Source organism: Streptomyces sp. NRRL F-5630 (genome assembly GCF_000719475.1).
In the GTDB taxonomy this organism is placed as follows: domain Bacteria; phylum Actinomycetota; class Actinomycetes; order Streptomycetales; family Streptomycetaceae; genus Streptomyces.
Genome location: NZ_JOGO01000002.1, coordinates 55791 through 109067, shown reverse-complemented (window position 1 = coordinate 109067; position 53277 = coordinate 55791). Strand labels below are relative to the sequence as shown.

Sequence of the window (53277 nt, the reverse complement as noted above, 5' to 3'; positions counted from 1 at the left end):
TTGAGCAGCCCCTGCTGGTAGGCGTTGGTCAGGAACGGGGTGACCGGGTCACCGGTCATGATGTTCGTCTCGACCGTCCCGTACCCCCACTTGGGCAGCCAGCCGCTCTCCTTCTCGACGCGCAGCACCGACAGCGCCATGTCCCGCGCCTCGTGCGGGGCGAGCAGCGAGAGGAGCTGGGTCTGCGTGCGGTACGTGTCCCACAGCGACCAGTTCTGGTAGTACGTGAAGCCCTCGGCGCGGTGCTTCTTCTGGTCCCACCCGGTGTAGCGGCCGTCCACGTCGCCGCCCAGGTTCGGGGCGAGGAAGGACCGGTAGAGCGAGGAGTAGAAGGTGCGGCGCAGCGTCTCGTCACCGCCCCGCGCCGCGACCGTGCGGAGCCGCTTCTCCCACGCCGCGTCCGCCGCGCCGCGCGCCCGGTCGAAGGAACCCCCGCCCTCCGCCTCCAGGTTGCGGGCCGCGCCCGCCGCGTCCACGTACGACAGGGCGGTCGTCGCCTCCACCGTGCGGTCCTCACGGGTGTCGAACCGTACGTAGGCGCCGTTGCCGCCCTCCTTCGCGGCCGAGGACGCCGAACCGGCGGTCACCTTGCCGTCCTTCCACGTGCCGTAGGACGTGAAGGGCCGGTCGAAGCGCGTGATCGTGTAGACGGTGTACGGCACCGTGTCCTGGCAGAAGCCGCGGCCGGTGATGGCGGTGCGCACCGTGCGGGAGTCGAGGACCTCCACCGTCGTGGAGACCGTCCGGTGCAGCGACTGACCGGCGTTGAGCAGGACGTTCGCCTTGTCCGTCGCCGGGAAGGTGTACCGCTGCTTCCCGGTCCGCTCGGTCGCGGTCACCTCGGCCCGCACGCCGTACGTCCGGAGACCGACGCGGTAGTACCCGGGGTGGGCCTCCTCGTCGTCGTGGCTGTAGGCGGAGGCGTACTTCGCGTCGTCCGTCTCGGTGATGTCCCCGGTCGTGGGCAGGACGGGCAGATCGCCGCCGAGGCCGCAGCCAACGCCCGAGATGTGGGTCAGGCTCAGGCCCCTGATGTGGTCCTGCCGGTAGTCGTAGCCGGTCGTGTGACCGGTGTCCGGGGAGAGCTGCACCATGCCGAAGGGCACCGCCGCGCCGGGGTAGGTGTTCCCCTCGTTCTCGGTGCCGATGAAGGGATTGACCAGGTCGGTGAGGCGGTCCCGCCCCGGCGCGTGCCCGGCGGCCGCCTGCGCGGGGGGCGCGAGCAGCACACCGCCCACGAGCGTTCCGGCGAGCAGCGCGACCGCGCCCCGCCTGCGGAGACGATGAGGCCATGACATGTGGGGGATGCCCTCCAGCCACTGAGACAACGTTGTCGGCGGCATTCTTCGGCGGGGCGGGGAGGGGGTCAAGGGGGCGGGCCGATAGTCGCGCCGCCGGTTCGGAGTCCGCCCTGGTGGGCGGCGGTGGGCGGTCGTCGGCAGCGGGTCGGCGGGGCGAGACGTCGCCCGGGGGAGTCCCGCGAAGGGCGCCCCCGCCGGGCGGCGCACCGCCCCCGCCGAGCACCGCCCGGCCCCCGTTACGGTCTCGGTATGCCGTGTCCCCACGCCCCCCGTACGCCCCTTGCCGCCGACGCCCCCGAGCCGCACGCCCCCGCCCTCTTCTCCCGCGCCTTCGCCGCCGACCCCTACCCCTCCTACGCCTGGCTGCGCGAGCACGAGCCCCTCACCTGGACCCGCCTGCCCAGCGGCGTCGAGGCATGGCTCGTGACGCGGTACGAGGACGCGCGGCGGGCGCTCGCCGAGCCCCGGCTCTCGAAGAACCCGGCGCATCACGCGGAGGGCGCGGGGGCGCGGGGGAAGACCGGGATTCCCGGGGAGCGCAAGGCCGAGCTGATGACGCACCTGCTCAACATCGACCCGCCCGACCACACCCGGCTGCGCCGCCTCGTCTCCAAGGCGTTCACGCCGCGCCGCGTCGCGGCCTTCGCCCCGCGCGTCGCCGAGCTGACGGACCAGCTCATCGACGGCTTCGCCGCGCGCGGCAGCGCGGACCTCATCCACGAGTTCGCCTTCCCGCTCCCCATCTACGCCATCTGCGACCTGCTCGGCGTCCCGCGCGAGGACCAGGACGACTTCCGCGACTGGGCGGGCATGATGATCCGCCACGGGCAGGGCCCGCGCGGGGGAGTGGGGCGCGCCGTCGGCACGATGCGCGGCTACCTCGCCGAACTCATCCACCGCAAGCGCCGCGACCCCGGTGACGACCTCATCTCGGCCCTCATCCAGGCGGTCGACGACGGCGAGCACCTCACCGAGAACGAGGCCGCCGCCATGGCCTTCATCCTTCTCTTCGCGGGTTTCGAGACGACCGTCAACCTGATCGGCAACGGCACCTTCGCCCTCCTGCGGCACCCCGGTCAGCGCGCGTCGCTCCACGACGCCCTCGCGGGGCCCGACGGGGGCGATGCCCTCCTCACCACCGGCATCGAGGAACTCCTCCGCTTCGACGGCCCCGTCGAACTCGCCACCTGGCGCTACGCCACCGAGTCCTTCGACCTGGCGGGCCGGCGCATCCGCTCCGGCGACCCCGTCCTCGTCGTCCTCGCCGCCGCCGACCGCGACCCCGCCCGCTTCCCCGCCCCCGCCACGCTCGACCTCACGCGCCGCGACAACCAGCACCTCGGCTACGGCCACGGCATCCACTACTGCCTCGGCGCCCCGCTCGCCCGCCTGGAGGGAAAGACGGCGCTCGCCCACCTCTTCACCCGCCTCCCCGACCTCGGGCTCGACGCGGACCCCGCACAACTGCGCTGGCGCGGCGGCCTCATCATGCGCGGCCTCCGTACCCTTCCCGTCCGTTTCACCCCCTCTGTACAGGGATGTGAGCAGTCGTGAACTGAACGCGCGTCAATAATGTGATCTTTGTGTGATCGAGGCTGCATCGACTTGTGACGGGCGTTCGAATCCCGCTACGTTCACGTCCGGATCATCTGTCACACCAGCTGACCCCTCAGCTGCTTGCGAAAGGCACCGCATGCTCTCCGGGAACGGTCGCCACCGACGCCCCCGCCAAGCCCCGGCCCTTGTGATCGCGGCAGGGGTCACCGGCTCCGCCATCGCCATCCCCCTCCTGGGCGCGGGAACCGCGAGCGCCGACCAGGGGTCCTGGGACCGCCTCGTCGAGTGCGAGACGGGCGGTGACTGGGCGGCCGACAAGGGCAACGACTACTACGGCGGCCTCCAGCTCTCCGAGGAGGAGTGGGAGGACAACGGCGGCCTCGACCTCGCTCCCCGTGCCGACATGGCGACGCCCGCCCAGCAGATACAGGTGGGCCAGCGCATCCTCGCGACCCAGGGCCCCTCCGCCTGGCCCGGCTGCGCCCTGAGTGCCGGGCTGACCGTGGAGGACGGCTCGACGTCCTCCACGCCCGCCCCCTCGGACACGCCCAGCGCCACGGAGACGAGCAAGGCGCAGGCGGACAAGCAGGACAAGAAGGGCAAGGAGGAGAGTGGTTCGCCCTCGTCCTCGTCCTCGTCCTCGGCGAGCGCGGACCCCTCCGCCTCGCGGACGTCCGACGCCGACGCTCCCTCCTCCGACGCCTCCGCGAGTTCCTCGGGCAAGAGCCGGGGCACCGCGAGCGAGGACGGCGCCACGGGGCAGAGCCGCGGCAAGCACGCGAAGCCCGGCTCCTCCGCCTCGCCCTCCGAGACCGCGGAGTCCTCCTCCGGGTCGGCCGGCGACCCCTCCGACGAGACCTCCGCCACTTCGGGCGGCAGCCGCGACTCCGGTGCCGACCGCTCCGCTCCCGGAGGCCGCCACGCGGCCACGGACACAGAGGGTCAGAAGGGTGCGGACGGGGCGGACACGGCGGACGCGTACAAGGTGCGCGAAGGGGACAATCTCTGGAGCATCGCCGAGACGCACGAGCTGGCCGACGGCTGGACCGGGCTCTACGAGCAGAACAAGAAGATCATCGGCGACGACCCGGACCTCATTCTTCCTGGCCAGAGCCTGGATCTTGGTGCGGATTCAGGGCAATAACCGGACAAGAGGTTGACCGCGTCTGTCCGTTATTGTCCGGTAGGGGTCGAGTGAGACATGAGTCTCAACCGCCCTGATCGTCTTTGAAGTTCTGCGGATTTCTTGCTTAACGTCGTGCTCGCTTCCCCACCGGGAGGCCCCGACGGTCGTCACGCCGAATCCTGCCGGCGCCCGTTTCGGGACAGTCGTCGCGTCGAGCGCCGAAGGCAGGAGCGGGGGACCCAAGGTTTGCGTCCCAGCCGGCGCCCGGGAGACCGGGTGCCGGTCCGGGGCTAGGGGTGAAGCCGGGCGGCAGCCGCCGTCCGGCCGGGCAACTCACAGGCCCGAACCCGACAGCTCACCTCGTAGGCGTCGGTGAGGAGATCCTCCATGCTGTTTTCCGGCAAGGCCAAGCACCGTCGCCGTCGTACCACCCGAATCGTCGCGTTCGCCGGTGTCACCGGTGCCGCGATCGCCGTCCCGCTGATGGCGACCGGCAGCGCCTCCGCCGCCTCGACCTCCACCTGGGACGCTGTCGCCCAGTGCGAGTCCGGCGGCAACTGGTCCATCAACACGGGCAACGGCTACTACGGTGGCCTCCAGTTCAGCCAGTCCTCCTGGGCCGCCGCGGGTGGTACCCAGTACGCCCCGCGTGCCGACCTGGCCACCAAGGACCAGCAGATCGCCACCGCCGAGCGCCTCCTCGACATGCAGGGCCCGGGTGCCTGGTCCTGCGCCGGTGCCGGCAACCTCAGCAACGACGGTGTCGACCCGGGCGTCAACCCGAACGGTGGCGGCCAGCAGACGCAGGAGCGTTCCTCCAGCGACCAGAGCGCCTCGCGCAGCGAGCAGCGCCAGGCTCCGAAGCCGCAGCACACCACCCCGAAGTCGACCACCGGCACGGTCAAGACCGACACCGGCATCACCGTCCCCAAGGGTGACGGCGAGTACAAGGTCGTCAAGGGTGACAGCCTCAGCGAGATCGCCCAGAAGCACCACGTCTCCGGCGGCTGGAACAAGCTCTTCGAGCTGAACAAGGACATCGTCAAGGACGCCGACCTCATCTACCCGGGCCAGCAGCTCCACCTCAGCTGACCCACCCGGGGGCACCCCGGCCTCGCGCCCGCCCCCCCGCACGGAACCGCCCCGCCCCGTCGCGTTCTCCCCCCTGCGCGACGGGCCGGGGCTTTCCCGTGCCGCCCCGGGTGCTCTCCCGCCCGACGCGCTCCGGGACCCGCACCGGCACCCCGGCCGCCCCGTCCCGGCACCCGGACCCCGCGCGCCCGCCTTCGTGCCCCGGCCCCCGCGTCTGCCCCCGCGCCGCCGCACCCCGCCCGCCGCACCCCGCCCCCTCACCCGCGCGTACCCGCGCTCACCAGCGCGGCTCACCTGTCGCGCCCCCGGCTCAGATGCCCCGATCAACCCCGTTCCGCCCACCCGATTCGCCCCATTCGCGGGCTCTGTCCCGCGGATCGCGGCCGAGTCCCGGGCGTAGGCCGGTACCTGACCCCGGGCCGGTTAGGCTCATGCAGCGGAAGGCTCCCGCGAGGGCCGCCGCAGACCTGCTCCACATCCCAGAAGGAGATGCTCGTGCCGTCCATCGACGTCGTCGTAGCCCGGGAAATCCTGGACTCCCGAGGCAACCCCACGGTCGAGGTCGAGGTCGGCCTCGACGACGGCAGCACCGGCCGTGCTGCCGTGCCCTCCGGTGCGTCCACCGGTGCCTTCGAAGCCATCGAGCTGCGTGACGGTGACGCCAACCGTTACCAGGGCAAGGGCGTCGAGAAGGCCGTCCTCGCCGTCATCGAGCAGATCGGCCCGGAGCTCGTCGGCTACGACGCGACCGAGCAGCGCCTGATCGACCAGGCGATGTCCGACCTCGACGCCACGCCCGACAAGTCCTCGCTCGGCGCCAACGCCATCCTCGGCGTCTCGCTCGCCGTCGCGCACGCCGCCTCCGAGGCGAGCGACCTCCCGCTCTTCCGCTACCTCGGCGGCCCCAACGCGCACCTGCTCCCGGTGCCGATGATGAACATCCTCAACGGCGGTTCGCACGCGGACTCCAACGTGGACATCCAGGAGTTCATGATCGCGCCGATCGGCGCCGAGTCGTTCTCCGAGGCCGTCCGCTGGGGCGCCGAGGTCTACCACACGCTCAAGAAGGTGCTGAAGGAGCGCGGCCTGTCCACCGGCCTCGGCGACGAGGGCGGCTTCGCGCCGAACCTCGACTCCAACCGCGCCGCGCTCGACCTCATCGTCGAGGCGATCAAGGAGGCCGGTTACGTGCCCGGCCGCGATGTGGCGCTCGCGCTCGACTGCGCCGCCTCCGAGTTCTACAAGGACGGCACGTACCGCTTCGAGGGCCAGGACCGCACGGCCGCCGAGATGACCTCGTACTACGAGGAGCTGGTCGGCTCCTACCCGCTCGTCTCCATCGAGGACCCGCTCTTCGAGGACGACTGGGAGGGCTGGGCGACCGTGACCGAGCGCCTCGGCGACAAGGTCCAGCTCGTCGGCGACGACCTCTTCGTCACCAACCCGGAGCGCCTCCAGCGCGGCATCGACGAGAAGTCGGCGAACGCCCTGCTCGTCAAGGTCAACCAGATCGGCTCGCTCACCGAGACGCTGGACGCCGTCGAGCTGGCCCAGCGCAACGGCTTCAAGTGCATGATGTCCCACCGCTCCGGCGAGACCGAGGACGTCACGATCGCCGACCTCGCCGTCGCCACCAACTGCGGCCAGATCAAGAGCGGCGCCCCGGCCCGCTCCGAGCGCGTCGCCAAGTACAACCAGCTCCTGCGCATCGAGGAGATCCTCGACGACGCGGCGGTGTACGCGGGCCGCTCGGCGTTCCCGCGCTTCAAGGGCTGAGCGCCCCCACGGGCTGAGCCTCCGCACGCCCCCGCACCCGGTCCCGTACCGTGTGCGGGGGCGTACGCGTGTGTGCCGTACGCCGGTGCGCAGGGCACGCGAGACCCGCACGAGGGGGAGATCCGTCATGGCACGGAAGAACGACGGCGAGCGCTTCTCGACCGCGACCCGTCTGCGCGTCCTCGGCGAGCAGACGGCGGCCCGCGTCTACCGCTCCCAGTCCCGCCGCCAGGCCCGCCGTTCCCGTCTCACCGGGCGCGCCGCGATCCTCGTCCTGGTGCTCTGCGCGCTGATCGTCGCGCTCGCCTACCCGATGCGGCAGTACATCGCCCAGCGCGACGAGATCGCCGAGCTGCGGCGCGAGCTGAGGACCCACCAGGAGGACGTGGAGCGGCTGCGCGACGAGAAGGCCCGCTGGCAGGACCCCGCCTTCGCCCGCCAGCGCATCCGCGAGCGCCTCCACTACGTCCTGCCCGGCGAGACCGGCTACACCGCCCTCGTCCCCGGCGCGGCGAGCGCGGGCCCCGAGCAGCAGGACGCGGCGGCGGCCCGCCCCTGGTACAGCAACGTCCTCGGCGGCATCGACGAGGCCGACCGCGCGGCGGCGCTGCGGCGCTGAGCCGCCGCCCGGGGTGGGGCCGAGCGGCCGCCCGGGTTCACGCCGAGCCGCCGCCCGGGGCGGGGCGCGCGGCGGGGCCGGGGATACTGGAAGTCCGTACCCGCGCACGCACCCGCGCGGCCGTACGCACCCGACCCGCGCCCCCGATCGAGAGCCCCGCATGCACACGCCCCCGCCGACCACCGCGCCCACCGAGCCCACCGAGGCCGACGTCGAGGTCTTCAGGCTCCAGCTCGGCCGGCCGCCGCGCGGACTGCGCGCGATCGCGCACCGCTGCCCCTGCGGGGAGCCCGATGTCGTCGAGACCGCCCCGCGCCTGCCGGACGGCACCCCCTTCCCCACGCTCTACTACCTGACGTGCCCGCGCGCCGCCTCGGCGATCGGCACGCTGGAGGCGAACGGCGTCATGAAGGAGATGACCGAGCGCCTGGACCGCGACCCGGAACTGGCCGCCGCCTACCGCGCCGCGCACGAGGACTACATCGAGCGCCGCGACGCGATCGAGGAGCTGACCGGGTTCCCGAGCGCGGGCGGGATGCCCGACCGGGTCAAGTGCCTGCACGTCCTCGTCGCGCACTCGCTCGCGGCGGGCCCCGGCGTGAACCCGCTCGGGGACGAGGCGATCGCGATGCTGCCGGAGTGGTGGCAAAAGAAGCCGTGCTCGGAACTCTGTGCTCAGGAGGACGCGAAGTGACCCGCGTGGCAGCCGTGGACTGCGGCACCAACTCGATCCGCCTGCTGATCGCGGACGTGGACCCCGTCTCCGGCACCCTGTCGGACCTCGACCGTCGCATGGAGATCGTCCGGCTCGGCCAGGGCGTGGACCGTACGGGACGGCTGGCGCCCGAGGCCCTGGAGCGCACCTTCGCGGCCTGCCGCCAGTACGCGCAGGCGATCGCGGAGCACGAGGTCCCGCCGGGCAACATCCGCTTCGTGGCGACCTCGGCCTCCCGCGACGCCTCGAACCGCGAGGACTTCGTGCGCGGCGTGCACGCCATTCTCGGCGTGGAGCCGGAGGTGATCACCGGGGCCGAGGAGGCCCGGCTGTCCTTCACCGGCGCGACGCGCGAACTGGGCGAGGACACCTACCTGGTCGTGGACATCGGCGGCGGCTCGACGGAGTTCGTCCTCGGCACCACGTCCCCCCGCGCCTCGCGCTCGGTGGACATCGGCTGCGTCCGCATGACCGAACGCCACCTGACGACGGACGAGGGCACCCTCTTGGACCCGCCCCCGGCGGACCGGGTGGCGGCGATCGAGAAGGACGTCGAAGCGGCGCTGGACGAGGCGGAGACGGAGGTCCCCTTCGCGGAGGCGTCGACGCTGGTCGGCCTGGCGGGCACGGTGACGACGCTGGCGGGCACGGCGCTCGGCCTCCCCGCGTACGACTCCTCGGCGATCCACCACAGCACCCTGACCCGCGCCGACGTCGAGACCCTGACCACCCGCCTCCTCACCTCCACCCACGCGACCCGCGCCGCGATCCCGGTCATGCACCCGGGCCGCGTCGACGTCATCACCTCGGGCGCGCTGATCCTGCGCGCGCTCATGCGCAGGGCGGGAGCGGAGAAGCTGGTCGTGAGCGAACACGACATCCTGGACGGAATCGCTCACGACTGCGCCGCCGAGGCGCGCTGAGGCGGTGCTGGTGTCGGGCGGGGCGTCACAGGTTGCGGTAGACGTCCCGCCGGTCGCCCACCTTGACCACGAGGACGACGAGTTCACCGTCGTTGATCTGGTAGGCGACCCGGTAGCTACCGACCCTGAGCCGGTAGAGGCCCGACGGGCCGGTGAGCTTCTTGACGTCGGCGTCCTGCCGGCACGGATCGTCACCGAGTGCGGTCAACGCGGCCAGGATGCGCATGGCATCGGGTCGGCTGATGGCTCGAAGCTGACGCTGCGCCGCCGTGGTGAACCGGAAGGCGTACTTCACGCCGCTTCGCCGTCCCGCTCGGTGAACAGATCCGCCAGCAGTTCCGCCATCGTCACGGTGGTGCCGCCTTCGGCCAGCACAGCTTCGGCCTCACGCGCCAACATCACGTCGGCGGCTTCCTCCAGCGCTTCGAAGTCCGAGATCGGAACCACCGCCGCCACCGGTGCGCCGTTGCGCGTGATGACGGTCGGAACACCTTCCTCGGCACGGTTGATGTGGTCGGCGAGGTGCGCGCGGGCTTCCCGTACGGTCACGGTGTTATCAGTCACGAGATCAGTGTACGCATCGACGTGTACACGACGCCATCCGTAGGGGAACAGGGAACGACACTGCCCTGGCACCAAGCACTCGCCCGCGCCGAAAGGCGTGACTGACTCGACTGGCGCACCTCGCCCTCGCAAGCATCTCCGCCATCACCACCGCCGCGCCGTCCTCTCCGGCAGGAAGTACTCCCGCACTCGGTGCTCGGCCCACGGCCGGGCCACGCGCGCGGGGTCGGGGGCGGAGGCGTAGCCGGGGCAGACGCGGCAGCCCGCGCCGTGCGGCGGCGGGATGTCCTCGGGGTGGTCGTCCACAAGGTGTGCGGCGAGCGTGAGTTGGGCTCGCACGGCCCCGTCCCCGACGCGCGCCTCCCGCAGTACCCCCGCGTAGAGCAGGAGGCACGACGTGCACCCCCACATGAAGGGCGGCGGCACGAGCGTCACCTCGCGACCTCCGCCCACACCGCCTTGCCGAAAGGCGTGTCGTACGCGCCCCACCGGCCGGGACACGGGGCGTCCAGGATGAACAACCCGCGTCCGCGCTGCCGTTCGGTCGAGGCGGGTCGGTGGCGCGGGTGCCGCCGGACAGGGTCCCTGACCTCGACGCGGGTCCCGGACCCGGTGTCCACGACCGAGACGGCGAGGAAGTCGTCCGGCTCCGTCCCGTACCGCACGGCGTTGCCGACCAGCTCCGAGACGACGAGCTCCACGTCCTCGATGTGTCCGCCGGGCATCGAGGGCACCTTGCAGAGTTCCCCCCGCACAAACGTGCGGGCGCGTTTCGCCGATTGGGGCTCGCCCGGCAGCACGAGGAGCGGGGGTGGGGAGGTGGGCGGTTTCGCCCAGAAAATCGCACTCATGGAGACACCCGATCTGCAACGCCGTCATGGGCATCGCGCTGGTTGCTTGCATTCAGAGTGATAGGAAGCACACGTCGCGTGCAAGCCGATCGGGGCAAGAATGCAAAATTGCATATGCGCGTGCTGTGGAGTCGATAATGCCCAAAGGCCGGATGACATGGGCGGATGGCGACGGGCAGACTGGCCCCACGTGACCGAGAGGGAGGAGCGATCGCATGGGCGTACCCACCGTCAGACGGAGGCGACTTGGCCGAAAGCTGCGTGAACTGCGCGCTGACGCCACCCTCGAAGAGATCGCGGAGGCGGCGGAAGGTGCCTTCAACGTCTCCAAGCTCTCGCGGCTCGAAGGTGCCAAGACGGCCGCGAAGGCAGCCGATGTGGAGAGGCTGCTCGACCTGTACGGGAGTCTCGGTCGCACCGTCTCACCGGAACTGCGGGCCGCCCTGCTCGACCTCACCCGCGAGGGGGCCAAGCGCGGCTGGTGGCAGTCGTACCGTGCCGTGCTGAGCCCTGTCTACGAGGACTTGATCAGCCTGGAGGACGAGGCGTCGTCCGTGCGGACCTGGCAGATGGGCGTCATCCCCGGCCTGCTCCAGACCGGCGAGTACGCGCGCGCCTTCATGCGGGCGATCAGCATGTCCGACGCCATCGAGGAACGCATCGACGCCCTGGTGGAAGTGCGGCTCGCACGGCAGGCCGTCCTCACCCGGCGGGACGAGCCCCTCAAGCTCTGGGCCATCATCGGTGAGGCCGCGCTGCACACCCGCTGCGGCGAGGGCGTGATGCGGGACCAGCTCGGCCGCCTGCTGAGCCTGGCGCAGCGCCCGAACATCACCGTCCAGGTCCTGCCCTTCGACGCCTCGCCGCACGTCGGGCAGATGGGGGCGTACGCGATCCTCGGATTCAACAACCTTCCCGACCTCGACGTCGTGCACGTCGAGAGCCTGACCTCGGCCCTGTACGTCGAGGACGCGGATCAAGTCGCCGTGCACGGAGCCGCTTTCGAGCAGTTGCAAGCTGCGGCCCTGCCGGTGGACCAGTCCGCCGAACGCATCGCACAGATAAGGAACACCCATGATTCGTGACGCCTCCCGTCTTCCCGTGACGTGGTGGAAGTCCTCGGCGAGCGGCACGCAGTCCGACTGCGTCGAGTGCGGAAGGCTCGGCGCGCGGGCCGTGGCCGTACGGGACAGCAAGCGGCCCTCGGGCCCCGCCCTCGTCGTGAGCCCCGCCGCGCTCACCGCGTTCGCGACGGCGGCCGGCGCCGGGACGCTCGGCGCCTGATCCAGCCCGAGCGCCTCCCGCCCATCCCCGATACCGGGGGTGGGCGGGAGGCGCTTAGGTGTGCCCGCGAGAGCGCGCCGTCCGCCCTTGGCCGACGGGCGCGCCCGTGGCCGCACCGGGTCAGGTGTCGTACGACAGGATCCCGATGTGCCGCGTGGACAGCACCTCGATCCCGGGCCCGCCCACCGGAGCCCGGCCAGGCCCGCGGCGTCCACGCCCCTCCCGGTGCCGCCGCAGGCGCCCCGTACCGCCGCGCCGCCTGCTCCGTTCCGCCGCCCCGGCGCGTCACTCCCCGCCCCCTCCGTCCGCCCTCCCGCGCCCCTCAACCGCCCCCGGAATCCCCGGTTCCGGCCTCCCGCGCCGCACGCGCGCGAGAAAGTTCGTGAAGTTCTTCACAAGGAAATCGGTCCTCGTGGGCGAGGTCCGGGCCGTCGTGATGGTTCGGGAGGCGCTCAAGCGGGCGGCGCTCGGCGCGGACGAGGGTTTCGGGGGAATTGCGGAGGCGTGTCGCGGGCGGTGGCCGGGCTCCCCCGGATGCGCTGAGGCGCTGCTCACAGGGGGTGCGGAACGCCTCGCGCCGCCCCGTGGTTCCCCTCGGGTCGCATGACCTGCGTCACGTGGGCGGCGCAGTGTAGCAGAGGGGTGGGGGAACCTTGTGAAGGGGCGCACGAGGTCCCCCCGTGAGGCGGGTGGATACTCGATGGCATGAGCACCACGGAGCGTCCCCGAATCCTCGTAGTGGGTGGTGGGTACGTAGGACTGTACGCAGCACAGCGCATCCTCAAGAAGATGCGCTACGGCGAGGCGACCGTGACGGTCGTGGACCCCCGCTCGTACATGACCTACCAGCCCTTCCTCCCGGAAACCGCCGCCGGCAACATCTCGCCGCGCCACGTCGTCGTCCCGCTGCGACGCGTCCTGAAGAGGGCCGAGGTCCTGACCGGCAAGGTCTCCTCGATCGACCAGGACCGCAAGGTCGCCACGATCGCCCCCCTCGTGGGCGAGTCGTACGAGCTGCCCTTCGACTACCTCGTCATCGCGATGGGCGCCGTCTCGCGCACCTTCCCGATCCCCGGTCTCGCGGAGCAGGGCATCGGCCTGAAGGGCGTCGAGGAGGCCGTCGGCCTGCGCAACCACGTCCTCGCGCAGATGGACAAGGCCGACTCGACCCACGACGAGGCGATCCGGCGCAAGGCCCTCACCTTCGTCTTCATCGGCGGCGGCTTCGCCGGTGCCGAGACGGTGGGCGAGCTGGAGGACATGGCCCGCGACGCGGCCAAGGACTACCCGAACGTCTCCCGCGAGGACATGCGCTTCCTCCTCGTCGACGTCGCGGACAAGATCCTGCCCGAGGTCGGCCCCAAGCTCGGCGAGTACGGGAAGAAGCACCTGGAGTCGCGCGGCGTCGAGGTCTACCTCAAGACCGGCATGGACTCCTGCGTCGACGGCAACGTCAAGCTCAACAACGGCCTGGAGGTCGAGGCCGGGACCATCGTGTGGACCGCGGGCGTCAAGCCCAACCCGGCCCTCGCGAAGTTCGGCCTCCCGCTCGGCCCGCGCGGCCACGTGGACGTCAGCGCCAAGCTCCAGGCCACGGGGACGGACTACATCTGGGCCGCCGGCGACAACGCCCAGGTCCCCGACCTGGTCGGCCGCAAGGCCGGTAACCCGAACGCCTGGTGCCCGCCCAACGCGCAGCACGCGCTGCGGCAGGCGAAGGTGCTCGGCGACAACGTGGTCTCCGGGATGCGCGGCTTCCCGCAGAAGGACTACGAGCACGCCAACAAGGGCGCGGTGGCGGGCCTCGGCCTCCACAAGGGCGTCGCGATGATCGTCCTGGGCAAGACGAAGATCAAGCTCAAGGGCCGTCTCGCCTGGTACATGCACCGCGCGTACCACGGCATGGCGATGCCGACGTTCAACCGCAAGATCCGCGTCTTCGCCGACTGGACGCTCGGGATGTTCCTCAAGCGCGAGGCCGTTTCGCTCGGCGCCGTCGAGACCCCGCGCGGCGAGTTCTACGAGGCCGCCAAGCCGGCCCCGAAGCCCGCGCCCGTCGCCGAGGTCCCCGCGCCCGCGGCCGAGGCCGCCAAGGGCGAGTCCGCCGAGCCCGCGAAGGCCGGCTGACCCCGCGCGACACCGGGTAGGCGGTGCGGCTCCCTCCGGGACCGCACCGTCCCCGTACCGGCGCACCCACGCGTCCTCGCCGGGCGCCGGGAGCGCCGCGGCGACATACCGGGAGCGCCGCAGCGACGTACCGGAAGGGGCGTCCGCCATCCGTGGGGCGGGCGCCCCTTCGGCGTGCCCGGCTCCGTGCCCTTGGGCGTGCCCGGTTCCCCGGCCCTTCGGCGTGCCCGGTTCCGCGGCCCGGCTCCGTGCGACGGCCGCTCGCTCCCCTCTGCCCCGGGCCCCTTTCCGCATTCCGCGTTCCGCCTGCGGCTGAAAAGCATGGCGTCACCACGGATTTTCCGCTTCTCTTACGACGTACATGGGACTGCGCGAACACCCGCCCGGTGTTTACGTAGGGGGGAGACGTCACGGCCCGCGCCCCTGACGCGCTCCCCGCGCCCAGCGGAACTTCCCCGGAGGTGTGCGCCATGCAGGACGCCGCGTCGCGGCTCACCGACCTCGCCCAGGAACTGCTCGGGACCCCGCTCCCGGTCCGGGTACGGGCCTGGGACGGCAGCGAGGCGGGTCCGCCGGGCGCCCCCGTCCTCGTCGTACGCCACCGCCGCGCCCTGCGCCGCCTGCTCTTCAAGCCGGGCGAACTCGGCCTCGTGCGGGGCTGGGTGGCCGGGGAACTGGCGGTCGAGGGCGACCTCTACGACGTACTCGACCGGCTCTCCTCGCTCGTGTGGGACCGGGGCGAGGACGACACCGCCCCGAAGACCTTGTTCCAGGCCGTGCGCCGCCCCGAGGTCCGCGCGGCGGGCCGCGCCCTGCTGCGCCTCGCGGGCCCCGGCCTGCCGCCGCCCCCGCCGCCCGAGGAGATCCGCCGCCGCCCCGGCCGCGGCCACCTCCACACCAAGGGCAGCGACCGCAGAGCGATCAGCCACCACTACGACGTCGGCAACCCCTTCTACGAACTCGTCCTCGGCCCCGCGATGGTCTACTCCTGCGCCTACTGGACCGAGGGCGGGACGCTGGAGCAGGCCCAGCGCGACAAGCTCGACCTCGTCGCCACCAAGCTCGACCTGCGCCCCGGGCAGCGGCTCCTCGACGTCGGCTGCGGCTGGGGCTCGATGGCGCTGCACGCGGCGCGCGAGTACGGCGTCGAGGTCGTCGGTGTCACGCTCTCGCGCGAGCAGGCCGCGTACGCCCGCAAGCGCGTGGCCGAGGAGGGCCTCGGCGACAAGGTCGAGATCCGCGTGCAGGACTACCGCGACGTCCACGACGGCCCCTTCGACGCCATCTCGTCGATCGGTATGGCGGAGCACGTCGGCGCGGCACGGTACGAGGAGTACGCGCACGACCTCTACGCCCTCCTCAAGCCCGGCGGACGCCTCCTCAACCACCAGATCGCGCGCCGCCCGCTGCGCGACGAGGCCGCGTACACGATCGACGAGTTCATCGACGCGTACGTCTTCCCGGACGGCGAGCTGGCCCCGGTCGGGACGACGGTCTCACTCCTGGAACGGGCCGGTTTCGAGGTACGGGACGTCGAGGCGCTGCGCGAGCACTACGACCGGACGCTGCGCGCCTGGGTGAGCAACCTGGAGGCGCGGTGGGAGGAGGCCGTCCGGCTCACCTCACCGGGCCGGGCCCGGGTCTGGCGCCTGTACATGGCGGCCTCGGCGCTCTCCTTCGCGCGCAACCGCATCGGCGTCAACCAGGTGCTCGCGGTCCGCACCCCCGACTCGGGCGAGTCCGGGCTGCCGCCCCGCCCCCGTACCTGGCACAACTGACCGGGGCCGGCGTCGGAGCCGGCAGCACTGCCCCGGCCCGCCCCGTACCGGGCCGGAACCACGACCGTCCCGCGGACCGTCCTGAGCGACGGGAACGCGGGGCGGTCGGCGCGCGGGAGCGTGTGCCGAGCGGCGTGCGCGTGGGTCGTGGGCGGGCTTCGACGGCGTCTCAGGGACAGGACAGTGAATTCCCGTCATTTACCGCCGCGCCCGCCGCGGACCGGGACGGGCAAATCCCTGCCCCCCGATCTGACGGAGCGTCAGGTCGGCAATAAAATAAGACAGCAGCAGTCCCCGTTCGCCCGTGCGGACGGAGCGCCCCCGATAGGCTGCGAGACGGCAACGGGGTGCATGGCCTGCCCGGATGGTGGAATGCAGACACGGCGAGCTTAAACCTCGCTGCCCTTCTCAGGGCGTACCGGTTCGAGTCCGGTTCCGGGCACCACCCACTTCTCGCCGCGCCGATCTGGGGAAAGGGCGCTCTTTCGGCTCGGCCGGCGAGTGGACGAGCTGGCCGACGACTGGACGGGGAGCGGGAGCGCCCGGCGGGCCAGGCGACCTGCCGTGCGGGAGCGGGTCAGCGCCGCCGAGGAGCGCTTGGCGCGCGTCGAGCACGAGCGCAACCCCACCCCGGGGGATTCGCTGCGGGACGCCGTGGACCTCGCGAACCACCGCCTCGCCCGTCTCCGCGAGCCGGAACCGCCGGGGAAAGGGCGCCTTCGTCGTTTCCGGCAGCTACGCCGCACGCACAGCGTCGAAGGCGAGTTGCCAAGGGAAGAGCTTGTCCCGGCCGGACTTCGGCGGGTGAGGCTCGCCCGGCCCGAACACGACCCGGACGCCCTGCTCCTCAAGGAGCGACACGGCCTGGCGGACGGCGGGCTGAGCGTACAGCACCTCGTTCCAGAACGGCATCACAGCCACCGGGACGCCCATGTGCACGGCCTCAGCGGGAATCCCGAGCGCCACCGTGTCCGTGATCCCCGCAGCCCACTTGCAAGCCGAGGTCGTGGTGATCGGGGCCACGACAATGGCATCGGCCTTCGGCAGCGACGAGGCGCCCCGCACGTCCTGACCGGGCACCCGGTACTCCCAGACCACTGGGTGCCCGGTCACCTTCTCCAGCTCCGCCATGCGCGGCTTCCACCAGCGGGCGGCGGTCGGCGTCAGCACGAGGTGCACATCCCAGCCGTCCGCCTGCGCGGCCTGGATGCCGTCGTCGATGTGGTGGGTGGGGCCGGCCGCGGTAGCGATGAGGTAAAGAACAGGCAGCGTGGTCATGCGGGGAGTCCACATCGGCGGGCAAGATCCCGCAAGGCCGTGGGCGGCTGCGCGTGCGCGCCGAGGACGTCCTGGACGAGGGCAACGGAGGGGGCCCGGCTCGTGATCTCCTCGGGGCCCGCGAGGCCATGTGACCCGCATTCGTTGTCCCGTGAGGAGTCGGCTGGTGAACGTCAACACGGTTTGGACACGGGGCTGGTGGAGGCCGCGAGCAGAGAGAAGGTGCGCCGGGCGGCGGCGCGGCTCTGGCCCTGGGCAGCTTCGCCGCCAAGGGAGAACGTCAGGAGGTCTGCTACCGCCGCACGCTCGGCGTCGGCTGTCCGCTGGAGGGTGATGAGCGTGTCAGGGATGCCCACCACAGCATCTTATGAAAGAGGGGCTGCCACCTGGTTGAGAGGCCGGACCATCACGGTGAGCAGAGGAGACGCTGGGGAAGGCTGGCTCGTGCCAATGTCCTCGTAGCCCCATCCGCGGTAGACGGCGTGGACCTTCCCCTCTCCGGCGGCTTTGTTGACCATCAAAGTGGCGTACGTCTCCGGTCGGCCGTGCAGAAGTTCGTCGTGGATCTTCCGCGCGGTGCCCGTGCCGCGCCAGCTCGCGCTGACACCGATCTCCTTCAGCGCGAGCGCTGGCCGCGCGGTGTACAGGTGCTCAGGCGCGGGCGTGGTGCGCTGCCAGTACCGGTCACCATCAGTGATCGTGTTGGCGTAGGCGTAGCCCACCGGTGCGCCGTCGGCGTACGCGAGGACGACGGTGAATCCGGGCTCGGACGCGTGCCTGTCGACGCGCTCACCGAAACTCGTCACCGAATAGTTCGGGAGGTGCAGGAGCGGTGCGCGGACATCCGCGTAGACCTCGATCAGGTCTTGGCGAGCGGCGTCGAGATCCGTGAACGTCCGCAGCTCGGGCGTGGTCATGCGGTCCTCCAAGTGGCCGTGTAGTCGGTCCAGGTGCGAGTGGCGGAGCTCCTGGGCGCTGTGGCGCGCAGGGCGGCGCCGAACTCCATGATCATGCGGCTGACGCGGGGATGTTCGGTAGCGGCGGACAGGGAAACTTTCATGGCCGTAGCGACGGCGGCGTCCGGTTCGCCTTGCCCGAGCTGGGAATGCGCGAGCCTGGTCGTCGTGATGGCTCGCGACCGTGCCATGGCGGGTCGCAGTTGTGCGAGGCAGCGATGCCCGTGCTTCTCGGCGGAGGGGAAGTCTCCGAGTGAGAGATAGGCGTTGAGCGCGAGGGAGTCCAACTCGGCCTCGTCGAAGAAGGCTGTCAGCCAGACCGGGCGGTCGGCGCCTGTGTCTGCTCGGAACAGCGCCTCGCGGGCCTGGTCCAAGGCGCGTCGGGCGTTCGTCCGCTCCTGGGCGAGACCGTGGATCGCCGCCTGACGGGCCAGGCCGAGGGCGGCGAAGAGCGGATCGCGGCGCACGATGTTGAGGCTGCGGGCGACCTGGTTGGCCGCGAGGGCATCGCCGTGCCGGCCGAGGTGGCGGTACATGGCTCCAGCGTGCGACCAGATCCGGAATTTGATAGCCATGTCGCCGGACATCTCGGCGAGCGCCTGGGCCTCGCGCATGTTCGCCTGCGCCTCGGCATAGCGCCTGCCGTCGATGGCGGCCCACATGGCGGACGACCTGAACGCTGCCGCTGAGGCGTAGAGGCTGGACCTGACCCGCTGGGTGGCAGTGCCAGCGTTCTGCATCGCCAGCGCTTCGTCCGCGAGCTGGGCCGCTCGCTGCTGGATGGACAGCTTGCCCCCGTGCTGGTGATCACTGGCGATGATCTCGGTGAACTTGTCTTGGACGCGGCGCACGTCGCTCATGCCGATGCGGCGAGAAGCGGACGAAGGGGCGGCTGCGGCTACAGCCGCCGCAACTCCACCAAGTGCGACGGTGCGGCGCTTCATGTCCACGTCCTCCTGCTGCCGACCTCCAGGGAGCGGGGTTCGGCTCCTCGGCACGAACCCTAAGGCGAGGGCGCTGCGCCCGGCGATTGCCTCCAGAGCCTTCCGCGTCACCGCGTTCGGCCACCTGATACGGCCCGCCTTCAGCGCGCGGACGCTCGCGTCGTCGTACCCGCCGTCACGGCCTGTCAGCCGTCCGACCTCAGTGTTGATGGCTTCGGCCAGGCTCCGCGAGCTGTGGCCCTCTTCCGCCATCCACGTCTCCAACAGGACGTTGCGCCGGGGCTCCATGCGCGCAAAGTAGTGCCCTGGACGCGGGTTGTCAGGTAAAGAGAGATTCAAGTCCTCCTAGGTGGCAACCTCGGAAAGCTCACGAGCAGCCCTAGGCGAACCCGGCCCTTCGGCAGTTGCCTGAGTACACGCCCCTTGCGAAGAGAGGCGGGCAAGTCGCACCGCTCACGGTGAACGGCGCCCGCGTCCCGGCGCGGTCGCGTTCGACAGACCAACACCGGAAGCCCACGGGACAACGCATGATCGACAGCCGCGGTTGTAATGAGACGACGTTGAAGGCATGGCTCACTCGGGACGCGCTGAGACCCTTCGACGTTCGCGTGGCAATGGACTTCTACGGCAGTGCGGTTATGCAGACAGGATCGACATATTCGGTCGTCCTTCTGCCCCGTACTCCCGTGCACGCCGCCGCGTGCACGGACGCGGCGTACGGCGTGAAGTCGTTCCTTGACGCCTTCCTCGACGAGCGGGCGGCTTTCCTCCCCACAGCCCCACGCGTCCCGGGCAATGCGCCCTGTCTCACCCCCGAAGCACGCAAACCCTCGTCGGGCAGGAGGACTTGTTCATGACGACGGCTACGAGATCCAGCTCCCTTTCGCCCCGAGCTGAGGGCGTGAAGTGGCTCGCCCGCACGGTTACCGCCCCCACACCGGTACTGCGTGCGTGGGACCAAGGCACTCTCGCGTCTGTGGTCCCCCGGCCGAACACCTGGCGGGTCTTCGAGGCCCCGCTCTACCCGTCGATCGACGCCCTGTGCGTGCTCCGCCCGAGCGGCAACTGCGGTCCCGTCCTCGGGTCTTCGGACGCTCGCCGCGCCTGGTGGCTCGTGGCCGCCGGGACCGCGACCGTACTCGACGGGCTTCCGGGTGCCGTCGTCCACCCCGCCGGGTGGGTGCTCGACTGCCCCGCACCCGGGATCGGTGCCGGCGGGCGCATGTGGCTCCACCCTCCCTACGGAACCGGCCTGCTCACCCTCGTCCGTCTGCTCCGCGCGGCGCTCGTGGACGCGCTGGCGATGGCGCGGTGAGTATCCCTGTGGACGAGGGCCTCCTCCCCGCCGTCGAGACGCTCACGGCGGAGCAGCTACGCGGGGGCGCGTGCGTGTGGTGCGAGACCCCGCTCCGTCCCGGCATCGACGATGTCGACCTCGGCGCCCGCCGGGCCACCCGCAACGGGCCTGCCTGGTTCCCCCGCGGCTGTCGCCGCTGCTGCTACGGCAGGGAGGACTTGTGACCGCCAAGCTCGCCCAGCCGGCGCCCGAACCCGCCACCGAGCGGGAGGGGCGTGAACAAGGACTGCCCCCGCTGCGCGGAGCTGCGCAGGGAGGAGCTACGCGCCGAGAGGGCGTACGACTACTCGACGGCTACGGACTGCCGCGTCTTGACGAGGCGCTGCCGCCACCGCGAGAAGCGCGACTGAACCTCCCGGCTGCGTGGCTGGGGCGGCCGCGCAGCCGGGGCCTGCACCGGTCACGGCCAACCGACGGCGTGCAGGGGCCCGCGAGGCCATGTGTACCCACATCCGTTGTCCCAGGAGGAGTCGGCTGGTGAACGTCAACACGGTGTTGGACGCGGCGCTGGTGGAGGCCGCGAGCAGAGAGAAGGTGCGCCGGGCTGTGGCGTGGCTCTGGCCCGGGACGCCTTCGCCGCCAAGGGAGAACGTCGGGATGCCTGCTACCGCCGTACGCTCGGCCGCCCCTGCGGTGTCGAGCCGGCTTCCACGGATTGGTTCCCTCGTCATGGCTGAGACCGCAGCGGGCTCGATGCCCGCCTACACCGAGACGCTGCCGAGAATCCCCGAGTCAGTAGCTCACGCGGCACGCGGTCTTTCCGCTCAGCGGATCTCGTACTCGTCGTGGGGCACAGCTCGCTCCCACACCTGCTCGAAAGCGTCACGGCAGAGAGCCGCCGCGCGGGGGTCGTCGGTGATCTCCGCGCCGAGCGACGACCCGTCCCCGGCGAAATGGTTCCAGTGCACCCACACGCCGTCGAAGAGCCAGAAGTCATTGCCTGGCAGAGGGATGTCGGACGCCTGGCGCCGAGGGAGCCAGCTGACCTGTTCTCCGGCGGCCACGTTGGTGAAGGTGCCGTCGTAGAGGAAGCGGGTGTATTCGCTGACCGGTTCGGACACGATCCGCGCGCGACGCACTTCCGCCCCGCGGGCGACTGTTTCGCTGATGAGGTCGAGCCACGGCCGCCACCAGGACTGGCGGTCTGCCGGGTTGAGCCGATGTCCGGCGCGCCAGTCCGCGAACGGGCCCTCCTCGTAGTCCACGGCGTAGGCGTCGCGCATCTCCAGGTGGAGCGCGCTCCGGCACGTCGCGATCAGCTCATCGAACGTGGGCACGCTCTGCGGCATCGCACGCCTCCCTCACCATGCCGACCATGCGGAAGGGAATGCGGACGATTCCCTCCCCTGCCGGGATTCCCTTCGCATGCCCCGGCACCTCCGTGGCCGCGCACTCCGCCTCCAGCTCGGGCGAAGGGAGCCAGGCCTGGAAGATCAGCTCGCCCTGATCCTCGTCCGCCCCAGACGGTCCCGCGGCTTCGTGCGGCGAGGTCATGGGGTATTCCTCGGCGGAAGTGACGCGGTCGGTGCTGGGCAAAGCCGGCTCATTGTCGTGAATTTCCTGTCCACTGGGCGATTGCGCGTTCACGCGGTCGAGGTGGCTTGGAGGCCGTGCGGGGCCGTGACGCCGGGCCCGGTGCGTTGGCGGGCGGACAGCGCCGTGACGCCGACGATGCTCTGCGCGGGCGGCGCGGCTCCGAAGAGGAGGAAGAAGAAGCTGATCGGGGACAGCACGAGGCCGAGGAGCCACTGGAGGGTGAGGCGGGGGACGCCGGGCGGGCGGCCGGTCTTCGTGACGGCCGTGCGGAGGCCGAGGAGGCGGCGGCCCAGGCTGCCGCGCAGGGTGCGGTTGAGCACGACCCGGTTGAGGAACGAGCACCCGAGGTACGCCGCGCACATGACGGCGGCCGGCACGGCCGTGTCGCTGTCGTCCGTGCGGGTGGAGGGGATCGCCACGATGAGCGCGAACCACACCAGGGTGCCCACCACGACCGTGAAGAGGAGGTCGAGCACCGCGCACCAGACGCGTCTGCCGTACGGAAGCGGGCCGCCTCGCCCCTCCCGCACCCGCCGCGCCACAGCCTCGCGCTCCCGCGCCCTCGCCTCGCGCTTCTCCTCCCGGCGCTCGCGCGCCTCGCGCGCGTCCTTCGCCTGCTCCCTCCCGGCCGCCCGCGCCGGCTCCGCCCGCTCCTCCGGAGTGAGCGCCGGCCCCTCGGGGACCTCGCGGTGGACGGGGCTGATGCCGAGCCACTCGCCCGTGGACAGCGGCGCGCCGAAGCCGGCGCCTCCGGCCAGGGCGATGGCGAGGACCAGAATCCCGAAGGGGACCAGGAGGAGTCCCGCCAGCCAGCGGCCCACCAGGTGCCGGAAGCGGGGGCGGCGGCCGTCCTCGGTACGGACCACGTGCAGGCCGAGCGCGAGCTTCCCGAGACTGCCGCCGCACCAGCGGGCGAGGAGTACGTGGTTGACGAAGGAGACCAGCAGGGCCGCGCCCCACAGCAGGGCCACGGTCGTCCGCGTGCCGCGCGCGCTCCCGTCCGTCGCGGAGGCGTACGCCGCGAAGCCGCCGAAGCCGACCGGGAGCGCGAGGACCAGGCACAGGAAGCCGTCGATGAGGGCGGCCGAGCCACCGCGTGTCTCGCTCGCCGGTGGCCCGACGCGCAGCCCGTCCGGGTACACGGTCGCCCGCGGCTCCTGTTTGGTCACCATCGTCCCTACTCCCCCTGGGTGAAGCACTTTCAGGGGGACGACAGTAGTGGAACGGCACGTGCTGCCTCCGGGCGTACCCCGCGATCCCCGCCGCTCCCACGCGCCGCCCCCACACGCCGCGTGCCCGGGGGGCCGGGAGGGCCTTCACCCGCTCGGGTGAGGACGGGCGCGGAAGGGCGAGGAGCGGGGGCGGCGGCGGGGGACACTGCGGGCCTCGTGCCCCGCGCCCCGCCCGGAGGAGGCCCCTTGCCCCACGCCCTGTCCCGGTCCCGAGGAGGGCCCTGGGCCCACGCCCTTCCCCGAGGAGGGCCCTTGGCCCGTACCGCCGCGCCACTGCTCTGCGCGCTCCTCGCCGCGCCCGCCCTGAGCGGCTGCGGCGGTGGCGGGGCCGGAGCGCCGCGCGCGGGGCTGTACGCGGCCGGGGGCGAGGCCGCGTCCGCGTCCCCGGCGCCGCTCGCCTCGCTCCCGTCCGTGTCGCCACCGGCCGTCTCGCCCCCGTCCCTCGCGCTCCCGCTCGTGACGGACACGCCCGCGCCCGCTCTCGGGCGCCGCGTCCTCGCGACGGTCCGCAGCGGTGCTGACCGCTTCCTCGTGTACGTGTCCGCCGACGGGCGCTGCGGCGTCGTCGGGCACCGGACGGGCCGGGTGCGGCCCCTCGTCGACCTGCGCACCGAGATCCCGCCCGCCGACGAGCCCGTCGAGTACCCGCTCGGCCCCTACGCGCGCATCTCTCGGGGGCCGGTCTCCGCGGAGATCTGGTGCGGGCGCGCGACGGTGCTCGTGCGGTACGGGCTCGGGCCGGGCGGGGGGCGGACGCGGATCACCGGCGAGGCGGACGCGGCGCCGGGCCCGGGGCACACGCTGATCACGGCGGTGGGGGACGCGGAGGTGCGCGAGGAACTGCTGCGGACGGCGGTGCGGTGAGCGGCGAACCGCCGCGGATCTCCGGGACGTGAGCGGGAACACGGGCCGTGCACGGCTCGTTCCTACTGCACGGGGAGGAAAGATCCTCCCCAAGCACTAGAGTCTTCCTTTTGCCTAAGCATTACTCTGGAGCGCAAGGCCACACAGGGTGGCCATGGAGGAGTGAGATGAGGAGCAGTAACCCGGTCTTCTCGCGACGGGGCTTCAGCCGCGACAACGGTTCCGCTGGCTTCAACGCCGCGCCGCAGGCCGGGGGAGCAGCAGTCGGGACCGCCCCGGGCCCGGTGGCGGGGAACCCGTACGCGGACGCCCCGGCGGCCAATCCGTACACGAACAACCCCTACGCGCAGGCGGACGTCCAGTACGGCGTCCCGCAGGCCCCGCCCACCGCCGACCGCATGACGATGGACGACGTCGTCACGCGCACGGCGGGCACCCTCGGCACGCTCATCGTCTTCGCCGCGCTGGCGTGGGCACTGCTGCCGGTCGACGAGGCGAACCTCGGCAAGTCCTACGGCATCGCGATCGGCGCGGGGCTCGTGGCGATAGTCCTCGGGCTCGTGCAGTCCTTCAAGCGCAAGGCCAGCCCGGCGCTGATCCTCGCGTACGCGGCCCTCGAGGGTGTCTTCCTCGGCGTCGTGAGCAACGTCGTGGACACGCACATCGCCAGTGGCGCGGCCATGCAGGCCGTGATCGGGACGATGGCGACGTTCGTCGCCGTCCTCGTGGCGTACCGGACGGGCCTGATCCGGGTCAACCGGCGCTTCGTCGGCTTCGTGACGGCCGCGGCGATGGGCTTCGTGCTCCTCATGGCGGTCAACCTGCTCTTCTCCGTCTTCGGCGGCGGCGACGGCCTGGGCTTCCGCAGCGGCGGTCTCGGCATCGCGTTCGGGATCATCGGCATCATCCTGGGCGCCCTCTTCCTCGCGCTGGACTTCAAGCAGGTCGAGGACGGCATCCGCTACGGGGCGCCGAAGCAGGAGTCGTGGCTGGCGGCGTTCGGCCTGACGCTGACGCTGGTGTGGATCTACATGGAGTTCCTGCGGCTGATCGCGATTCTCCAGGGCAACGACTGACCGTCTTTCGGCGGGGCCGGAGGGGCCGTCACCTTTCGCGGGTGGCGGCCCCTTCCGCATGCCTGGGCACGCTTCAGGACTCCGCCGAGGCCCCCTGCTCGCCGCTCGCCGCACGCCGGAGGGGCCGATCTCCGGGCTGACGCCCGAACACGGGTAGAGGCCCGGGTGCAGGGCTGAGGCCCGTCACGGGGCCGGAAACCGCGTCAGAGGTTCGCTTCCGCGCGGGCCTCCGTGACGAGGGCGGTCGCCTCCTCGACCTCGTCGGCCGTGCGCAGGACGGCTGCCAGGTCGTGGGCCGCCACCGTGAGCTGGTCGGCCACGGCGAACATGCCGGCGTCGGGCATGAGGCGGGGGGCGGTGCCGGGCTCCTCGCGCTCCTGCGCCCGTGTGGCGAGCGCTTGGGCCAGCGCGAGGGCGCGGGCCGCCGCGCCGCGCTGGAGACGGCTCTGCGGGGCGGCGCGGAGACGGTCGGCGAACTGCTCGACGGCGCTGAGGAACGGGGACGTATCTGGCACGCCGTCGAGCCTAGCGGGCCCTCCTCGTCAGGCAGCCCCTCGGCGGACGGCATCCCGGTGGCCGAGTTCAGGCCGAGGCGGGCACTCCCGGGCGGGTGCCGGGCTCCCGGGCGTCCTTCCGGCGCGGCTCGGGGCGCCAGGCGCCGGGGAGTCGCCTCACGTGGAGGTGATCACGCGGTCCGCCAGGAGGTACACGTTGCGTTCGCCGCAGCCGAACGTCAGCGCGAACGCCCCGGACACCCCCGAGCCGCCCAGCAGGAAGGGCTCGCGTCCCTCCCGTACCGCCTCCGCCAGCAGCTCGGCCGTCTCCCGGTGGCCGGGCGTCGCGCAGAGCGTCGTGCCGTCGGCGAAGACGTAGACATCGAGCGTGCCGAGCGGGCCGGGGCGCACGTCCGCGAGCGTGGTCCGCGCGGCGGCCAGCGCTTCGAGGCGCGCGACCGTCGCCGCGTGGTCGCCGATGGGATGGGGCTGCGAGGGGACGAAGTCCGGGTGCGAGGGGTGGCGGCGGCGCGCGGCGGCGAGCTCGGCGGAGTCCTCCGGGTACTCGGGCTCGGGGTCGTGCTCCTCGTCCCGGCTCCGCGCGAGGAGCTCGTCCAGCTCCGCGAGGTCGAAGCCCGTGCCGAGGCCGTGGACCTCCGCGAAGGCGTCGAGACCGGCGACATCGGCGGGGCGCGGTGCGTACAGGTCCTCGGCGCCCGCCGGGAGGCCACCGGGCTGGTCGCCGCTCTCCCGCACCTCCTGCGCCGCCCAGAAGGCCCGCGCCTCGGCGAGCTCGCGCTCGCGCTCCTCGGCGAGGGCGTCGGCGACGGCCGCCCTTATCGTGTCGGCGTCCGTACGGGCCGAGGGGACGTGCGCGTGCGGTACGGGAACGGCGCCCCGCACGAGTTCCGCGCGGAGGGCGGCGAGCTCACGGCGCAGGGCCTGGGCCACGCGCAGCGCGACGAGCCCGACGACGACGGCGGCGGCCGTGACGATGAGCAGGGCAAGAGGCAGGGCGCTCACTGGCGTTACTCCTGATTCCGACGGGACCCCCGAACTGTCCACCCTCAGCTTGGCGCCTGACAGGGCCCGCTGTCAGTGCCTAATGTCACCAGTTGGGTGGATTTGCACCTTCGATGCTTGCCGGTTCAACCATGCTGACCTGCGCAAAGAGTTCTCCCCCGGGATTTGTGTCACATCCCGGGGGAGATCGGGTCACGAATTGGTGAGGTGCGCGCGGGGTGTTGGAGCGTGCGCGGAGCGTGCGGAGCGCGCGGCGCGTGCGCGGCGTACGGGGCGCACGGGGGCGGTCAGCTCAGGCGCTCGATGACCATCGCCATGCCCTGCCCACCGCCGACGCACATCGTCTCCAGGCCGAACTGCTTGTCGTGGAACTGGAGGCTGTTGATGAGCGTGGTCGTGATGCGCGCGCCCGTCATGCCGAAGGGGTGGCCGACCGCGATCGCGCCGCCGTTGACGTTGAGCTTGTCCAGGTCCACGCCGAGGTCGCGGTAGGAGGGGATGACCTGCGCGGCGAACGCCTCGTTCATCTCGACGAGGTCGATGTCGCCGATTCCGAGCCCCGCGCGCTTCAGCGCCTGCCTGCTCGCCTCGACGGGGCCGAGGCCCATGATCTCGGGCGAAAGGCCCGAGACACCGGTCGAGACGATGCGCGCGAGCGGTGTCAGGCCCAGCTCGGCGGCCTTCGTGTCGCTCATGATGACGAGCGCGGCGGCGCCGTCGTTGAGCGGGCAGCAGTTGCCGGCCGTGACGCGGCCGTCGGGGCGGAAGACGGGCTTGAGGCCCTCGACGCCCTCCAGGGTGACGCCCGCGCGCGGGCCGTCGTCCTTGCTGACCACCGTGCCGTCCGGGGTCGTGACGGGGGTGATCTCGCGCTCCCAGAAGCCCTGGGCGATGGCCTGCTCGGCGAGGTTCTGCGAGCGCACGCCGAACTCGTCCATGTCGCGGCGCGTGACGCCCTTGAGCAGCGCCAGGTTCTCGGCGGTCTGGCCCATCGCGATGTACGCGTCCGGGACGAGGCCGTCCTCGCGCGGGTCGTGCCACTCGTCCGCGCCGTTCTCCGCGACGGCGGCGGTACGCGCCTCGGCCTCGGCGAAGAGCGGGTTGTGCGTGTCGGGGAGGCTGTCGGAGTTGCCCTTGACGAACCGCGAGACGGTCTCGACCCCGGCGGAGACGAAGACGTCGCCCTCGCCCGCCTTGATGGCGTGCAGCGCCATGCGGGAGGTCTGGAGCGAGGAGGAGCAGTAGCGGGTCACGGTGAGGCCCGGTACGTCGTCCATGCCGAGCTGCACGGCGACGACGCGGCCGAGGTTGTTGCCCTGCTCCCCGCCGGGCAGCCCGCAGCCGAGCATGAGGTCGTCGATGTCGTGCGGGTCCAGCTCGGGCACCTTGTCGAGCGCGGCCCGCACGATGGTCGCGGTCAGGTCGTCGGGCCGCAGCTCCTTGAGCGACCCCTTGAACGCCCGCCCGATCGGCGACCTGGCGGCGGAAACGATGACGGCTTCGGGCATGGGGGGCTCCTCGGGCAGCGGCGACGGCGACGACGCTTGTGAAGCTACCGGCACGTAGAGCGGGGGTCACGCCGCGGGACGTGTGACACGGACCGCATTTCTAAGCGCTTGCTCATGGGGGGAGTGGGGGCGCGGTGCGGTCGGGGGCCGGGGTGGGCGGGGTCGGGGCGCGGGCCGGAGCGCGCCGGGCCGGAGATCCCCGGGAGTGCGCCCCGTCGCCCGCTCCTCACTCGCCGGAGGGACTCAGTTTCGTGGGTGGGGATGCCAGGGAGCCGGCTTTTCCTGCGGCGCCCGAGATCTCCAGTCCCTCCGGCACGTCGGGAGCGGGGTCCGGGGCGGAGCCCCGGGGGGCAGCGGAAGCGTGGCGCCTGCGGAGGCGGGCCAGGGGGCTGCGGCGACCGCCGTGCGCGGGCATCGCCGCGACCTCCGTACCGCCCGAGGCCGCCGCCTCCGCCGCCGCCTTCGCGACGGGGAGCACGCCCTCGTCCGCCGACAGGTCCTCCGGCCACACCCCGAGGGCCGCGCACAGCGTCGGCAGGACCGCCATCGCCGCCGTCGCGTACCCCTCCACCGACGGGTGGTACTTGTCGGGGCCGAACATCTCCCGCGGGTTCGCCTCGAACTCGGGACCGAGCAGGTCGCTCAGCGACACCGTCCGGCCGCCCTGCTCCACGACCCCGATCGTCTGCGCCGCCGCAAGCTGCCGGGAGACGCGGCGGGCCATCCACCGCAGCGGCTGGTAGACGGGCTCCACCGTGCCGAGGTCGGGGCAGGTGCCCACGACCACCTCCGCACCGGCGGTGCGCAGCCTCCGCACCGCCGCGTTGAGCAGCTGCACCGACCGCATGGGAGGCATGTGGTGGGTCACGTCGTTCGCGCCGATCATGACGCAGCACACGTCGGGGACCCCCTCGGGGTCCGAGACGACGAGCGAGACCTGCCGGTCGAGGTCGTCCGAGCGCGCGCCAGGCAGCGCGATGTTGCGCAGCTCCACCGGCCGCTCCGCGACCGCCGCGAGCCCCGAGGCGAGCAGCGCGGCGGGTGTCTGCCGGGCCCTGCGCACCCCCTGCCCGGCCGCGAGCGAGTCGCCCATCATCGTGAAGCGGATCGGGGGCCGCTCGGCCCCGGGGCCCTCCGCGGCGAGCGTGCGCCCGTAGCGGCCGTCCGCGTGCGGTGGCACCACCATCTCGCCCACGCCCACGTTCCGCTTCGCGAGCTGGACCTCCGCCAGCAGCAGCCCCACCCCGGCGACCCCGAGCAGCCCGATGCCGCTCCCGCCGTACGCCGCGCCCGCGGCGATCCTCCGTGCCACCCTCGCCCTCGACGACATGCGACGCCGCACCTCCTCGTAGCCGTACACCCACTCAATGCCCCGCGAGCCGGGTGCGCCAATCGCGGATACGGAGGACGGGGCACGCGTGCCGCCGGCCGGTGAACCGGTTCCTCCCGGTCCGCCCCCCCGCGCCCCGTAGGCTGTCGTGACTCAGAACGAGCTGAACGAGCCCCCTAGACGCGCAAGCCGGAGACAACGGTGCACATCCACGACTCGATGATCGACCTCGTCGGCGACACCCCGCTGGTGAGGCTCAACCGCGTCACCCAAGGCATCCAGGCGACCGTCCTGGCGAAGGTCGAGTACTTCAACCCCGGCGGTTCCGTGAAGGACCGCATCGCGCTGCGCATGATCGAGGCGGCGGAGGAGAGCGGGGCGCTGCGGCCCGGTGGCACGATCGTCGAGCCGACGAGCGGCAACACCGGCGTCGGTCTCGCGATGGTGGCCCAGCAGAAGGGCTACAAGTGCGTCTTCGTGTGCCCCGACAAGGTCTCCACGGACAAGATCAACGTGCTGCGCGCCTACGGGGCCGAGGTCGTCGTCTGCCCCACCGCCGTGGACCCCGAGCACCCGGACTCGTACTACAACGTCTCCGACCGCCTGGTGCGGGAGCTCCCCGACGCCTGGAAGCCCGACCAGTACTCCAACCCGAACAACCCGCTCTCGCACTACCACTCCACGGGTCCCGAGCTGTGGGAGCAGACCGAGGGGCGGATCACGCACTTCGTCGCGGGCGTCGGCACCGGCGGCACCATCTCCGGCACGGGCCGCTACCTCAAGGAGGTCTCGGACGGGAAGGTGCGGATCGTCGGCGCCGACCCGGAGGGCTCGGTGTACTCGGGCGGCTCCGGGCGCCCGTATCTCGTCGAGGGCGTCGGTGAGGACTTCTGGCCGAGCGCCTACGACCGCACCGTGACGGACGCCATCGTCGCCGTCTCCGACAAGGACTCCTTCCAGATGACCCGCCGTCTCGCCAAGGAGGAGGGCCTGCTCGTCGGCGGCTCCTGCGGGATGGCCGTCGTCGCGGCGCTCGAAGTGGCGCGCGAGGCCGGGCCCGACGACGTCGTGGTCGTGCTGCTCCCCGACAGCGGACGCGGCTACCTCAGCAAGATCTTCAACGACGAGTGGATGAACGACTACGGCTTCCTCGACGAGGCGGGCGAGCACCCGCGTGTGGGCGACGTCCTCAAGTACAAGGAGGGCCCGCTGCCCTCCCTCGTCCACATGCACCCCGAGGAGACCGTGGGGCAGGCGATCGAGGTGCTGCGCGAGTACGGGGTCTCGCAGATGCCCATCGTGAAGCCGGGCGCGGGCCACCCGGACGTCATGGCCGCCGAGGTCGTCGGCTCCGTCGTGGAGCGGGAACTGCTCGATGCGCTCTTCGCACAGCGCGCCTCGCTCGGCGACCCGCTCGACAAGCACATGTCCGCGCCGCTCCCGCAGGTCGGCTCCGGTGAGCCCGTCGCCGACCTCATGGCGGTGCTCGGTACGGCGGACGCGGCGATCGTGCTCGTGGAGGGCAAGCCGACCGGCGTCGTGAGCAGGCAGGACCTGCTCGCCTTCCTGGCGCGCGAAGCGGGGAAGTAGGGCCTGCTCGCGAGGACGGACAGTCGCCGCGGAAGTGGTACGAGGCCGTCACGTGGGCGCAGCGCGTCGTTAACACGGCTCCGGCAGATTAAGGGGTGTCGGCAGGGAGGGAGCGGCTCCCCTCCCGGGCCGGCGACCGATACGGCGTTTTGGACCTCCGGAGCGGCTCCCGGACCTCCAACGCCAGGAGGCGTGGCCTGGGCCTGACCCGGGCGGACGTCTCTCGCGGGGACCGCCGTCGTCCCGCCCCCCGGCCGCGAGGCCGGGGGTGCGGCGGTCCTCGCGCTCGGTCGTGTCCGGGGCTCCGCCCCCGGACCCCGTTCCGGGCTGCGCCCGCTTTTCGGGGCTCCGCCCCCGGACCCCCGTTTCGGGGCTCCGCCCCGGGCCCCGCTCCTCAAGCGCCGGAGAGGCTGAATTGTGGGGCGTTCTCGATCTGTGGTGCCCTCAGTCGCGGGAGCGGGCGGAACCCGCCGGGGCCGAGGGGCTGAAGCCGCGCGCTGCCACGTTCACGCCCACGATTCCCGCCCAGGCCACGATCAGGCCCGTCGTGCCGGCCTGGGTGGACGCGATCGCCGAGAGCGGGATCGCGAGGACCAGGGAGATCAGGGCGAAGGAGTACTGGTGGAGCCAGGTGCTGCCGTGGCCGCGCGGGCCGCGCGGGGCCGCGCCGCGGGCGACGACCACTTGCTGTTCGGCGAGGCCGCGGCGCACTCGGCGGTCGATCGTCTCGTCCACACGGTGCTCCACCTTCTCCAGGAAGGAGTCGATCAGCGCCGAGTCGTACTCCTCGCCCAGTTCGCGACGCGCCTGAAGGGTGGCGTCGAGTTCCTTGCGCAGTTCCCGGTCAGAGGTCTCCATACCCCGGGAGCGTACGGAGCGGCGGGCCGCCGCGCACGGGGGAAATCCCCCCTCTTCGCACGGTGGCCCGCCCCGCCCCACCAGTCAGCTCTGGGGCCTGCTGCCGTGGTTCGCCGCGTTCTTGCGGCGTGCCTTCTTCTTGCGGCGTCGCTTGGAGGACATGCGCGCTCCTTTCCGGCTGTGAGGGCGATTCGTGCCCGTTCGTATCCTTGCCGCCGGGGCGCCTGCCCGCATCCCGAAGGCCCTAATCCCCGGGAATCCGGGCCGGTTTCCCCGTACCGCATATATCCATGCAGCCGTCTGCTTAACTGAATGGCATGAGCGAGAGTGCCGCCGCACGGCTTCAGGCCCTGTTCGACGGGAAGCGCCTCACCCCCACGCAGCGCCGCATCGCGCACTGCATGGTGCGCGGGGCCGCCGAGGTGCCGTACCTCTCCAGCGTCGAGCTGGCCGAGCTGGCGGGGGTGAGCCAGCCGTCCGTGACCCGCTTCGCCGTCGCGCTCGGCTTCGACGGCTACCCCGCGCTCCGCCGCCACCTGCGCGAGAGCACCCCGGCTTCGAGCGAGTCCGCCGCGCCCGAGAGCGAGCCCAACGAGTACCAGCAGGCCGTCGCGGGCGAGATCGAGAACCTGCGCCGCCTCGCCGAAATCCTCGCCGACCCGGCCCCCGTGGAACGCGCGGGCGTGCTTCTCGCCGCCTCCCGCCCGCTCCCCGTCCTCGGGCTCCGCGCCGCCGCCTCGCAGGCCTTCGGCTTCTCCTACTTCGCGGCGAAGGTCCACCCCGACGTCCGGCTGCTCGACGAGGGCGGCACCATGCTCGCCGACCGGCTCGACGCCGCGCGCCGCGCCGGGGCGAGCACGCTCCTGTGCTTCGCCCTGCCGCGCCACCCGCGCGAGGTCGTCGAAGCGCTCGCGTACGCGCGAGGGCTCGGCCTCACCGTCGTCACCGTCGCCGACTCCTCCTTCGCCCCCGTCGCCGCCCACTCCGATCTGCTCCTCCCCGCCGCCGTCGGTACCGGGCTCGCCTTCGACACCGCGTGCGCCCCGATGCTCCTCGGCCGCGTCCTCCTGGAGGCGATGGCCGACCACATCCCAGGGGCGGAGTCCCGCCTGGAGGAGTTCGACGCGCAGGCGGCGGCACGCGGTCTCTTCGCGGACTGAGGGACCCCCGCCGCCGCTCCGGGGCTCGTCTCAGCATCTCTTCATCAAGCCCCGCTACCGTCGCTCGCCGCACAGGCGTACAGCTCACGGGAAGGGGACGACGGTGGCGAGAGGTGGTACGGGGCGGGGCAGGCGCGCGCTCGTCCGGGTCGCGGTGGTGGTGCGCGCGGGCGCGGCTCCGCTGTGGTGGTGGGGCCTCGTGGCGGCGGCGGCCGGGCTCGTCCCGCCCGGCCTCACCGGGCGCCGGATCGGGCTGTACGGGGGCGTGCTCCTGTACGTGCTTGCCGCCGCGCTCACCGCGTGCCTCCGCCGCGCCCGCTACCGCGCCGGGCAGGCGGGTGCCGTACGGGCCGCGCGCGAGGACATCCTGCGCGACCGGGCGGTGACCGTACGGGCCTGGCGGCGCGGGCACCGCTGGTGGCTCGCGCTCGCCGTGCTCGCGGCGCTCGGCAGCGCCTTCGCGGCCCCGGCGGCCGGCGGACTGATCCTGGCGGGCTGCGGGACCGGGCTGTGGCTCAAGGCGCGGTGGCTCGGGCACGCGGAGCGGCGCGCCGAGGCGCTGTACTGGCTCCCCGCGGACCGGCTCGACGGGCGCGGCGGCGGCCCCGTGTCCCGTACCACCGGGGGCTGGGCCACGACGGGGACCGGGGCGGGCGACGCCGCGCCCGGCGGAGCGCGGCGTCGCTGAGGAAGTCCTCGGCTCAGACCTCCAGTTCGGCCTCGATCTTCTTCAACTGGTGGCGCGCCATCGCGAGGTTGGCGCGCGAGTTGTCGAGAACGAGGTACAGGAAGAGGCCGTTGCCGCCCTTCGCCTTGAGCAGGCGGATCAGGTGGTACTGCGTGCCCAGCGTGATGAGGATGTCCTCGATCTGGTCCTGGAGCCCCAGGTGCTCCATCGTGCGGAGCTTGGCACGGACCACGTCGGTGTTCCCGGCGGCGGCGACCTCCAGGTTGAACTCCTTGCCGCCGCCCATCGTGCCGAGTGCCATACCGCTCGTGTAGTCGACGAGGGCGACTCCGACAGCCCCGTCGATCGATGCCATCGCGTCCTTGAGGGAGGCTTCGGTGTTGGCCATGAGTCGCTACATCCTTTCCGTGGCCGGCCTCGGTGACCGGACCGTCTCTCGTTGGTCGGCGGCGCGTTCGAGCGCCGCGTCGACCAGTTCGCCGATCCGGCTCGCGGACCGGCGTCCTTCCAGGTGGAGCCTGCCGACGTTGACGCGCGCGTCGGCCAGGAGCGTCAGCACGGCGGCGCCGCCCGCGGCGTAGGTCGCCACGTAGCCGCGCTCGCCGCGCACGAGGAGCTCGCGCAGGCCGCCGCGCCCCGTGGCCTCGGCCATCCGCAGCGCGACGCCGAGCGATGCGGCGGTGAGCGCGGCAAGGCCCTCCGCCTCGACGCCCGGGGTGTCCTGGGCGAGCACGAGCCCGTCCACACTGCCCGCGAGCGCCCCGGTCAACTGCGGTACGCGGGTCCGCAGCCGGTGCAGTTCATCGAGGACTTCGGCCTCCGCCGACATGAGTTGTCTCCTTTCGGCGCGTTGTCTCAGCCCGCGGATCACAGCGCGGCCTCCAGCGCGTCGCGGAGCCGCCGCAGGAGGGCGATGTCGGGGTCAGGCACCTCGGGCAGCAGCCCGCCGCCGAGGCGGGGGCGGGACGCGGCGAGGGCGCCGGGCGGGGTGCCCGGGGCGACCGGCGTGCCCGGCGGCGCCCCGTGCCGGGGCCGCTCGCCGCGGCGCGGGGCCCGTACGGGGCCGACGAGCCCCGCCGCCGCGAGCCGCCGCAGGTCGACGAGCGTGTGGTACGCGGGCCTGCCCAGCTCGCGGGCGATCTCGGGCGCGGTGCGGTGGCCGTCGACGAGCGCGAGGACGGGGCGGCGGCGCGGACTGACCGCGACCGGGCCGCCCGTCGTGAGGCGCCGCAGCGGCGCGTGGTCGAGCACGTCCGAGGGGTGGAGCCGGTCGAGGAAGGCGCGGCGGCGCAGGCACTCGCGCTCGACGGCGCCCGCGTCCACGGGGTGCGCGACCGCGAGCGGGTGCGCGCTCCCGTACCGGAAGCGCGCGGGGCCGCCCGCGGGGGCGAGCGTGAAGTACGCGGCGTCGTGGAGCGCGCCGAGGTGGCACAGCTCCAGCGTCCCCGCGCCGACGAGCCCGGCGGCGAGGAGGCCGCGCACGACCTCGCCCGTGTCGCCACCCCCGGCGCGCGCCGCGGCGAGGGCGGCGGCGGGGAGGGTGCTCCCGGTCGTCAGGAGCACGTCGAGCGGCGGCGAGTCGGGGGCCTCGGCGTGGACGATCCGGCCGTCCACCAGATGGAGCCGGCCCCGGTCGCGGCTCAGGGTCCCGGTCGCGCCCTCCTCGGCGAGGCGGCGCAGGAGCGGGGAGACGGTCACCGTCCCGGTCGTGAGCGTGTCCACGGTCACAGCACCAGCCGTTCGGCGATCTCGCCGACGCGGATGCGGGCGAGCGCGAGGTTGCCCTGGTCGCGGTCGAGCCAGAGGTGCAGGAAGACGCTGCTGTCGAAGGGCGTCCGCACGAAACGGAGGATGTGGTAGCTGTCCCGGTTGGTGACGATCACGTCCTCCACGGGCAGCGGTTGATCCCCGGGGCCCGCCTGGCCGCCCTGCCCGGCCGGGTCGCCCCCGGAGGCAGGGGGCGGCGGCTGTGCCGTCACCGCGAAGGCGCGGTGCTCGGCGGCCATGCGCGCCAGTTCGGCGGCCTCGGCGGCGGTCGCCTCGTGATCGCCGTTGGGGGACTCGCCGATCGTGCCCAGGGCGAGCCCGCTGATCCAGTCGACGACACCGGCACCTCGCGCGCCCGGGAGCCTCATGGCGTCCAGCAGGCACTCGTCAATTCCTGGCACGCGGAACGTCACCTTCCCCGACCCGAAGTACGGCTTGTGAGCACGACGTTACGCAAGGACTCACCCGGATGGGGGAGTTCTGGCATTTTCCAGCGGAACATGCGCCCGCCCCCTATCCTCGGGCCGCCTCCGCGGCCCCCGATGCCCCGATACGCCCCACGTGTTCCCCGGACGGAGCGGCGCGGAGCCGCCCGGGGAGATCGTGCGGGGGATGGAGGCGCGGATGGGGCGGAAGGGGAAAAAGAGTTCGGGAGTGGGGGAGTTGGGGTATTTTCCGCTCCCGCCGCCACGGAAAACCCCCGGCGGGGGGCCGCGCTGTCACAAGTCGTCGGTCAGCGCCCGCGTGTGGGCCGCGCCCGATTCGGTCACGAACTCGGCGAGCGTCTGAGGGCTCCGCACCGTCGCGAAGCGCACCCCCTCGGCCCCCGCCGCGAAGCCGTGGATGCCCGGCCGCGTCAGGCTGTCGTACGCCTGGTGGCGGGCGAAGCCGTACGCGCCCGTGTCGAGCACCGCGAGCCAGTCGCCCTGCTCCAGCTCGGGCAACTCGGCCCCGGAGGCGAGGAGTTCACCGTCGAACTGGGCGGGCCCCGCGAGGTCCTGGGCGAGCGCGGGACCCTCCTTGGGCCGCCCCTGCGCGTCGTACGCGGCGAGCCGCCGCCCGCACGCGTGCCCCGCCATCCGCGTCCCGACGTGCGTCACCGCGAGCCGCCGCCCGCCCATGGCTCGTACGTACTCCACCCGCGCGAGCAGGAAACCGTGCCCGGCGAGCAGTGAGCGTCCGAAGCCCGTCACGAGCGCGTACCGCCCGTCGAAGAGCCCCGGCACCCTCTCCTGGAGCAGCGCCGCGTACCCCGCGAAATCCGCCCCCGCGTGCTCCCCGACATCGCCCTCGCGCACCCCCGCCGCGAGCCCGCCGCCGAGCGCGAGCGCGTCGACCTGCCGCCGCCCGGCCGCCGCGTTGATCTCCTCGGCCAGCTCGTACACCCTGCGCACCCCCTCCGCGAGCCGCTCGGGCGCCACCCCGCCCGCGTTCTTCACCTCGGAGTGCGCGTGCAGTCGCGTCAGCCAGGGACGCTCGGCGAAGGCGGAGATGATCCACTCGCGCGCGCCCTCGTCCGCGAGCGGCACGCCGAAGACCGCCCGCCGCCCCTCGTCCGCGTGCGGATCGACCCGCACCCCGAACGTCGAGGTCGCCGCGGCCTCACCGCGCAGCGCGTCGAGCCGCTCCAGCTCCTGGGCGTCGTCCACGTCCACGAGCACCCCGCTGCCCAGCGCCTCGCGCAACTCAGCGACCGTCTTCGTCGGCGAGTCGAGCACCGTGTGCCCCGGCTGCACCCCGGCGGCCCGCGCGAGCGCCAGCTCGGCCGCGCTCGCCACCTCCGCGCCGATCCGGTCCTCGTAGAGCAGTCGCAGGACGGGCACGAGCGGCGTCGCGCGCACGGCGAAGGTGTGCCGCACGCCGGGCCCGCCCGGGGCGACGAGCGGGGCGAAGGCGGACTGGAGCGCGCGGGCCGTGCGGCGGATGCCGGTCACGTCGAGCAGCCCGGCGAGCGGCCGCTCCTCGCCGACGATCCCCTGTACGACGGCGGCCCGCACGGCCCGCTCGCGTCGCAGCTCACCCTCGGAGGGGCCGCCCGCGCCGGAGGGGCCGTCCGTGCCGGAGGGGCCGTCCGTGCCCTCCTCCGGTGCGGCTTCGCTCATGCGGTCATCAGACCACCGGGGACGGCGGGGCGCGAAAATTGGTGGACCGTGCGGGGCGCGGTCGCTGGGATGCCGGCCATGACACCGGACGCGAACACGACTTCCGCCGCCGGTCCCGCGCCGACGGTCGCGCCCCCACCTGGAGACGCCCCGCACACCGGGACGTCCTCCTCTTCGGTCTGCTGAAGGACGAGTTCCGCGTCATGGATGCGGGGAACAAGGACTGAGCGGGTTCGCCCCGGGCACACTGCTCTACACACGTGTAGTAGAGCGGGGTGCCAAGCGACCGGCACCGCCACCCACCGCGCCAGTCACCGCGACAACAGAGGAAGCAGAAGCCATGGAGATCTCAGGGTTCATCAGCGCCGTCATCATCGGCATCGTGATCGGCATCCTGGGCCGCCTGGTCGTCCCCGGCCGCCAGCACATCGGCATCATCTGGACGATCCTGGTCGGTATCGTCGCCGCCCTCGTCGGGACGTTCATCGCGGCGGCCTTCGGCGTGGCCGACACGAAGGGCATCGACTGGATAGAGATCGCGATCCAGGTCGTGCTCGCCGCGGTCGGCGTGGCGGCCCTGGACCGTGCCCGCTCCACGCACCGCTGACCCTGCCCGCAGCCGCCTCTTGGCCCCTGTCCGTACGGGCGGGGGCCTTCGGCGTGCGGCCGGTGGCCGTACGGACGGGTGGGGCCTGCGTGCGCATGGGGGTCCTCAGGGTGGAGCCGGTGGCCTGTACGCGCGGGCGGGGGACTTCGGCGCCGGGGCCCTGGCCGTAGGCACCCGCACGGGGGCGCTTCCGCGTCCGGGGGCTCAGTCGTAGGTCCAGCCGAAGGTCCCCATGGCCGTGTCGAACCACTCGACGAGCGTCGCGCCCAGCGGCTCCGCCACGTCCAGGACCGAGAACACCGCCACGCACCAACGCCCGCGCCCGCCGGGCACCTTCACCGCGTACTCGACCCGGCGCCCGGACACCGGCAGCCGCTCGTGCGCCGTCACCGGCCGCTCGCGCCGCACGGCCCGCCCGCCCGCCACCTCGGCGGCCTCCCACCCGGTCCCGGGCACCCCGTCCCCCAGCCCGACGACCAGGGCCGCGGGCACCCCCGACCCGGCGGCGGGCCGGTACACGTCCACCCCGCCGGCGAGACCCCCGAGAGCACCCCACCCCGCGCTGTCCTCGGCGGAGACCTTCTCCCAGGGGGCGGTGAGGAAGAGGCGGTACCCGGTGACGGGGGCGCTGGGGGGCTTCTCACCGGGGGAGGGGCTGCTGGGGGATGGCGTGGCGGTGATCGGCTCGGTGGGTGTGGGGCGCGGGTGCGGGACGGCCGGCTGCGCTTGCTGGGCGGGGGCCGACGGGGCGGTGGGCGACGGCTGTGCGGGCGAGGGCACTTGCCCGGGGGGTGACGGTTGCGCGGCGGGCGGCACGTGCCCGTCCAGCCGCGCTCGGATCATCTGCCGTGCCTGCCTGGTGGATTGGGCCTGCTTGAACAGGGGCGCTTGTCCGGTCGGCCGCTCCTGTCTCACCGGCCGTGCTTGCTCGGTTCGGCGTCCCCGCCTCACCCATCGGCCTTGTACGGCGGTGGGCCGCCCTTGCTTGCCTGGGGGCTGAGGGGCGGCGGACGGCTTCTGCTCGCTCGGCGGCGCTTGTCCGCTGGGCTGCCCCTGCCCGACCGGTGGCTCCCCCTTCACCGGCCTCTCCGCCCGTTCTGGCCCCGCCATCCGCTCTGCCCCGCCGATCCGTCCCGGCCTGGTCGCCCCCTCCGGCCCCGCCATCCCCTCCAGCCCCACCCCCCGCCGCGCCGCCGTACCGTCCGCCGCCATCCCCTCCCCTGCGGTCCCCTCCCGTGCCATCAGCCGCCCCCCGTCCTCATCCGGTCCTTCATCCCTCCGTACAGGCCGCCCGTCAGGTCGTCCCCGGTCTTGTCCCCGAGGTCCAGTGCCGTGCTTCCGGCCCAGGAGCCCCGCATCTCGCGCAGCCTCCTCCGCGCCTCGGCGTCGGTCGCCCGCAGTTCCCCGTGTTCGGGGTGGCGCGCGCTCAGGTTCTGTACGTCCTTGGCCCGGCGGCCCGTCTCCACGTCCCCCAGGGCGAGAGTCCGCTCGCGGCCGGTGATCTGGGGGAGGGGGGCCGCGTGGACCTCCTCGCCCGCGCGGAGCCCGGCGCGGCGGACCCGCTCCTCCAGCCGCAGCCGCCTCGCGCGGGCGGCGCGCCGCTTCGTGCCGGAGACACCCCCGCCCCGCCGCCGCGCCCGCCGCGCGGCAGCGCGCCGCGCCCCGCTCGTGGCACCCCGCGCCCGCCCCCGGGCCGCGTCCGAGGCGAGTCCGGCCGCCGTCGTACGGGCCGAGCCCTGGAGCAAGCCGACGGCGCGAGCGGCCAGCACTCCGTCGCGGGCGAACTTCAGGGCGACGATGTCGAGGACGACGTCGAACCAGGAGCACGTCCCCGTCGCGGCCTGCGCGAGGTGGAGGGCGGCGACGGACAGGCTCGCGCCGAGGGCGAGCGGCCCGAGGGCAGGGAAGAACATCGCGGCGAAACCGGCGAGCGTCGCCGCCCAGCCGAGCGCGTCGACGAAGTCGTCGAGGGTGTCGGAGGCGAGTACGCGCGAGACGAACGCGGCGGCGGGCACGGCGAAGTCGTCGTAGAGGGAGTCGGCGAGGGCGTCGTCGACGGCGGTGCGGACGAGGCGGGCGTGGCGCGCGGCCTCGTCCTCGTACTCCTCGGTGAGGTGGGAGAGCCGGGCGCGGAGCGGGGGGAGGCCGGGTTCGCCCGCCGCGCGGGCCTCGTCGAGGAGGCGGGCGGCGGCGGAGCGGAGGTGGTGGAGGGTGCCGGCCCAGGAGTCGAGGGCGCGGTGGACGCGGGCGTAGCGGGTCGCCGCGGTGGCGAGCCGGGCGGCGAGGTCGTGGGTGTGCTCGCGCAGGGAGTCGGCGTACCGGCCGCGCAGGACCTCGTCGTCCCCGATGAGGCGGAGGGCCTCGGCCTGCTCGTGGAGCCGCTCGGCGACGGCACGGAGGTGGGCGGCCTCGGCGCGCAGGGCCGCGGGGTCGCCGGGGAGGGGATCGTGGGTGCACAGCGGGTGCCAGTCGACGGGGGGCCTGGGCACGGGCTTCAGGTGCGCGGGGCGACACCGGAGAGACCGGCGTCGAGCGCGAGGAAGGAGTCGCGGCTGTGGGTGAGGAGGTGGCCCACGGTGTCGAGGGAGGTGAGGAGGCGGCTGCGGTTGTCGTCCCAGTTGTCGGCGAACTCGCCTACGGCCGAGGCGAGTTCGGCGGAGCCGACGAGCCGGGCGAGGTGATCGGCGCGGTCGTCGATGTCGCGGAACTCGCGTTGGAGCCGGGCGAGCCGGTCGGCTGACCGGCCGAGCAACGCGAGATCGACACGGAGGTCGGTCATGCGCGGCACGCTAGCCGAACGGGATCCCTCCGGCCGCCGCCCCGGCGGCCGCCCCCGGGCACCCGCAAGGCCCCGCCCGACCGCGCCTCACCCGAAGGAGTGAGGCGCCCGGTCCACGCCGCTCCACCCACTCCGGGAGGAGCCGGGGCGAGGGACGGGCGGCTGTCAATGCCCGCCGCCCGCCTGCCCCGAGCCCCTCATCGCTCCGTCGTCGGGAAGTCCGTCGAGCGGCTCAGTTCCTCCCACTTCGCGTCCTCCGCGACGCGGCCCGACCAGGCGGCGCGTCCGTACGCGTAGGCGTCGCTGCCGAGGAGGAGACGCACGGGGGGCTCGTCGAGCGAGGCGACCGTCAGGATCGCCCGGGCGACGCGGACGGGGTCGCCGGGCGCGCGGGTGTCGAAGTCCTTCCGCAGCTTCGCGGCCTCGGCCATCAGATCCTGGTACGGGCCGCTGGCCTCCGGGACCCTCATCGACGCCGCGCCCCAGTCGGTCCGCATGCCGCCCGGCTCGATGACCGTGACCTTGACGCCGAACGAGGCCGTCTCGGCCGCCAGCACCTCGGAGAAGCCGCCCACGGCCCACTTCGCCGACTGGTACGCCGAGAGCCCCGGGCTCGCGACGCGTCCCCCGACCGAGGAGACCTGGACGATGTGCCCGCCGCCCTGCTCCCGCAGCACGGGCAGCACCGCGCGGCTCGTGTACACAACCCCGTAGAAGTTCGTGTCCATCTGCCGCCGGAAGACGTCGATGTCGGTGTCCTCGATCGTGACGAGATCCGCCTGCCCCGCGTTGTTGACGAGAACATCGAGCCGCCCGAAGCGCTCGACCGCCTCGGCCACGACGCGCTCGGCGGCGGCCGGGTCGGTCACGTCGTGCCGGCTCGTGGCGAGCGCGTCCCCGTACGCGGCGCGCATGTCGTCGAGCGCGCGGGGATCGCGCGCCGTGGCGAGCACGCGGTGACCCGCCTTGAGGGCGGTCTCGACGAGCGCGCGGCCGAGACCGCGCGAGGAGCCGGTGACGAGGAAGACCTGGGACATGGGAGGAGCCTCCGGGAGAGGGAGAGAGCACTTAACGCATGTTGGGTGCGTTATCTGTCCGCCACGCTACACCCGCATCCATAGTTAACGCACGCGGCGCGCGTTAGCCGCTGACGCCCTCGCCCGGACGCTAGATTTGGTTCCATGCCCACCCACCGCCGCGCCCGCTCCCAGGAGGCCAAGCAGCAGCGCGCCGAGGACCTCCTCGACGCCGCTCGCCGGCTCGCGGCTCAGGCCGGGGGAGTGCGGTGCCTCACGCTCGCGGCGGTCACGGAAGCCGCCGGGCTCCACCCCTCGGCGATCCGTCGCTACTTCGCCAGCAAGGAGGAACTCCTCCTCGAACTCGCCGAACGCGAGTGGGTCGACTGGCGCGAGGAGGTGCTGCGCCGTGCGAGGGCCGCCACGGGGCTGAGCCCGGACGAGACGGCGGAAGTGCTCGCCACGGGCCTCCTCGCGCGCCCCCTGTTGTGCGATCTCTTCACGCACATCCCGCTGAGCCTGGAGGACGAGGTCCCCCTGGAGCGCGCCCGCCGCTACAAGCAGCTCTCCTTCGCCTCGGTAGCGGCGATGTCGGACGCGCTCGCCGCAGCGGGCGTGATGACGGCCCCCCAGGTCGCCGACCTGATCGCGGCCACCGCCGCCCAGACCGCCCACGCCTGGCAGATCGCCCACCCCACGGCCACGCTCGCCGCCCTCTACGCGGAGCACCCCGAGTGGGCACACACGGCCTACGGCCTGGACGAGAGGGTGACGAGGCTGCTGAAGGCGACGGCGAGAGGACTCGCGGAGGCGAACTGAGGTGGGCGGAGGCGGAGTTCAGCCCGGAGGGCTTCCCAGTCGAGGGGTGGGGAGGAGGGGCAGGGGGCCGGAGGTGGCTCCCGCGCCGGGCCTTGGGCGAGTCCCGCGCCGGGCCCTGGGGCGGAGTGGTGCGCCGGGGGCGGGGACGGAGTCCCGCGAGGGCGGCCCGGCGGCGAGGCCGGCCCGGGGCCGGGCGATCCATGCGGGAAGCGTCGCCCCCGCCGTCCCGCTCGGCTTCCCAAGGCGGGGCCTAAGTCCTCGGGCCTCCGGGGTTGCCGGGGTCCGCCCCGCCGGGTTCCCGAGGCCGAGGCGGGGTCCCGCAGTCTGCTGGGCCGGGGTCGTCACGCTCTGCCGGGCCGGGGTCCCGAGGCCTGCCCCGCCGTGGTCCCCGCCCTCTGCCCGCCAGAGCCCCGAGCCTTGCCCCGCCGTGGCCCCTGGCCGTCCGCCGGGCCCGCAGAAGGCCCTGAGGGAGATCGTTCGTTCTGTCCCGCGCGGAGTGATCGCGACCATCATCTTTTCTTCACTTTTCCCGATGGCTACGATCACTTGTCGTACGCAGGGGACCGATCCCGGGGAGTGGGCACAGTGCGAGGACGCCGTCTCGGCAGGTGGGGGGCTCTGGCCGGTGCGGCGGCGCTCGGTTGCGGGCTCCTCGGCACGGGGTCCGCGCACGCAAGCGAGGAGGTCCCCGAAACCGTCGAGGGCGTGGACATGGGCACGCAGGGTCCCTTCGCGGAGAGCGGTCCGGACGCCGAGGCGACCCGTGCGGCGGAGGAGACGACGGCCGCCCCCTCCTGCATCGGCACGACGGTCGCCTACGGCTCGACCGTCTGCTTCGTCCCGCACGGCGACGTGGTCTGGGTCCTGGACACCAAGAAGGACGGCATGTCGGCGGCGGGCGGTGTCTACACCGACTACGGCCGCGCCTCCCGCGTCTGCGTCAACAAGGCGGGCGTGAACCACTGGGTCAGGTGCGACTACGACTACTGGGAGAAGGGCAACATTCAGCTCCGCGCCCTGCGCTACGACTCCGGCACCCAGAAGTTCTACGTCCCTGACGCCTGGTCCGACTGGCTCCCGGTCGACGGCAAGTACTGAGCCCGCCGGGAGGGCGGCGGGCTCAGCGGTGGGCCGCTCGTGCGGGCCGAAGACGTCGGCGACGGTGGTCCGGACGAGAGCCCTGTCGAGCCAGAGGTGTGTCCACCTCCCCGTGCCCCGCGTGGCGCCGGGCACGTCACATCCGCGCAGGGCCAGCCCGGAGCACCGGTTCGGCGGCGTCCGCCTCCCGGCCCTGCCCGATCAGGAGCGCCCGACGTATGCCGTGGCGCAGGGAGCGATCGGCGGCAGAGCGGCGCTCACTCCTCGTCCCGCAAGACCTCGGGCAGGGTGGTGGCGGTCAGGGCGCGGTCCATCCATGTGTCGAGGGTCGCGGTGTCGGTGCAGGACTCGATGCGCGTGCGGGTCTCGTCGGGTACGTCGATGCCCCGGGAGCGCAGCACCTTGAACAGCGAGAGCACCTGGCCCTCCGCGCGACCTTCCGCCCGGCCCTCGGCCCGGCCCTTCGCCCGGCCTTCCGCGCGTCCCTCTTCCCTGATCTCCTCGCTCACCGGGGACGACCAGAACGACATGTCGACGGCCATGATGTTCCTCCACGTTTTTCCGGCAGGGCTCTTGCTGAGGCCCTGGGCGATCAGCTCCGCCCAGACGAGTGCTTCCGTTTCGGCGCTGTCGCGCAGTGCGGCGCACATCACCTTGATTGTGGCACCGACGGTCGGGGATGTGGCGTGTGTCATGACGGTCAGCGCCGACAGGGCGAGGTCCCGGCGGGCCGCCTCCGGGTCCGTGAGCGGGGCGAGCGTGTCGGGGCCGACCACGAGGGGGCGGACGGTGAGGGTGGGCCAGTCGGCGATGCCGTGATCGTGGGGCCGGTCGGCCCACGCGGACACCCGGCGGCTCTGCGTCGCGACGAGCAGGACGACGGGTACGCCGTACTTGCTCATGAGGAACGAGGCGTAGTACGCCCAGGCCGCCGGTTTGAGCGGGTCCACTCTGGTCTGCGATTCGAGCGCGACCAGGTACTCGCCGCCGCCGCTGTCCTTGACGCGCAGCAGGTTGTCGACGCGCCGTTCCAGCGGTCTCGCCTCGGTGAGGTCCGTCTTCTCCTCGCGGACCTCGGCGGGTTCCCCGACCTCCACGCCGAAGAGGCGCAGGACGCGGGCGTAGAGGGTCTTGTCCTGAAGGAAGACCCGGTGCAGGGCTTCGTGTGGTGCGGTCACCATGGCGTCACGCTAAGTGGTCCGTACGCCCATCACACCGGCATATGCCGGATCTTCGTCAGGACGAGCGAAACAGGGCCATTCGGTTGACTTCGCCCCCCGGTCGGCCCCGTCCGTGCCCCCTGGTCGGCCGACCGTCCCGCACCCCCGTTTGAAGCCCACCCCGCCCGGGGTAAGCTGTCCGGCCCGATTGGCGACCGGCTCGCTTCGTGTGGCACACTGACCAGGTTGCTCGGTTGAGTGCCGATGCTGCGCGCCTCCCGCCGGGAGGACCGGAAGCGAGTCCCACGGTACTCGTCGGCCCTGTTGAGGGCCGGACGTACGGGAATCTTCCGGGAAGCAAGGCGCGGTGCCGACCAGGCGCCCTGGTGGAGGCTCCTCCCCGAATCCCGCGGTCACGATCGCAAAACCCCAGCGGTTCGCTGTTGGCGGCAATGCGACACGCCCGACCGCGTGTGCCGGAGGGAAGCAGACAGGATCCCCAGGCCGCAAGAGCGTGACGAGAGACAGGACTACCAAGTAGCCATGGCGGGACAGAAGATCCGCATCCGGCTCAAGGCCTACGACCACGAGGTCATCGACTCCTCGGCGAAGAAGATCGTCGAGACGGTGACGCGTACTGGTGCGTCGGTCGCGGGCCCGGTGCCGCTGCCCACTGAGAAGAACGTGTACTGCGTCATCAAGTCGCCGCACAAGTACAAGGACTCGCGCGAGCACTTCGAGATGCGTACCCACAAGCGCCTGATCGACATCCTCGACCCGACGCCCAAGACCGTTGACTCCCTGATGCGACTCGACCTCCCGGCCGGCGTCGACATCGAGATCAAGCTCTGAGGGCCGGTGATCTGAGAATGACGAAGCAGATCAAGGGCATCCTGGGCGAGAAGCTCGGTATGACGCAGGTGTGGGACGACAACAACCGCGTTGTCCCGGTGACCGTCGTCAAGGCCGGTCCCTGTGTCGTGACCCAGGTGCGTACGAACGACAGCGACGGCTACGAGTCGGTCCAGATCGCCTTCGGCGAGATCGACCCGCGCAAGGTGAACAAGCCCCTCAAGGGCCACTTCGCCAAGGCCGACGTGACCCCCCGCCGCCACCTCGTCGAGATCCGTACCTCGGACTCCTCCGAGTACACCCTCGGCCAGGAAGTCACCGCCGAGACCTTCGAGTCGGGCGTGAAGGTCGACGTCACCGGCAAGAGCAAGGGCAAGGGCTTCGCCGGTGTCATGAAGCGTCACAACTTCAAGGGCCTCGGCGCCGGGCACGGCACCCAGCGCAAGCACCGCTCGCCCGGTTCCATCGGTGGCTGCGCCACCCCGGGCCGCGTGTTCAAGGGCCTGCGCATGGCGGGCCGCATGGGCAACGAGCGGGTCACCACCCAGAACCTGACCGTCCACGCCGTTGACGCGGAGAAGGGTCTGCTGCTCATCAAGGGCGCCGTCCCCGGTCCGAACGGCGGCCTCGTCCTGGTCCGCACCGCGGCCAAGGGGGCCTGAGGTAACGATGAGCACTGTTGACATCCTTTCGCCCGCGGGCGACAAGGCCGGGACCGTCGAGCTCCCCGCGGAGATCTTCGACGCGAAGGTCAGCGTTCCGCTGATCCACCAGGTCGTCGTCGCTCAGCTGGCCGCTGCCCGCCAGGGCACGCACAAGACGAAGACGCGTGGCGAGGTCCGCGGCGGCGGCAAGAAGCCGTACCGCCAGAAGGGCACCGGCCGTGCCCGCCAGGGTTCGACCCGCGCCCCGCAGTTCGCCGGTGGTGGCGTCGTGCACGGTCCCGTGCCGCGTGACTACTCGCAGCGCACCCCGAAGAAGATGAAGGCCGCCGCCCTGCGCGGTGCCCTCTCCGACCGGGCCCGCAACGCGCGCATCCACGTCGTCTCCGGCGTGATCGAGGGCGAGATCTCCACGAAGGCCGCGAAGACGCTGTTCGGCAAGATCTCGGAGCGCAAGAACCTGCTCCTGGTCGCCGAGCGCTCCGACGAGGCCGCGTGGCTCTCCGCCCGCAACCTGCCCCGGGTGCACATCCTGGAGCCGGGCCAGCTGAACACGTACGACGTTCTCGTCTCGGACGACGTGGTCTTCACCCAGGCCGCTTTCGAGTCCTTCGTCGCCGGCCCGCAGGCCAACGACAAGGAAGGGAGTGACGCCTGATGGCCACGCGTCACCCGAGCATCGCCTCGAAGGCGGCCAAGGCCGCCAAGGCCGCGCGCGTCGCCAAGGCGCGCCGCCACGAGGCCGAGGGCAAGAACACCGTCGAGACGCCGCTGAGCAAGAGCTTCACGGACCCCCGTGACGTCCTCCTGCGTCCGGTCGTCTCGGAGAAGAGCTACGCGCTGCTCGACGAGGGCAAGTACACCTTCATCGTCGACCCGCGGGCCAACAAGACCCAGATCAAGCAGGCCGTCCAGGCGGTCTTCGAGGTCAAGGTCACCGGGGTCAACACGATCAACCGCCAGGGCAAGCGCAAGCGCACCCGCACCGGCTTCGGCAAGCGTGCGGACAGCAAGCGCGCGATCGTGACCCTCGCCGAGGGCGACCGTATCGACATCTTCGGCGGTCCGACCTCCTGACGGAGGTCCGGATCGTTCGATATCGGACGAGGACTTAAGAATGGGTATCCGCAAGTACAAGCCGACGACTCCGGGCCGTCGTGGCTCCAGCGTCGCCGACTTCGTCGAGGTCACGCGGTCCACGCCGGAGAAGTCGCTGGTCCGCCCGCTGCACAGCAAGGGCGGCCGTAACAACGCCGGTCGTGTGACCGTTCGCCACCAGGGTGGCGGACACAAGCGCGCCTACCGAGTGATCGACTTCCGTCGTCACGACAAGGACGGCGTGCCGGCGAAGGTCGCGCACATCGAGTACGACCCGAACCGCACCGCGCGCATCGCGCTGCTGCACTACGCCGACGGCGAGAAGCGCTACATCATCGCGCCGCGTGGCCTCCAGCAGGGCGACCGGGTCGAGAACGGCCAGGGCGCCGACATCAAGCCCGGCAACAACCTGCCGCTGCGTCACATCCCGGTCGGTACGACGGTGCACGCGATCGAGCTCCGCCCCGGTGGCGGCGCGAAGTTCGCCCGCTCCGCCGGTGCCTCCGTGCAGCTGCTCGCGCGTGAGGGCGCCATGGCGACCCTCCGTATGCCGTCCGGCGAGATCCGCATGGTGGACGCGCGCTGCCGCGCCACCGTCGGTGAGGTCGGCAACGCCGAGCAGTCGAACATCAACTGGGGCAAGGCCGGCCGCAAGCGCTGGCTGGGCGTGCGCCCGACCGTTCGCGGTGTGGCGATGAACCCGGTTGACCACCCCCACGGTGGTGGTGAGGGCAAGACCTCCGGTGGTCGCCACCCGGTCAGCCCCTGGGGTCAGAAGGAGGGTCGTACGCGCTCTCCCAAGAAGGCGAGCAGCAAGTACATCGTCCGCCGCCGCAAGACGAACAAGAAGCGCTAGGAGCGGGTTTAGATGCCGCGCAGTCTCAAGAAGGGGCCCTTCGTCGACGACCACCTCATCAAGAAGGTGGACGTACAGAACGAAGCCGGCACCAAGAACGTCATCAAGACCTGGTCCCGTCGCTCGATGATCGTCCCGGCCATGCTCGGCCACACGATCGCGGTGCACAACGGCAAGACCCACATCCCGGTGTTTGTCACCGAGTCCATGGTCGGCCACAAGCTCGGCGAGTTCTCGCCGACGCGCACCTTCCGGGGTCACGTCAAGGACGACCGGAAGTCGAAGCGCCGCTAAAGCGGGGTGAATGACCAATGACAGACACTGAAGGGACAACCATGGAAGCCAGGGCCCAGGCGCGGTACATCCGCGTCACGCCCATGAAGGCCCGCCGTGTGGTGGACCTCATCCGTGGCATGGACGCCACGGAGGCCCAGGCGGTCCTGCGCTTCGCCCCGCAGGCCGCGAGTGAGCCCGTTGGCAAGGTGCTGGACAGCGCCATCGCCAACGCCGCGCACAACTACGACCACACCGACGCCTCCACGCTGGTCATCAGCGAGGCGTACGTCGACGAGGGCCCGACGCTCAAGCGTTTCCGTCCGCGCGCCCAGGGCCGCGCCTACCGGATTCGCAAGCGGACCAGCCACATCACCGTGGTCGTCAGCGCCAAGGAAGGAACCCGGTAATGGGCCAGAAGGTAAACCCGCACGGGTTCCGGCTCGGCATCACCACCGACTTCAAGTCGCGGTGGTACGCCGACAAGCTGTACAAGGACTACGTCAAGGAAGACGTCGCCATTCGTCGCATGATGACGAAGGGCATGGAGCGCGCCGGTATCTCGAAGGTGGAGATCGAGCGCACCCGTGACCGCGTCCGCGTCGACATCCACACCGCCCGGCCGGGCATCGTCATCGGCCGTCGCGGCGCGGAGGCCGACCGCATCCGCGGCGAGCTGGAGAAGCTCACCGGCAAGCAGGTCCAGCTGAACATCCTCGAGGTCAAGAACCCCGAGGTCGACGCTCAGCTCGTGGCCCAGGCCGTCGCCGAGCAGCTCTCCAGCCGCGTCTCCTTCCGGCGGGCCATGCGCAAGAGCATGCAGTCCTCCATGAAGGCCGGCGCCAAGGGCATCAAGATCCAGTGCGGCGGTCGCCTCGGCGGCGCCGAGATGTCCCGCTCGGAGTTCTACCGCGAGGGCCGTGTGCCCCTGCACACGCTCCGCGCGAACGTGGACTACGGCTTCTTCGAGGCCAAGACGACCTTCGGCCGGATCGGCGTGAAGGTCTGGATCTACAAGGGCGACGTCAAGAACATCGCCGAGGTTCGCGCCGAGAACGCCGCGGCCCGTGCGGGCAACCGCCCGGCCCGCAACGACCGCCCGGCCCGTGGTGGCCGCGGTGGCGAGCGTGGCGGTCGCGGTCGTAAGCCGCAGTCGACGCCGGCTGCCGAGGCCCCCAAGGCCGAGGCTCCTGCCGCCGCGTCCGCTCCGGCCGAGAGCACCGGAACGGAGGGCTGACCCATGCTGATCCCCCGCAGGGTCAAGCACCGCAAGCAGCACCACCCCAAGCGCGATGGCATGGCCAAGGGTGGTACGGAGGTCACGTTCGGCGAGTACGGCATCCAGGCCGTCACTCCCGCGTACGTCACCAACCGCCAGATCGAGGCGGCCCGTATCGCGATGACCCGCCACATCAAGCGTGGCGGCAAGGTCTGGATCAACATCTACCCGGACCGCCCGCTGACCAAGAAGCCCGCCGAGACCCGCATGGGTTCCGGTAAGGGTTCGCCGGAGTGGTGGATCGCGAACGTCAAGCCCGGTCGGGTGATGTTCGAGCTCTCCTACCCGAACGAGAAGATCGCTCGTGAGGCGCTCACCCGCGCGGCTCACAAGCTCCCGATGAAGTGCCGGATCGTGCGGCGCGAGGCAGGTGAGGCGTGATGTCGGCCGGAACCAAGGCGTCCGAGCTGCGCGAGCTGGGCAACGAGGAGCTTGTTGCCAAGCTGACCGAGGCCAAGGAAGAGCTGTTCAACCTCCGCTTCCAGGCGGCGACCGGGCAGCTTGAGAACCACGGCCGGCTGAAGGCCGTCCGCAAGGACATCGCCCGGATCTACACCCTGATGCGTGAGCGCGAGCTGGGCATCGAGACGGTGGAGAGCGCCTGATGAGCGAGAGCAACGTGACTGAAGAGACCAAGGCCGCACGCGGCCAGCGCAAGGTCCGTGAGGGCCTTGTGGTCAGCGACAAGATGGACAAGACCGTCGTCGTCGCTGTCGAGGACCGCGTCAAGCACGCGCTGTACGGCAAGGTCATCCGCCGTACGCACCGCCTGAAGGCTCACGACGAGCAGAACTCCGCCGGTGTCGGCGACCGCGTCCTCCTCATGGAGACCCGGCCGCTCTCCGCCGGTAAGAACTGGCGCATCGTCGAGATCCTCGAAAAGGCCAAGTAAACCCCTCCGAGGGGCGGTTCGTCCCCTCGGACCAGTTCCGCCAGGCTCCGGGGGCCCTGCTTACGGGCACGGCCCCCGGGGAACCGGCAGACGATCAGGAGACAGACGTGATCCAGCAGGAGTCGCGACTGCGTGTCGCCGACAACACGGGTGCGAAGGAAATCCTCACCATCCGTGTTCTCGGTGGCTCCGGTCGCCGCTACGCGGGCATCGGTGATGTCATCGTCGCCACCGTGAAGGACGCGATCCCCGGCGGCAACGTGAAGAAGGGTGACGTCGTCAAGGCGGTCATCGTTCGCACCGTCAAGGAGCGCCGTCGCCAGGATGGCTCGTACATCCGCTTCGACGAGAACGCCGCCGTCATTCTCAAGAACGACGGCGACCCCCGCGGCACCCGTATCTTCGGCCCGGTGGGCCGTGAGCTGCGCGAGAAGAAGTTCATGAAGATCATCTCGCTCGCGCCGGAGGTGCTGTAAGCATGAAGATCAAGAAGGGCGACCTGGTCCAGGTCATCACCGGTAAGGACAAGGGCAAGCAGGGCAAGGTCATCGCGGCCTTCCCCCGCGAGGACCGCGTCCTGGTCGAGGGTGTCAACCGGGTCAAGAAGCACACCAAGGCGAACCAGCCCGGGCAGGCCTCGCAGGCCGGTGGCATCATCACCACCGAGGCGCCGGTCCACGTGAGCAACGTGCAGCTGGTCGTGGAGAAGGACGGCAACAAGGTCGTCACCCGCGTCGGCTACCGCTTCGACGAGGACGGCAACAAGATCCGCGTTGCCAAGCGGACGGGTGAGGACATCTGATGACGACCACCACAGCCCCCCGCCTGAAGCAGAAGTACCGCGAGGAGATCGCGGGCAAGCTGCGTGACGAGTTCAAGTACGAGAACGTCATGCAGATCCCCGGTCTCGTCAAGATCGTGGTCAACATGGGTGTCGGCGACGCCGCCCGTGACTCGAAGCTGATGGACGGCGCCATCCGCGACCTCACCACGATCACCGGCCAGAAGCCGGCCGTGACGAAGGCCCGGAAGTCCATCGCGCAGTTCAAGCTGCGCGAGGGCCAGCCCATCGGCGCCCACGTCACGCTCCGCGGCGACCGCATGTGGGAGTTCCTGGACCGCACCCTGTCGCTCGCGCTCCCGCGCATCCGCGACTTCCGCGGTCTGTCCCCCAAGCAGTTCGACGGCCGTGGCAACTACACCTTCGGTCTCACCGAGCAGGTCATGTTCCACGAGATCGACCAGGACAAGATCGACCGCACCCGGGGTATGGACATCACCGTGGTGACCACGGCGACCAACGACGAAGAGGGCCGTTCGCTCCTCCGTCACCTCGGCTTCCCGTTCAAGGAGGCGTGAGCCGTGGCGAAGAAGGCTCTCATCGCAAAGTCCGAGCGCAAGCCGAAGTTCGGCGTGCGCGCGTACACCCGCTGCCAGCGCTGCGGGCGTCCGCACTCCGTCTACCGCAAGTTCGGCCTGTGCCGCGTGTGCCTTCGTGAGATGGCCCACCGCGGCGAGCTGCCGGGCGTGACCAAGAGCAGCTGGTAGTCAGCCCTTTCAGGGTGACGCCAGCCTCTCGGTAAGCATCGGGGCGTCGGGACCCCTGCCCTCCATGGCTTAGTCTTGGAGGGTTGGGCGTCCCGCCGCCCTGGACCACTGGCGGGCACACGCCCGCAGTCAACGCTTACTACGCCGTAGGTCCCCGCGCCGCACCCGTCCCGTCCCGGATCGGGGAGAGGGATGGCGCACATAGGAAACCACGGCGAGAAAGGCCCAAGGCCAATTCATGACCATGACTGATCCCATCGCGGACATGCTGACGCGTCTGCGGAACGCCAACTCGGCGTACCACGACTCCGTGTCGATGCCGCACAGCAAGATCAAGTCGCACATCGCGGAGATCCTCCAGCAGGAGGGCTTCATCACCGGCTGGAAGACCGAGGACGCCGAGGTCGGCAAGAACCTCGTCATCGAGCTGAAGTTCGGTCCGAACCGTGAGCGCTCCATCGCGGGCATCAAGCGGATCTCGAAGCCGGGCCTGCGGGTCTACGCGAAGTCCACCAACCTGCCGAAGGTGCTCGGCGGCCTGGGCGTGGCGGTCATCTCCACGTCGCACGGTCTGCTCACCGACAAGCAGGCGTCGAAGAAGGGCGTGGGTGGGGAAGTCCTCGCCTACGTCTGGTAGTCGGGAACGGAGAAAAGCAACATGTCGCGAATCGGCAAGCTGCCCATCACGGTTCCCGCCGGCGTGGACGTCACCATCGACGGGCGCAAGGTGGACGTGAAGGGCCCCAAGGGCACCCTCAGCCACACCATCGCCGCCCCGATCGACATCGCCAAGGGCGAGGACGGCACCCTTTCGGTGACCCGCCCCAACGACGAGCGTCAGAACAGGGCTCTGCACGGCCTG

At 72.0% G+C, this 53277-nt stretch carries 66 protein-coding genes, 1 tRNA gene and 1 riboswitch (2 of these 68 running past the window's edge); of the genes, 40 read left to right on the top strand and 27 right to left on the bottom strand.

Translation table 11 applies throughout. The features are described from left to right. Positions 1-1298: the 5' portion of a GH92 family glycosyl hydrolase gene (locus tag IF99_RS0101090; protein ID WP_030994350.1), read on the bottom strand. The gene continues 1072 nt to the left of window position 1, outside the view; 1298 of the gene's 2370 nt are visible here — the first part of the coding sequence; its start codon is at positions 1296-1298; its stop codon lies off the left edge, out of view. 252 nt (positions 1299-1550) lie between these two features. Here IF99_RS0101090 and IF99_RS0101085 point away from each other — a divergent pair, with 252 nt between their 5' ends. From IF99_RS0101085 to IF99_RS0101050, 7 genes are all read left to right on the top strand, one after another. Then, positions 1551-2855, top strand: coding sequence for a cytochrome P450 family protein (locus IF99_RS0101085; RefSeq protein ID WP_030994349.1), 1305 nt, complete (start codon positions 1551-1553; stop codon positions 2853-2855). A gap of 139 nt (positions 2856-2994) precedes the next feature. Beyond that, on the top strand, positions 2995-4002 hold the full coding sequence (locus IF99_RS35535; protein ID WP_030994347.1) for a LysM peptidoglycan-binding domain-containing protein: 1008 nt from the start codon (positions 2995-2997) through the stop codon (positions 4000-4002). Positions 4003-4190: 188 nt separating this feature from the next. Beyond that, positions 4191-4368, top strand: a riboswitch (cyclic di-AMP (ydaO/yuaA leader). A gap of 3 nt (positions 4369-4371) precedes the next feature. Beyond that, positions 4372-5076, top strand: a complete 705-nt coding sequence (locus IF99_RS0101070; protein WP_030994346.1) for a transglycosylase family protein — start codon at positions 4372-4374, stop codon at positions 5074-5076. 489 nt (positions 5077-5565) lie between these two features. After that, positions 5566-6852, top strand: a complete 1287-nt coding sequence (gene eno / locus IF99_RS0101065; protein ID WP_030994345.1) for a phosphopyruvate hydratase — start codon at positions 5566-5568, stop codon at positions 6850-6852. A 127-nt stretch (positions 6853-6979) separates the two neighbouring features. Beyond that, complete coding sequence (locus IF99_RS0101060) at positions 6980-7471, top strand: FtsB family cell division protein (RefSeq protein WP_030994344.1); 492 nt, start codon at positions 6980-6982, stop codon at positions 7469-7471. A gap of 160 nt (positions 7472-7631) precedes the next feature. Further along, positions 7632-8165 carry a DUF501 domain-containing protein gene (locus IF99_RS0101055; protein WP_030994343.1) on the top strand — a complete coding sequence of 178 codons (534 nt, stop codon included), beginning with the start codon at positions 7632-7634 and terminating at the stop codon, positions 8163-8165. Then, complete coding sequence (locus IF99_RS0101050) at positions 8162-9109, top strand: Ppx/GppA phosphatase family protein (protein WP_030994342.1); 948 nt, start codon at positions 8162-8164, stop codon at positions 9107-9109. The genes IF99_RS0101055 and IF99_RS0101050 overlap by 4 nt, the downstream gene beginning before the upstream one ends. 25 nt (positions 9110-9134) lie before the next feature. On the opposite strand, the gene IF99_RS0101045 is transcribed toward IF99_RS0101050, so the two are convergent. From IF99_RS0101045 to IF99_RS0101030, 4 genes are all read right to left on the bottom strand, one after another. Next, positions 9135-9404: a type II toxin-antitoxin system RelE family toxin gene (locus IF99_RS0101045; protein WP_030994341.1), complete on the bottom strand. Its 270-nt coding sequence runs from the start codon at positions 9402-9404 to the stop codon at positions 9135-9137. Further along, entirely contained in the window at positions 9401-9673 is a 273-nt protein-coding gene (locus IF99_RS0101040; RefSeq protein ID WP_030994340.1) for a type II toxin-antitoxin system Phd/YefM family antitoxin, read from the bottom strand. The genes IF99_RS0101045 and IF99_RS0101040 overlap by 4 nt, the downstream gene beginning before the upstream one ends. Before the next feature lie 144 nt (positions 9674-9817). Further along, positions 9818-10108 carry a hypothetical protein gene (locus IF99_RS0101035; protein WP_234340541.1) on the bottom strand — a complete coding sequence of 97 codons (291 nt, stop codon included), beginning with the start codon at positions 10106-10108 and terminating at the stop codon, positions 9818-9820. After that, on the bottom strand, positions 10105-10524 hold the full coding sequence (locus tag IF99_RS0101030; protein ID WP_030994338.1) for an ATP-binding protein: 420 nt from the start codon (positions 10522-10524) through the stop codon (positions 10105-10107). The genes IF99_RS0101035 and IF99_RS0101030 overlap by 4 nt, the downstream gene beginning before the upstream one ends. Positions 10525-10739: 215 nt before the next feature. Here IF99_RS0101030 and IF99_RS0101025 point away from each other — a divergent pair, with 215 nt between their 5' ends. The 5 genes from IF99_RS0101025 (at position 10740) to IF99_RS0101005 (ending at position 16158) form a co-directional block, all read left to right on the top strand. Continuing rightward, positions 10740-11609 carry a DUF5753 domain-containing protein gene (locus IF99_RS0101025; protein ID WP_030994337.1) on the top strand — a complete coding sequence of 290 codons (870 nt, stop codon included), beginning with the start codon at positions 10740-10742 and terminating at the stop codon, positions 11607-11609. Next, on the top strand, positions 11599-11808 hold the full coding sequence (locus IF99_RS0101020) for a DUF397 domain-containing protein (protein ID WP_008747448.1): 210 nt from the start codon (positions 11599-11601) through the stop codon (positions 11806-11808). Before IF99_RS0101025 ends, IF99_RS0101020 begins: the two co-directional genes overlap by 11 nt. Positions 11809-12513: 705 nt before the next feature. Further along, positions 12514-13935, top strand: coding sequence for an NAD(P)/FAD-dependent oxidoreductase (locus tag IF99_RS0101015; protein WP_030994336.1), 1422 nt, complete (start codon positions 12514-12516; stop codon positions 13933-13935). 470 nt (positions 13936-14405) lie between these two features. Next, the gene (locus IF99_RS0101010) at positions 14406-15713 is read left to right on the top strand and encodes an SAM-dependent methyltransferase (protein ID WP_030994335.1); all 1308 of its coding nucleotides are present in this window, start codon (positions 14406-14408) and stop codon (positions 15711-15713) included. A 358-nt stretch (positions 15714-16071) separates the two neighbouring features. Next, positions 16072-16158: transfer RNA gene (locus IF99_RS0101005), tRNA-Leu, on the top strand. 290 nt (positions 16159-16448) lie between these two features. Here IF99_RS0101005 and IF99_RS0101000 read toward each other — a convergent pair. From IF99_RS0101000 to IF99_RS0100985, 4 genes are all read right to left on the bottom strand, one after another. Further along, complete coding sequence (locus IF99_RS0101000; RefSeq protein WP_037826257.1) at positions 16449-16991, bottom strand: flavoprotein; 543 nt, start codon at positions 16989-16991, stop codon at positions 16449-16451. A 173-nt stretch (positions 16992-17164) separates the two neighbouring features. Further along, entirely contained in the window at positions 17165-17347 is a 183-nt protein-coding gene (locus IF99_RS0100995) for a hypothetical protein (RefSeq protein WP_158716573.1), read from the bottom strand. A 9-nt stretch (positions 17348-17356) separates the two neighbouring features. Next, entirely contained in the window at positions 17357-17908 is a 552-nt protein-coding gene (locus tag IF99_RS0100990) for a GNAT family N-acetyltransferase (RefSeq protein WP_030994332.1), read from the bottom strand. Beyond that, complete coding sequence (locus tag IF99_RS0100985) at positions 17905-19179, bottom strand: hypothetical protein (protein WP_030994331.1); 1275 nt, start codon at positions 19177-19179, stop codon at positions 17905-17907. The genes IF99_RS0100990 and IF99_RS0100985 overlap by 4 nt, the downstream gene beginning before the upstream one ends. Positions 19180-19418: 239 nt before the next feature. Here IF99_RS0100985 and IF99_RS34600 point away from each other — a divergent pair, with 239 nt between their 5' ends. Genes IF99_RS34600 through IF99_RS0100975 form a run of 3 tightly spaced genes read left to right on the top strand, consistent with a single transcriptional unit; the run spans position 19419 to position 20412 of the window. Then, a complete protein-coding gene (locus tag IF99_RS34600; RefSeq protein ID WP_234340540.1) occupies positions 19419-19748 on the top strand; it encodes a hypothetical protein in 330 nt (109 codons plus the stop codon). Next, entirely contained in the window at positions 19745-20206 is a 462-nt protein-coding gene (locus tag IF99_RS0100980; protein WP_030994330.1) for a hypothetical protein, read from the top strand. Before IF99_RS34600 ends, IF99_RS0100980 begins: the two co-directional genes overlap by 4 nt. After that, entirely contained in the window at positions 20203-20412 is a 210-nt protein-coding gene (locus tag IF99_RS0100975) for a hypothetical protein (protein WP_030994329.1), read from the top strand. The genes IF99_RS0100980 and IF99_RS0100975 overlap by 4 nt, the downstream gene beginning before the upstream one ends. Before the next feature lie 600 nt (positions 20413-21012). Here the strand turns inward: IF99_RS0100975 and IF99_RS0100965 are convergent. Genes IF99_RS0100965 through IF99_RS31550 form a run of 3 tightly spaced genes read right to left on the bottom strand, consistent with a single transcriptional unit; the run spans position 21013 to position 22956 of the window. After that, positions 21013-21537, bottom strand: a complete 525-nt coding sequence (locus IF99_RS0100965; protein WP_030994328.1) for a DUF6879 family protein — start codon at positions 21535-21537, stop codon at positions 21013-21015. After that, positions 21509-21835, bottom strand: coding sequence for a hypothetical protein (locus IF99_RS30460; protein WP_420705636.1), 327 nt, complete (start codon positions 21833-21835; stop codon positions 21509-21511). Before IF99_RS30460 ends, IF99_RS0100965 begins: the two co-directional genes overlap by 29 nt. Continuing rightward, the gene (locus tag IF99_RS31550; RefSeq protein ID WP_078654942.1) at positions 21832-22956 is read right to left on the bottom strand and encodes an RDD family protein; all 1125 of its coding nucleotides are present in this window, start codon (positions 22954-22956) and stop codon (positions 21832-21834) included. Before IF99_RS31550 ends, IF99_RS30460 begins: the two co-directional genes overlap by 4 nt. A gap of 312 nt (positions 22957-23268) precedes the next feature. Here IF99_RS31550 and IF99_RS0100950 point away from each other — a divergent pair, with 312 nt between their 5' ends. Together IF99_RS0100950 and IF99_RS0100945 are read left to right on the top strand one after the other, a co-directional pair. After that, on the top strand, positions 23269-23880 hold the full coding sequence (locus tag IF99_RS0100950; RefSeq protein WP_030994326.1) for a hypothetical protein: 612 nt from the start codon (positions 23269-23271) through the stop codon (positions 23878-23880). A gap of 167 nt (positions 23881-24047) precedes the next feature. Further along, on the top strand, positions 24048-24956 hold the full coding sequence (locus tag IF99_RS0100945; RefSeq protein WP_030994325.1) for a Bax inhibitor-1/YccA family membrane protein: 909 nt from the start codon (positions 24048-24050) through the stop codon (positions 24954-24956). A gap of 203 nt (positions 24957-25159) precedes the next feature. Here the strand turns inward: IF99_RS0100945 and IF99_RS0100940 are convergent, their stop codons facing one another. From IF99_RS0100940 to IF99_RS0100925, 4 genes are all read right to left on the bottom strand, one after another. Then, positions 25160-25471 carry a hypothetical protein gene (locus IF99_RS0100940; protein ID WP_030994324.1) on the bottom strand — a complete coding sequence of 104 codons (312 nt, stop codon included), beginning with the start codon at positions 25469-25471 and terminating at the stop codon, positions 25160-25162. Between the two features lie 156 nt (positions 25472-25627). Continuing rightward, positions 25628-26473, bottom strand: coding sequence for a hypothetical protein (locus tag IF99_RS0100935; RefSeq protein WP_030994323.1), 846 nt, complete (start codon positions 26471-26473; stop codon positions 25628-25630). A 287-nt stretch (positions 26474-26760) separates the two neighbouring features. Then, positions 26761-27981, bottom strand: a complete 1221-nt coding sequence (locus tag IF99_RS0100930) for an acetyl-CoA C-acetyltransferase (RefSeq protein ID WP_030994322.1) — start codon at positions 27979-27981, stop codon at positions 26761-26763. A 226-nt stretch (positions 27982-28207) separates the two neighbouring features. Next, positions 28208-29311 carry an SGNH/GDSL hydrolase family protein gene (locus tag IF99_RS0100925; protein ID WP_234340538.1) on the bottom strand — a complete coding sequence of 368 codons (1104 nt, stop codon included), beginning with the start codon at positions 29309-29311 and terminating at the stop codon, positions 28208-28210. Between the two features lie 201 nt (positions 29312-29512). Here IF99_RS0100925 and IF99_RS0100920 point away from each other — a divergent pair, with 201 nt between their 5' ends. After that, entirely contained in the window at positions 29513-30901 is a 1389-nt protein-coding gene (locus IF99_RS0100920) for a cystathionine beta-synthase (protein WP_030994320.1), read from the top strand. Between the two features lie 444 nt (positions 30902-31345). Here the strand turns inward: IF99_RS0100920 and IF99_RS0100915 are convergent, their stop codons facing one another. Continuing rightward, positions 31346-31759: a hypothetical protein gene (locus IF99_RS0100915; protein ID WP_030994319.1), complete on the bottom strand. Its 414-nt coding sequence runs from the start codon at positions 31757-31759 to the stop codon at positions 31346-31348. A 317-nt stretch (positions 31760-32076) separates the two neighbouring features. On the opposite strand from IF99_RS0100915, the gene IF99_RS0100910 reads away from it, so the two are divergent. Together IF99_RS0100910 and IF99_RS0100905 are read left to right on the top strand one after the other, a co-directional pair. Continuing rightward, positions 32077-32919 carry a MurR/RpiR family transcriptional regulator gene (locus tag IF99_RS0100910; RefSeq protein ID WP_030994318.1) on the top strand — a complete coding sequence of 281 codons (843 nt, stop codon included), beginning with the start codon at positions 32077-32079 and terminating at the stop codon, positions 32917-32919. 103 nt (positions 32920-33022) lie between these two features. Next, the gene (locus tag IF99_RS0100905) at positions 33023-33607 is read left to right on the top strand and encodes a hypothetical protein (protein ID WP_030994317.1); all 585 of its coding nucleotides are present in this window, start codon (positions 33023-33025) and stop codon (positions 33605-33607) included. 13 nt (positions 33608-33620) lie between these two features. Here the strand turns inward: IF99_RS0100905 and IF99_RS0100900 are convergent, their stop codons facing one another. The 5 genes from IF99_RS0100900 to IF99_RS0100880 form a co-directional block, all read right to left on the bottom strand. Further along, positions 33621-33995: a hypothetical protein gene (locus IF99_RS0100900; protein ID WP_030994316.1), complete on the bottom strand. Its 375-nt coding sequence runs from the start codon at positions 33993-33995 to the stop codon at positions 33621-33623. Between the two features lie 6 nt (positions 33996-34001). Next, positions 34002-34436 (bottom strand): roadblock/LC7 domain-containing protein, encoded by a 435-nt coding sequence (locus tag IF99_RS0100895; RefSeq protein WP_030994315.1) that lies wholly within the window; start codon positions 34434-34436, stop codon positions 34002-34004. Between the two features lie 38 nt (positions 34437-34474). Beyond that, positions 34475-35329, bottom strand: coding sequence for a hypothetical protein (locus tag IF99_RS0100890; protein WP_030994314.1), 855 nt, complete (start codon positions 35327-35329; stop codon positions 34475-34477). A gap of 2 nt (positions 35330-35331) precedes the next feature. After that, positions 35332-35775, bottom strand: coding sequence for a hypothetical protein (locus IF99_RS0100885; protein WP_030994313.1), 444 nt, complete (start codon positions 35773-35775; stop codon positions 35332-35334). Positions 35776-36093: 318 nt separating this feature from the next. Continuing rightward, positions 36094-37476: a diaminopimelate decarboxylase gene (locus IF99_RS0100880; protein WP_030994312.1), complete on the bottom strand. Its 1383-nt coding sequence runs from the start codon at positions 37474-37476 to the stop codon at positions 36094-36096. A 340-nt stretch (positions 37477-37816) separates the two neighbouring features. On the opposite strand from IF99_RS0100880, the gene IF99_RS0100870 reads away from it, so the two are divergent. Beyond that, positions 37817-38083: a GlsB/YeaQ/YmgE family stress response membrane protein gene (locus IF99_RS0100870; RefSeq protein WP_030994310.1), complete on the top strand. Its 267-nt coding sequence runs from the start codon at positions 37817-37819 to the stop codon at positions 38081-38083. Positions 38084-38287: 204 nt separating this feature from the next. Here the strand turns inward: IF99_RS0100870 and IF99_RS34595 are convergent, their stop codons facing one another. The 4 genes from IF99_RS34595 to IF99_RS0100850 all read right to left on the bottom strand — a co-directional run bounded on the left by IF99_RS34595 (position 38288) and on the right by IF99_RS0100850 (position 41899). Continuing rightward, positions 38288-38926: a hypothetical protein gene (locus IF99_RS34595; protein ID WP_234340537.1), complete on the bottom strand. Its 639-nt coding sequence runs from the start codon at positions 38924-38926 to the stop codon at positions 38288-38290. A gap of 398 nt (positions 38927-39324) precedes the next feature. Continuing rightward, positions 39325-40572 carry a hypothetical protein gene (locus IF99_RS33870; protein WP_030994308.1) on the bottom strand — a complete coding sequence of 416 codons (1248 nt, stop codon included), beginning with the start codon at positions 40570-40572 and terminating at the stop codon, positions 39325-39327. A 5-nt stretch (positions 40573-40577) separates the two neighbouring features. Continuing rightward, complete coding sequence (locus IF99_RS0100855) at positions 40578-40862, bottom strand: hypothetical protein (protein WP_234340536.1); 285 nt, start codon at positions 40860-40862, stop codon at positions 40578-40580. Positions 40863-41059: 197 nt separating this feature from the next. Next, a complete protein-coding gene (locus tag IF99_RS0100850) occupies positions 41060-41899 on the bottom strand; it encodes an SDR family NAD(P)-dependent oxidoreductase (protein WP_030994306.1) in 840 nt (279 codons plus the stop codon). Between the two features lie 144 nt (positions 41900-42043). On the opposite strand from IF99_RS0100850, the gene IF99_RS0100845 reads away from it, so the two are divergent. Further along, on the top strand, positions 42044-42697 hold the full coding sequence (locus IF99_RS0100845; RefSeq protein ID WP_030994305.1) for a TetR family transcriptional regulator: 654 nt from the start codon (positions 42044-42046) through the stop codon (positions 42695-42697). A 576-nt stretch (positions 42698-43273) separates the two neighbouring features. Then, entirely contained in the window at positions 43274-43795 is a 522-nt protein-coding gene (locus tag IF99_RS0100840; RefSeq protein WP_030994304.1) for a hypothetical protein, read from the top strand. A gap of 257 nt (positions 43796-44052) precedes the next feature. On the opposite strand, the gene IF99_RS33865 is transcribed toward IF99_RS0100840, so the two are convergent. Continuing rightward, positions 44053-44976 carry a hypothetical protein gene (locus tag IF99_RS33865; protein ID WP_030994303.1) on the bottom strand — a complete coding sequence of 308 codons (924 nt, stop codon included), beginning with the start codon at positions 44974-44976 and terminating at the stop codon, positions 44053-44055. Between the two features lie 522 nt (positions 44977-45498). Between IF99_RS33865 and rpsJ the strand changes: the two genes are divergently transcribed. From rpsJ to rplF, 17 genes are all read left to right on the top strand, one after another. After that, on the top strand, positions 45499-45807 hold the full coding sequence (rpsJ, locus tag IF99_RS0100830; protein WP_003948644.1) for a 30S ribosomal protein S10: 309 nt from the start codon (positions 45499-45501) through the stop codon (positions 45805-45807). 17 nt (positions 45808-45824) lie between these two features. Beyond that, positions 45825-46469, top strand: a complete 645-nt coding sequence (gene rplC / locus IF99_RS0100825) for a 50S ribosomal protein L3 (RefSeq protein WP_007825980.1) — start codon at positions 45825-45827, stop codon at positions 46467-46469. Between the two features lie 7 nt (positions 46470-46476). Beyond that, entirely contained in the window at positions 46477-47127 is a 651-nt protein-coding gene (gene rplD, locus IF99_RS0100820) for a 50S ribosomal protein L4 (protein WP_030994302.1), read from the top strand. Then, the gene (gene rplW, locus IF99_RS0100815) at positions 47127-47546 is read left to right on the top strand and encodes a 50S ribosomal protein L23 (protein WP_007825983.1); all 420 of its coding nucleotides are present in this window, start codon (positions 47127-47129) and stop codon (positions 47544-47546) included. Before rplD ends, rplW begins: the two co-directional genes overlap by 1 nt. A gap of 40 nt (positions 47547-47586) precedes the next feature. Continuing rightward, complete coding sequence (gene rplB, locus IF99_RS0100810) at positions 47587-48423, top strand: 50S ribosomal protein L2 (RefSeq protein WP_008747478.1); 837 nt, start codon at positions 47587-47589, stop codon at positions 48421-48423. Positions 48424-48435: 12 nt separating this feature from the next. Next, on the top strand, positions 48436-48717 hold the full coding sequence (gene rpsS / locus IF99_RS0100805) for a 30S ribosomal protein S19 (protein WP_003948639.1): 282 nt from the start codon (positions 48436-48438) through the stop codon (positions 48715-48717). Positions 48718-48758: 41 nt separating this feature from the next. Continuing rightward, positions 48759-49106, top strand: coding sequence for a 50S ribosomal protein L22 (gene rplV / locus IF99_RS0100800; protein WP_010266243.1), 348 nt, complete (start codon positions 48759-48761; stop codon positions 49104-49106). Further along, positions 49106-49933 carry a 30S ribosomal protein S3 gene (gene rpsC / locus IF99_RS0100795; RefSeq protein WP_030994301.1) on the top strand — a complete coding sequence of 276 codons (828 nt, stop codon included), beginning with the start codon at positions 49106-49108 and terminating at the stop codon, positions 49931-49933. The genes rplV and rpsC overlap by 1 nt, the downstream gene beginning before the upstream one ends. A gap of 3 nt (positions 49934-49936) precedes the next feature. Further along, the gene (rplP, locus tag IF99_RS0100790; RefSeq protein ID WP_007825988.1) at positions 49937-50356 is read left to right on the top strand and encodes a 50S ribosomal protein L16; all 420 of its coding nucleotides are present in this window, start codon (positions 49937-49939) and stop codon (positions 50354-50356) included. Then, positions 50356-50580 carry a 50S ribosomal protein L29 gene (gene rpmC / locus IF99_RS0100785; protein ID WP_007825990.1) on the top strand — a complete coding sequence of 75 codons (225 nt, stop codon included), beginning with the start codon at positions 50356-50358 and terminating at the stop codon, positions 50578-50580. Before rplP ends, rpmC begins: the two co-directional genes overlap by 1 nt. Then, complete coding sequence (rpsQ, locus tag IF99_RS0100780) at positions 50580-50867, top strand: 30S ribosomal protein S17 (protein WP_007825995.1); 288 nt, start codon at positions 50580-50582, stop codon at positions 50865-50867. Before rpmC ends, rpsQ begins: the two co-directional genes overlap by 1 nt. A gap of 107 nt (positions 50868-50974) precedes the next feature. After that, positions 50975-51343, top strand: coding sequence for a 50S ribosomal protein L14 (gene rplN, locus IF99_RS0100775; protein ID WP_003966950.1), 369 nt, complete (start codon positions 50975-50977; stop codon positions 51341-51343). A gap of 2 nt (positions 51344-51345) precedes the next feature. After that, complete coding sequence (gene rplX, locus IF99_RS0100770) at positions 51346-51669, top strand: 50S ribosomal protein L24 (RefSeq protein ID WP_007825997.1); 324 nt, start codon at positions 51346-51348, stop codon at positions 51667-51669. Next, positions 51669-52226: a 50S ribosomal protein L5 gene (rplE, locus tag IF99_RS0100765; RefSeq protein WP_030994300.1), complete on the top strand. Its 558-nt coding sequence runs from the start codon at positions 51669-51671 to the stop codon at positions 52224-52226. The genes rplX and rplE overlap by 1 nt, the downstream gene beginning before the upstream one ends. Before the next feature lie 3 nt (positions 52227-52229). Next, positions 52230-52415, top strand: coding sequence for a type Z 30S ribosomal protein S14 (locus IF99_RS0100760; protein WP_008747480.1), 186 nt, complete (start codon positions 52230-52232; stop codon positions 52413-52415). A gap of 238 nt (positions 52416-52653) precedes the next feature. Further along, on the top strand, positions 52654-53052 hold the full coding sequence (rpsH, locus tag IF99_RS0100755; protein ID WP_007826000.1) for a 30S ribosomal protein S8: 399 nt from the start codon (positions 52654-52656) through the stop codon (positions 53050-53052). 21 nt (positions 53053-53073) lie between these two features. After that, positions 53074-53277, top strand: the start of a protein-coding gene (rplF, locus tag IF99_RS0100750) for a 50S ribosomal protein L6 (protein ID WP_030994299.1). The gene runs 336 nt beyond the window's last position; only the first 204 of its 540 coding nucleotides appear in the window; it begins with the start codon at positions 53074-53076; its stop codon lies beyond the right edge, outside the window.

Coding starts and splice junctions, on each gene's coding strand:
- IF99_RS0101085 (WP_030994349.1), top strand. CDS start 1,551: ATGCCGTGTCCCCACGCCCCCCGTACGCCCCTTGCCGCCGACGCCCCC.
- IF99_RS35535 (WP_030994347.1), top strand. CDS start 2,995: ATGCTCTCCGGGAACGGTCGCCACCGACGCCCCCGCCAAGCCCCGGCC.
- IF99_RS0101070 (WP_030994346.1), top strand. CDS start 4,372: ATGCTGTTTTCCGGCAAGGCCAAGCACCGTCGCCGTCGTACCACCCGA.
- eno (WP_030994345.1), top strand. CDS start 5,566: ATGCTCGTGCCGTCCATCGACGTCGTCGTAGCCCGGGAAATCCTGGAC.
- IF99_RS0101060 (WP_030994344.1), top strand. CDS start 6,980: ATGGCACGGAAGAACGACGGCGAGCGCTTCTCGACCGCGACCCGTCTG.
- IF99_RS0101055 (WP_030994343.1), top strand. CDS start 7,632: ATGCACACGCCCCCGCCGACCACCGCGCCCACCGAGCCCACCGAGGCC.
- IF99_RS0101030 (WP_030994338.1), bottom strand. CDS start 10,524: ATGAGTGCGATTTTCTGGGCGAAACCGCCCACCTCCCCACCCCCGCTC.
- IF99_RS0101025 (WP_030994337.1), top strand. CDS start 10,740: ATGGGCGTACCCACCGTCAGACGGAGGCGACTTGGCCGAAAGCTGCGT.
- IF99_RS0101020 (WP_008747448.1), top strand. CDS start 11,599: ATGATTCGTGACGCCTCCCGTCTTCCCGTGACGTGGTGGAAGTCCTCG.
- IF99_RS0101015 (WP_030994336.1), top strand. CDS start 12,514: ATGAGCACCACGGAGCGTCCCCGAATCCTCGTAGTGGGTGGTGGGTAC.
- IF99_RS0101010 (WP_030994335.1), top strand. CDS start 14,406: ATGCAGGACGCCGCGTCGCGGCTCACCGACCTCGCCCAGGAACTGCTC.
- IF99_RS0101000 (WP_037826257.1), bottom strand. CDS start 16,991: ATGACCACGCTGCCTGTTCTTTACCTCATCGCTACCGCGGCCGGCCCC.
- IF99_RS0100990 (WP_030994332.1), bottom strand. CDS start 17,908: ATGACCACGCCCGAGCTGCGGACGTTCACGGATCTCGACGCCGCTCGC.
- IF99_RS0100985 (WP_030994331.1), bottom strand. CDS start 19,179: ATGGAGCCCCGGCGCAACGTCCTGTTGGAGACGTGGATGGCGGAAGAG.
- IF99_RS34600 (WP_234340540.1), top strand. CDS start 19,419: ATGATCGACAGCCGCGGTTGTAATGAGACGACGTTGAAGGCATGGCTC.
- IF99_RS0100980 (WP_030994330.1), top strand. CDS start 19,745: ATGACGACGGCTACGAGATCCAGCTCCCTTTCGCCCCGAGCTGAGGGC.
- IF99_RS0100965 (WP_030994328.1), bottom strand. CDS start 21,537: ATGCCGCAGAGCGTGCCCACGTTCGATGAGCTGATCGCGACGTGCCGG.
- IF99_RS31550 (WP_078654942.1), bottom strand. CDS start 22,956: ATGGTGACCAAACAGGAGCCGCGGGCGACCGTGTACCCGGACGGGCTG.
- IF99_RS0100945 (WP_030994325.1), top strand. CDS start 24,048: ATGAGGAGCAGTAACCCGGTCTTCTCGCGACGGGGCTTCAGCCGCGAC.
- IF99_RS0100930 (WP_030994322.1), bottom strand. CDS start 27,981: ATGCCCGAAGCCGTCATCGTTTCCGCCGCCAGGTCGCCGATCGGGCGG.
- IF99_RS0100925 (WP_234340538.1), bottom strand. CDS start 29,311: ATGTCGTCGAGGGCGAGGGTGGCACGGAGGATCGCCGCGGGCGCGGCG.
- IF99_RS0100915 (WP_030994319.1), bottom strand. CDS start 31,759: ATGGAGACCTCTGACCGGGAACTGCGCAAGGAACTCGACGCCACCCTT.
- IF99_RS0100910 (WP_030994318.1), top strand. CDS start 32,077: ATGAGCGAGAGTGCCGCCGCACGGCTTCAGGCCCTGTTCGACGGGAAG.
- IF99_RS0100900 (WP_030994316.1), bottom strand. CDS start 33,995: ATGGCCAACACCGAAGCCTCCCTCAAGGACGCGATGGCATCGATCGAC.
- IF99_RS0100895 (WP_030994315.1), bottom strand. CDS start 34,436: ATGTCGGCGGAGGCCGAAGTCCTCGATGAACTGCACCGGCTGCGGACC.
- IF99_RS0100880 (WP_030994312.1), bottom strand. CDS start 37,476: ATGAGCGAAGCCGCACCGGAGGAGGGCACGGACGGCCCCTCCGGCACG.
- IF99_RS0100870 (WP_030994310.1), top strand. CDS start 37,817: ATGGAGATCTCAGGGTTCATCAGCGCCGTCATCATCGGCATCGTGATC.
- IF99_RS34595 (WP_234340537.1), bottom strand. CDS start 38,926: ATGATCCGAGCGCGGCTGGACGGGCACGTGCCGCCCGCCGCGCAACCG.
- IF99_RS0100855 (WP_234340536.1), bottom strand. CDS start 40,862: ATGACCGACCTCCGTGTCGATCTCGCGTTGCTCGGCCGGTCAGCCGAC.
- IF99_RS0100850 (WP_030994306.1), bottom strand. CDS start 41,899: ATGTCCCAGGTCTTCCTCGTCACCGGCTCCTCGCGCGGTCTCGGCCGC.
- IF99_RS0100845 (WP_030994305.1), top strand. CDS start 42,044: ATGCCCACCCACCGCCGCGCCCGCTCCCAGGAGGCCAAGCAGCAGCGC.
- IF99_RS33865 (WP_030994303.1), bottom strand. CDS start 44,976: ATGGTGACCGCACCACACGAAGCCCTGCACCGGGTCTTCCTTCAGGAC.
- rpsJ (WP_003948644.1), top strand. CDS start 45,499: ATGGCGGGACAGAAGATCCGCATCCGGCTCAAGGCCTACGACCACGAG.
- rplC (WP_007825980.1), top strand. CDS start 45,825: ATGACGAAGCAGATCAAGGGCATCCTGGGCGAGAAGCTCGGTATGACG.
- rplD (WP_030994302.1), top strand. CDS start 46,477: ATGAGCACTGTTGACATCCTTTCGCCCGCGGGCGACAAGGCCGGGACC.
- rplW (WP_007825983.1), top strand. CDS start 47,127: ATGGCCACGCGTCACCCGAGCATCGCCTCGAAGGCGGCCAAGGCCGCC.
- rplB (WP_008747478.1), top strand. CDS start 47,587: ATGGGTATCCGCAAGTACAAGCCGACGACTCCGGGCCGTCGTGGCTCC.
- rpsS (WP_003948639.1), top strand. CDS start 48,436: ATGCCGCGCAGTCTCAAGAAGGGGCCCTTCGTCGACGACCACCTCATC.
- rplV (WP_010266243.1), top strand. CDS start 48,759: ATGGAAGCCAGGGCCCAGGCGCGGTACATCCGCGTCACGCCCATGAAG.
- rpsC (WP_030994301.1), top strand. CDS start 49,106: ATGGGCCAGAAGGTAAACCCGCACGGGTTCCGGCTCGGCATCACCACC.
- rplP (WP_007825988.1), top strand. CDS start 49,937: ATGCTGATCCCCCGCAGGGTCAAGCACCGCAAGCAGCACCACCCCAAG.
- rpmC (WP_007825990.1), top strand. CDS start 50,356: ATGTCGGCCGGAACCAAGGCGTCCGAGCTGCGCGAGCTGGGCAACGAG.
- rpsQ (WP_007825995.1), top strand. CDS start 50,580: ATGAGCGAGAGCAACGTGACTGAAGAGACCAAGGCCGCACGCGGCCAG.
- rplX (WP_007825997.1), top strand. CDS start 51,346: ATGAAGATCAAGAAGGGCGACCTGGTCCAGGTCATCACCGGTAAGGAC.
- rplE (WP_030994300.1), top strand. CDS start 51,669: ATGACGACCACCACAGCCCCCCGCCTGAAGCAGAAGTACCGCGAGGAG.
- rpsH (WP_007826000.1), top strand. CDS start 52,654: ATGACCATGACTGATCCCATCGCGGACATGCTGACGCGTCTGCGGAAC.